47 protein-coding genes, 1 tRNA gene, 1 pseudogene and 1 other annotated feature are annotated in these 50,247 nt (G+C 39.0%); of the genes and pseudogenes, 7 read left to right on the top strand and 42 right to left on the bottom strand.

Annotation, left to right across the window (positions count from 1 at the left end; all coding sequences use genetic code 11):
- Positions 1–189: 189 nt before the first annotated feature.
- The 15 genes from K1I67_RS05965 to K1I67_RS05895 all read right to left on the bottom strand — a co-directional run bounded on the left by K1I67_RS05965 (position 190) and on the right by K1I67_RS05895 (position 21,693).
- Entirely contained in the window at positions 190–813 is a 624-nt protein-coding gene (locus K1I67_RS05965; protein ID WP_223339233.1) for a TIGR01906 family membrane protein, read from the bottom strand.
- Positions 803–1,576, bottom strand: coding sequence for a TIGR01457 family HAD-type hydrolase (locus K1I67_RS05960; RefSeq protein WP_223339232.1), 774 nt, complete (start codon positions 1,574–1,576; stop codon positions 803–805). The genes K1I67_RS05965 and K1I67_RS05960 overlap by 11 nt, the downstream gene beginning before the upstream one ends.
- A 10-nt stretch (positions 1,577–1,586) precedes the next feature.
- Positions 1,587–2,324 (bottom strand): acyl-[acyl-carrier-protein] thioesterase, encoded by a 738-nt coding sequence (locus K1I67_RS05955; RefSeq protein ID WP_223339231.1) that lies wholly within the window; start codon positions 2,322–2,324, stop codon positions 1,587–1,589.
- Between the two features lie 4 nt (positions 2,325–2,328).
- Positions 2,329–3,459: a radical SAM family heme chaperone HemW gene (hemW, locus tag K1I67_RS05950; RefSeq protein ID WP_223339230.1), complete on the bottom strand. Its 1,131-nt coding sequence runs from the start codon at positions 3,457–3,459 to the stop codon at positions 2,329–2,331.
- An 86-nt stretch (positions 3,460–3,545) separates the two neighbouring features.
- Positions 3,546–3,941 carry a YtxH domain-containing protein gene (locus K1I67_RS05945; protein WP_223339229.1) on the bottom strand — a complete coding sequence of 132 codons (396 nt, stop codon included), beginning with the start codon at positions 3,939–3,941 and terminating at the stop codon, positions 3,546–3,548.
- A 14-nt stretch (positions 3,942–3,955) separates the two neighbouring features.
- A complete protein-coding gene (locus K1I67_RS05940; RefSeq protein WP_000895021.1) occupies positions 3,956–4,339 on the bottom strand; it encodes a DUF948 domain-containing protein in 384 nt (127 codons plus the stop codon).
- 1 nt (position 4,340) lies between these two features.
- Positions 4,341–5,129 (bottom strand): prolipoprotein diacylglyceryl transferase, encoded by a 789-nt coding sequence (lgt, locus tag K1I67_RS05935; protein ID WP_223339228.1) that lies wholly within the window; start codon positions 5,127–5,129, stop codon positions 4,341–4,343.
- Positions 5,122–6,057, bottom strand: coding sequence for an HPr(Ser) kinase/phosphatase (hprK, locus tag K1I67_RS05930; protein WP_223339227.1), 936 nt, complete (start codon positions 6,055–6,057; stop codon positions 5,122–5,124). Before hprK ends, lgt begins: the two co-directional genes overlap by 8 nt.
- A gap of 129 nt (positions 6,058–6,186) precedes the next feature.
- Positions 6,187–6,363 carry a 30S ribosomal protein S21 gene (gene rpsU, locus K1I67_RS05925; RefSeq protein ID WP_000048054.1) on the bottom strand — a complete coding sequence of 59 codons (177 nt, stop codon included), beginning with the start codon at positions 6,361–6,363 and terminating at the stop codon, positions 6,187–6,189.
- A 270-nt stretch (positions 6,364–6,633) separates the two neighbouring features.
- The gene (locus K1I67_RS05920) at positions 6,634–7,341 is read right to left on the bottom strand and encodes a glucosamine-6-phosphate deaminase (protein WP_049526994.1); all 708 of its coding nucleotides are present in this window, start codon (positions 7,339–7,341) and stop codon (positions 6,634–6,636) included.
- Positions 7,342–7,556: 215 nt separating this feature from the next.
- On the bottom strand, positions 7,557–9,842 hold the full coding sequence (locus tag K1I67_RS05915; protein ID WP_223339226.1) for a Cna B-type domain-containing protein: 2,286 nt from the start codon (positions 9,840–9,842) through the stop codon (positions 7,557–7,559).
- 325 nt (positions 9,843–10,167) lie between these two features.
- Complete coding sequence (locus K1I67_RS05910) at positions 10,168–18,483, bottom strand: Spy0128 family protein (RefSeq protein WP_223339225.1); 8,316 nt, start codon at positions 18,481–18,483, stop codon at positions 10,168–10,170.
- Positions 18,484–18,878: 395 nt separating this feature from the next.
- On the bottom strand, positions 18,879–19,520 hold the full coding sequence (locus K1I67_RS05905) for an SGNH/GDSL hydrolase family protein (protein ID WP_223339224.1): 642 nt from the start codon (positions 19,518–19,520) through the stop codon (positions 18,879–18,881).
- 1 nt (position 19,521) lies between these two features.
- Positions 19,522–20,349 carry a Cof-type HAD-IIB family hydrolase gene (locus tag K1I67_RS05900; RefSeq protein WP_223339223.1) on the bottom strand — a complete coding sequence of 276 codons (828 nt, stop codon included), beginning with the start codon at positions 20,347–20,349 and terminating at the stop codon, positions 19,522–19,524.
- Between the two features lie 24 nt (positions 20,350–20,373).
- Positions 20,374–21,693: a CapA family protein gene (locus tag K1I67_RS05895; protein ID WP_223339222.1), complete on the bottom strand. Its 1,320-nt coding sequence runs from the start codon at positions 21,691–21,693 to the stop codon at positions 20,374–20,376.
- 160 nt (positions 21,694–21,853) lie between these two features.
- On the opposite strand from K1I67_RS05895, the gene def reads away from it, so the two are divergent.
- Together def and rlmB are read left to right on the top strand one after the other, a co-directional pair.
- Positions 21,854–22,465: a peptide deformylase gene (gene def / locus K1I67_RS05890; protein WP_223339221.1), complete on the top strand. Its 612-nt coding sequence runs from the start codon at positions 21,854–21,856 to the stop codon at positions 22,463–22,465.
- Between the two features lie 44 nt (positions 22,466–22,509).
- Entirely contained in the window at positions 22,510–23,238 is a 729-nt protein-coding gene (gene rlmB, locus K1I67_RS05885; RefSeq protein WP_223339220.1) for a 23S rRNA (guanosine(2251)-2'-O)-methyltransferase RlmB, read from the top strand.
- 179 nt (positions 23,239–23,417) lie between these two features.
- On the opposite strand, the gene trxB is transcribed toward rlmB, so the two are convergent.
- The 7 genes from trxB to K1I67_RS05850 all read right to left on the bottom strand — a co-directional run bounded on the left by trxB (position 23,418) and on the right by K1I67_RS05850 (position 27,773).
- Entirely contained in the window at positions 23,418–24,329 is a 912-nt protein-coding gene (trxB, locus tag K1I67_RS05880) for a thioredoxin-disulfide reductase (RefSeq protein WP_223339219.1), read from the bottom strand.
- 65 nt (positions 24,330–24,394) lie between these two features.
- The gene (locus tag K1I67_RS05875) at positions 24,395–24,619 is read right to left on the bottom strand and encodes a DUF4059 family protein (RefSeq protein ID WP_000960970.1); all 225 of its coding nucleotides are present in this window, start codon (positions 24,617–24,619) and stop codon (positions 24,395–24,397) included.
- A gap of 79 nt (positions 24,620–24,698) precedes the next feature.
- Entirely contained in the window at positions 24,699–25,442 is a 744-nt protein-coding gene (locus K1I67_RS05870; protein WP_223339218.1) for an amino acid ABC transporter ATP-binding protein, read from the bottom strand.
- Positions 25,442–26,242, bottom strand: a complete 801-nt coding sequence (locus tag K1I67_RS05865) for an amino acid ABC transporter permease (RefSeq protein ID WP_001103454.1) — start codon at positions 26,240–26,242, stop codon at positions 25,442–25,444. The genes K1I67_RS05870 and K1I67_RS05865 overlap by 1 nt, the downstream gene beginning before the upstream one ends.
- Before the next feature lie 156 nt (positions 26,243–26,398).
- On the bottom strand, positions 26,399–26,755 hold the full coding sequence (locus K1I67_RS05860) for a Spx/MgsR family RNA polymerase-binding regulatory protein (RefSeq protein ID WP_223339217.1): 357 nt from the start codon (positions 26,753–26,755) through the stop codon (positions 26,399–26,401).
- Between the two features lie 12 nt (positions 26,756–26,767).
- On the bottom strand, positions 26,768–27,259 hold the full coding sequence (locus tag K1I67_RS05855) for a methylated-DNA--[protein]-cysteine S-methyltransferase (protein ID WP_223339216.1): 492 nt from the start codon (positions 27,257–27,259) through the stop codon (positions 26,768–26,770).
- A 13-nt stretch (positions 27,260–27,272) separates the two neighbouring features.
- Positions 27,273–27,773: a GNAT family N-acetyltransferase gene (locus tag K1I67_RS05850; RefSeq protein WP_223339215.1), complete on the bottom strand. Its 501-nt coding sequence runs from the start codon at positions 27,771–27,773 to the stop codon at positions 27,273–27,275.
- 134 nt (positions 27,774–27,907) lie between these two features.
- Between K1I67_RS05850 and K1I67_RS05845 the strand changes: the two genes are divergently transcribed.
- Together K1I67_RS05845 and trhA are read left to right on the top strand one after the other, a co-directional pair.
- Positions 27,908–28,363 (top strand): DUF1836 domain-containing protein, encoded by a 456-nt coding sequence (locus K1I67_RS05845; protein WP_223339214.1) that lies wholly within the window; start codon positions 27,908–27,910, stop codon positions 28,361–28,363.
- Positions 28,353–29,000 (top strand): PAQR family membrane homeostasis protein TrhA, encoded by a 648-nt coding sequence (gene trhA / locus K1I67_RS05840; protein ID WP_223339213.1) that lies wholly within the window; start codon positions 28,353–28,355, stop codon positions 28,998–29,000. Before K1I67_RS05845 ends, trhA begins: the two co-directional genes overlap by 11 nt.
- Positions 29,001–29,029: 29 nt before the next feature.
- Here the strand turns inward: trhA and pdxT are convergent, their stop codons facing one another.
- The 6 genes from pdxT to K1I67_RS05810 all read right to left on the bottom strand — a co-directional run bounded on the left by pdxT (position 29,030) and on the right by K1I67_RS05810 (position 32,898).
- Positions 29,030–29,602 (bottom strand): pyridoxal 5'-phosphate synthase glutaminase subunit PdxT, encoded by a 573-nt coding sequence (gene pdxT / locus K1I67_RS05835; RefSeq protein WP_223339212.1) that lies wholly within the window; start codon positions 29,600–29,602, stop codon positions 29,030–29,032.
- Positions 29,603–30,478: a pyridoxal 5'-phosphate synthase lyase subunit PdxS gene (gene pdxS, locus K1I67_RS05830; protein ID WP_223339211.1), complete on the bottom strand. Its 876-nt coding sequence runs from the start codon at positions 30,476–30,478 to the stop codon at positions 29,603–29,605.
- A 138-nt stretch (positions 30,479–30,616) separates the two neighbouring features.
- Positions 30,617–31,249 (bottom strand): Pr6Pr family membrane protein, encoded by a 633-nt coding sequence (locus K1I67_RS05825; protein WP_223339210.1) that lies wholly within the window; start codon positions 31,247–31,249, stop codon positions 30,617–30,619.
- Positions 31,250–31,251: 2 nt separating this feature from the next.
- On the bottom strand, positions 31,252–31,590 hold the full coding sequence (locus K1I67_RS05820; protein ID WP_001061595.1) for a zinc ribbon domain-containing protein YjdM: 339 nt from the start codon (positions 31,588–31,590) through the stop codon (positions 31,252–31,254).
- Between the two features lie 139 nt (positions 31,591–31,729).
- Complete coding sequence (gene cmk, locus K1I67_RS05815) at positions 31,730–32,401, bottom strand: (d)CMP kinase (protein WP_223339209.1); 672 nt, start codon at positions 32,399–32,401, stop codon at positions 31,730–31,732.
- An 8-nt stretch (positions 32,402–32,409) separates the two neighbouring features.
- Entirely contained in the window at positions 32,410–32,898 is a 489-nt protein-coding gene (locus K1I67_RS05810; protein ID WP_000410178.1) for an SAG1386/EF1546 family surface-associated protein, read from the bottom strand.
- Positions 32,899–32,943: 45 nt separating this feature from the next.
- On the opposite strand from K1I67_RS05810, the gene K1I67_RS05805 reads away from it, so the two are divergent.
- Positions 32,944–33,141: a ferredoxin gene (locus K1I67_RS05805; RefSeq protein ID WP_223339208.1), complete on the top strand. Its 198-nt coding sequence runs from the start codon at positions 32,944–32,946 to the stop codon at positions 33,139–33,141.
- Between the two features lie 105 nt (positions 33,142–33,246).
- On the opposite strand, the gene K1I67_RS05800 is transcribed toward K1I67_RS05805, so the two are convergent.
- From K1I67_RS05800 to K1I67_RS05775, 6 genes are all read right to left on the bottom strand, one after another.
- Positions 33,247–34,194, bottom strand: a complete 948-nt coding sequence (locus K1I67_RS05800; RefSeq protein WP_223339234.1) for a glycosyltransferase family 2 protein — start codon at positions 34,192–34,194, stop codon at positions 33,247–33,249.
- Positions 34,178–35,197 (bottom strand): UDP-glucose 4-epimerase GalE, encoded by a 1,020-nt coding sequence (gene galE / locus K1I67_RS05795; protein ID WP_045762906.1) that lies wholly within the window; start codon positions 35,195–35,197, stop codon positions 34,178–34,180. Before galE ends, K1I67_RS05800 begins: the two co-directional genes overlap by 17 nt.
- Positions 35,198–35,298: 101 nt before the next feature.
- Positions 35,299–36,399 carry an NAD(P)/FAD-dependent oxidoreductase gene (locus K1I67_RS05790; protein WP_045615489.1) on the bottom strand — a complete coding sequence of 367 codons (1,101 nt, stop codon included), beginning with the start codon at positions 36,397–36,399 and terminating at the stop codon, positions 35,299–35,301.
- 16 nt (positions 36,400–36,415) lie between these two features.
- Positions 36,416–37,213, bottom strand: a complete 798-nt coding sequence (locus K1I67_RS05785; protein WP_045615487.1) for a Nif3-like dinuclear metal center hexameric protein — start codon at positions 37,211–37,213, stop codon at positions 36,416–36,418.
- Complete coding sequence (locus K1I67_RS05780; protein ID WP_045615484.1) at positions 37,200–37,877, bottom strand: tRNA (adenine(22)-N(1))-methyltransferase; 678 nt, start codon at positions 37,875–37,877, stop codon at positions 37,200–37,202. The genes K1I67_RS05785 and K1I67_RS05780 overlap by 14 nt, the downstream gene beginning before the upstream one ends.
- A 101-nt stretch (positions 37,878–37,978) precedes the next feature.
- Entirely contained in the window at positions 37,979–40,315 is a 2,337-nt protein-coding gene (locus tag K1I67_RS05775; protein WP_223339207.1) for a cation-translocating P-type ATPase, read from the bottom strand.
- A gap of 131 nt (positions 40,316–40,446) precedes the next feature.
- Between K1I67_RS05775 and K1I67_RS05770 the strand changes: the two genes are divergently transcribed.
- Positions 40,447–41,202 carry a lysophospholipid acyltransferase family protein gene (locus K1I67_RS05770; RefSeq protein WP_223339206.1) on the top strand — a complete coding sequence of 252 codons (756 nt, stop codon included), beginning with the start codon at positions 40,447–40,449 and terminating at the stop codon, positions 41,200–41,202.
- 112 nt (positions 41,203–41,314) lie between these two features.
- Positions 41,315–41,387 (top strand) — tRNA-Thr (locus K1I67_RS05765).
- Between the two features lie 507 nt (positions 41,388–41,894).
- On the opposite strand, the gene pyk is transcribed toward K1I67_RS05765, so the two are convergent.
- The 8 genes and pseudogenes from pyk to infC all read right to left on the bottom strand — a co-directional run bounded on the left by pyk (position 41,895) and on the right by infC (position 49,955).
- Positions 41,895–43,400, bottom strand: a complete 1,506-nt coding sequence (pyk, locus tag K1I67_RS05760; RefSeq protein ID WP_223339205.1) for a pyruvate kinase — start codon at positions 43,398–43,400, stop codon at positions 41,895–41,897.
- Between the two features lie 66 nt (positions 43,401–43,466).
- Positions 43,467–44,474 (bottom strand): 6-phosphofructokinase, encoded by a 1,008-nt coding sequence (gene pfkA / locus K1I67_RS05755; protein WP_223339204.1) that lies wholly within the window; start codon positions 44,472–44,474, stop codon positions 43,467–43,469.
- An 81-nt stretch (positions 44,475–44,555) separates the two neighbouring features.
- Positions 44,556–47,657, bottom strand: coding sequence for a DNA polymerase III subunit alpha (locus tag K1I67_RS05750; protein WP_223339203.1), 3,102 nt, complete (start codon positions 47,655–47,657; stop codon positions 44,556–44,558).
- Between the two features lie 117 nt (positions 47,658–47,774).
- Positions 47,775–48,278: pseudogene (locus K1I67_RS05745) on the bottom strand (B3/B4 domain-containing protein); the annotation flags it as partial.
- 58 nt (positions 48,279–48,336) lie between these two features.
- A complete protein-coding gene (gene gloA / locus K1I67_RS05740) occupies positions 48,337–48,723 on the bottom strand; it encodes a lactoylglutathione lyase (RefSeq protein ID WP_223339202.1) in 387 nt (128 codons plus the stop codon).
- Positions 48,724–48,780: 57 nt separating this feature from the next.
- On the bottom strand, positions 48,781–49,140 hold the full coding sequence (gene rplT / locus K1I67_RS05735; protein WP_000124830.1) for a 50S ribosomal protein L20: 360 nt from the start codon (positions 49,138–49,140) through the stop codon (positions 48,781–48,783).
- Between the two features lie 51 nt (positions 49,141–49,191).
- Positions 49,192–49,392 (bottom strand): 50S ribosomal protein L35, encoded by a 201-nt coding sequence (rpmI, locus tag K1I67_RS05730; RefSeq protein ID WP_003003453.1) that lies wholly within the window; start codon positions 49,390–49,392, stop codon positions 49,192–49,194.
- 32 nt (positions 49,393–49,424) lie between these two features.
- Positions 49,425–49,955 carry a translation initiation factor IF-3 gene (gene infC, locus K1I67_RS05725; RefSeq protein WP_006149857.1) on the bottom strand — a complete coding sequence of 177 codons (531 nt, stop codon included), beginning with the start codon at positions 49,953–49,955 and terminating at the stop codon, positions 49,425–49,427.
- 15 nt (positions 49,956–49,970) lie between these two features.
- Positions 49,971–50,101: a sequence feature (ribosomal protein L20 leader region), on the bottom strand.
- Positions 50,102–50,247 lie beyond the last annotated feature (146 nt).

The following is a 50,247-nucleotide window of genomic DNA, read 5'->3' as shown; positions in this document are numbered from 1 at the left end:
CAGCTCAAACAGCTTGAAAGATACTCGCTTAATCAGAGGAACAACTTTGTTGCACTTGACTTGACAATTGGGGAAAAATAGGTTTTTTAGAATCAAATGTGAATGTTTTGCTTAAATGTAGAAATATTCATGTTACAAACGATAGTTTTTTCCTAGATTTTATTTGGAATCAGTAATACTTTTCTTGACTTATCTATTTGTTTTTCGACTTTGTAGGTACAGAAATCCAAAAATCAATTCATACAAGCAGAAAAATAGAAGAAAGGCATGGAGGAAAAAGTCCTCTGGTAGGATAAGAATGACAGGATCCTTTGCCGGATCAAATAACCAGGTATCATCACCTACAAAAAGGATTTGGTGAAACAAAGTAAAGAACTGCTCAAATCCAATGAAAACTCCAACTAAACTAAGAACCAAAGGTAGCGAGAGCATGATTAAAATTCCTCTACGGTAGAGAGATAGAAATCCTTTTTGAATGACCTGCTTCCAAAAAAGATAGAAAATCGGCAGCGTTACGATTGCTACTCCTTGAGCCAGATGGAAGAGTCCCTTCACAACTGCAAAATGATGGATTCCAGAAGCAGATGAAGGAAAATCTGGCATTTCCAATACTTGATTCAATGGATTGGTCAAATAATCCATCAAAACATTAAAATTTTGCTGGATTGTCTGAGGTTGCAGATGAACACGACTTGTCAAGTTTAACCAAGAAATTTCCTGAGGATAGACCAACCAAGCCAGGTAAATGGTCAATAAAATAGCAAGCGAGAGGAGAAAGAGAATACTTCCTACAAAAGTAAACTTAGTTTTCATCGAAATCCCACTCCGCTAAACTTGAAAGGACATGAGTTGGGGCAATTGGCAAATCCTCTACTTCTTCAGGTTTTGTAAATCCTGTCGTCACCAAAAGGCTAGGAATGTCATTGTCAATACCAGCTCGAATATCAGTAAGATAATTATCCCCCACCATGACAATTTCTTGACGTTCAAGTCCTAGGTGTTCAACAGCCTTGTCCATAATAATCGCATTAGGTTTTCCAATATAAACTGGTTTTACGCGAGTTGCTGCTTCAAGAAGAGAAATCAGTGAACCAGCACCAGGCAAAAGTCCACGTTCAGTTGGAATGTTCAAATCAGGGTTGGTACCGATAAAATGAGCACCTTTATGGATAGCTAGGGTTGCCGTAGCAAATTTTTCATAGTCTACTTGCCAGTCCAAACCAACAACCACATAGGCTGGATTTTCTTTATCTTCCACATACCCTGCTTCTTGAATGGCTTCCTTGAGCCCTGCTTCTCCGATGACATAGACTGTCTTATCAAGTCCTCGGTCATTCATGTAATCAATAGTCGCTAAGGTTGCGGTATAGATGGTTGACACAGGGGTGTCGATGTTAAAGTGATTGGCTAACATCTCTTGAACACTTTCAGGAGTACGAGTGGTGTTGTTTGTCACAAAAAGATAAGGAATCTCTCTTTTTTGTAACTCATGAACAAAAGCTTCTCCTGCTGGAATTCTATCTTTCCCCCTATAGATTGTTCCGTCTAAATCAATTAAATATCCTTTATAAGTCATATCTTTCTTTCTAATTTTTTTTAATTTCTTGCCAAGTTATCTTTGCTTGAGCATTGATGTCGCCATCACTTGAGACTTGGTGATTGCTTTCTAGTTCATTCAATTCATAACTAGAAGTAATCATTCCGCCTGGTCGAACTTCCTTGACATATTTGAGGTTGATTTTTTGGGGAATATGGTTGGTCAGAAAATCGGCTCCCATGACCTCAAAAATCCAATCCAGGTATTTGCTGTTATTGACGTGACCATTCATATCTAAGTCATAGAAACGAACGTGGTAGTCCTTGCTTATCGCTTCTTCCAGCTCTGTATATTTTGGCCCACGGACCAGTTTCTTAGAAAACTCAGATTGGTAAGGAGCGACAATTTCTGATACTACAGGATGAACCTTTCGACTCTCACGATCCATAAGGACAAAGGTAGCTACCATATGAATGATTTCTTGACCATCTTCATCATAAATAGTAAATCGGCGGTAGCAAAAAAGACGATTATAGGTCAAAGCTTCTGTTTCAATGGTGATTTCCTCAGCAAAACGAGGCAAACGAACCACGTCAATATCATAATCTGTGATAATCCAGACCAGATTATACTGTTCTAAAACATCCTTATCACTCACTCCCAGTTCAATTGACTGCATCCCTGAGACCTGGAGGGACAACAAGATCACATCTGGTAGCTTGATATGACCATTCATGTCAGCCATATCAAAAGGAATTTTCATCTTCATTTGATAAGTTAAGCCCATAATTTTACTCCAATATAAATCGTTCTGCTACTGTATCACCTAAGAAGAGACCTCTCTTAGTCATACGAACACAATCACCCTCAACCTGCATAAGACCTTGTTGAATCAATTCTCTAACAACATCTCCATAAAGTTCCTGGAAAGACCGTCCAAATTTTTCTTCAAAGCGTGCCATGGAAACTCCTGACTTCTTGCGAAGGCCGAGAAACATCTCTTCTTCCATTTGCTCCCGTTGACTCAAGTGTTCTTCATTGATACGAGCACTTCCCTCTTCTACCGCCTTTAAATAATGGCGGATCGGCCCATGGTTTTTATAGCGAACACCGTCTACATAGCCAGACGCACCTGCACCAATACCATAATACTCGGCATTGTCCCAGTACATAAGATTATGGCGACTTTCAAAGCCTTGCTTAGAAAAGTTAGAAATCTCATAGTGCTCAAAGCCAGCTCTTTCTAGTTCTGCAATGATATACTCAAACATCTCTGCTTCTAATTCTTCCTTAGGAAGTGGTAATTTCCCTCGTCTCATACGATTCATAAAAACCGTATGATTCTCTAAAATTAAGCTATAGAGACTCATATGAGGAATATCAAGGGCAATTGCCTTGGCAACATTGTCCTTAACTTGTTCCATAGTCTGACCAGGAAGTGCATAAATCAAGTCAATGGAAATATTGTCAAAACCAGCCAATTTGAGGCGGTCGATATTTTCATAAATATCCTTTTCTGTATGACTACGCCCAATCTTTTTCAGCATTTTATCATCAAAGGTCTGAACACCTAGTGAAACACGATTAACTGCAGAATTTTGCAAAACAGCAATCTTATCAGCATCCAGATCACCAGGATTAGCCTCAATGGTCAACTCTTCCAATATTGATAAGTCCAGATTTTTAGTCAATCCATCTAACAAAACTTCCAATTGAGAAGCAGACAAGGCTGTCGGTGTCCCACCACCAATATAGAGTGTACGCAATTTTTGAATATCATAAGAATGAAATTCTTGCAGTAGATGCTCTAGATAGCTGTCTACTGGCTGATTTTTAATAAAGACCTTTGAAAAGTCACAATAATAACAAATCTGTGTGCAAAACGGAATATGCACATAGGCTGATGTCGGTTTCTTCTGCATAGTATTTATTATACCACAAAGAGTTCACTCAAGAAAAAAAATCACCATTCTTGATTTTCTAGGAAACAAAGAATGGTGACTCTATTTTAATTTTCTTGAAGTTCAATGACAATTTCTTGACCATTTCCATTTTCTTCCACAACTACTTTTTCTTCCAGTTGTGATTTGAAATGATTCAAGGTTTCTTTTGAAGCTTCAGTCGCTTGTTGAGCATGGTGTTTTGCTTTATCTAAGACAGTGTCCAGAGTAATTTCCCCAGATTCAATCTGCTCTTTTGTTTTAAGAACGAATTCTTTGGTTTGTTCTTTGACATCCGTTAATTTTTCACAAACCTGCTCTTTAGCATACTCAGGATCTTCTTTTAGATCTTCTAAAAATTCTTGTGCTTGGCTTCTAACTTGTTTACCTTTGTCACTAGTTAGAAACAAGGCAGCTGCAACACCTGAAACAGTTCCTAAAAGGATAGATGATAGTTTTCCCATTAGTCAACTCCTTTTTATTTTTTAAAAAATTTACTTGCAACACGAATGGCAGATAAACCTGCACCAGTTTTTATAGTTTTTGATCCAGCAGATGATGCTTTTTTACTCAAAACACGTGCTTGCTCATTTAGGTCAGAAACAGAAACAGAAAGGTCTGCAACTGCTGTAAAGAGGGGATCAATTGTAGCAACTTTGACATTGATATCATCAACAAGAACGTTGACTTTTGTAAGCAATTCATTTGTTTGATGAAGAGTTACATCTACATCTGATGTTAAAGTTTTAACAGTTTTTTCAGTTTCATCGATTACACGACCAACTTTTTGAAGGGTAATAATCAGATAAACTAAAAATACAACCAAGGCAATTGCCACAATAATATAAGCCACTTCTAACATTTTAATTCTCCTTTTTTACATTATAAAATGGTGCTTTTTTCCGTTTTTGATAAAAGATGATATAAATACCAAGGCCAATCAATAGTGCAGACAACCACTGGGATACTCGAAGTCCAAAGAACATGAGACTATCCGTACGCATACCCTCAATAATCATACGTCCAAATCCGTACCAAATTAGATAAAAGGCAGTGATATGACCACGACGGACACTCTTTAATCGACGTCTAAAAACGACAATCAAGGAAAAACCGATCAGATTCCAGATAGATTCGTATAAGAAGGTTGGTTGTCGATATGAGCCATCAATGTACATCTGATTCTTAATAAAACCAGGTAAATAGTCTAGATTGTCAACGACTGCTCCATAAGCTTCTTGGTTAAAGAAGTTTCCCCAACGCCCTAGACTCTGAGCAATCATAACGCTCGGAGCTGCAATATCTAAGAAATCCCAAGTATTGATTAATTTGCGGTCAGCAAAGATATAGAGTACAATCGCGCCAGTAATTAAACCACCATAAATCGCAAGACCACCATTCCAAATAGCAAAAATCTCTCCCAGATGTTGGCTATAGTAATCAAATCTAAAAATAACATAGTAGAGTCTAGCTCCAATGATTGACAAAGGAAAGGCAATTAAGATGAAGTCCAAAATATCATCAGATAAAACCTTCTTTTTAGGCGCTTCTTTACTGGCAAGATATACCGCTAAAACAAGACCTGAAACGATGCAGAGTGCATACCATCTAACAGCTAAAGGACCAATTTGAAAAGCGATTGGATCAATCATCTTTCACCTCGTTCTTTGCAATCAGATTTGTCAATCTTTCTTCAAATAGTCGAGTAGCATCAAAGCCCATTTCCTTAGCACGATAATTCATAGCTGCTGCTTCGATAACGACAGAAATATTACGTCCTGTTTTTACAGGAATGCGGATACGTGGAATAGCTACTCCAGAAATCTCCAATTCCTCAGCATTATTGCCTAGGCGATCAAAAGTCTTTTGCGTGTCATAATTTTCTAGATAGACAGCCAACTGAACTTGTGAAGAATCCTTAACTGCACTGGCACCATAAAGACTCATCACATCTATAATACCAACACCACGAATCTCAAGTAAATGCTTCAAGATTTCAGCTGGTTCACCCCAGAGAGTCATTTCATCCTTAGCAAAGATATCTACACGGTCATCCGCTACCAAACGGTGTCCTCGTTTCACGAGTTCTAGACCTGTCTCACTCTTACCAATACCACTGTCGCCCTGGATTAACACACCCATACCATAGATATCCATCAAGACACCATGTACACTTTCACGCTCAGCCAAACGAGAATCTAGGTAACTTGACAATTCTCCAGACAGACGACTTGTTGCTGTACGACTCGTTAAAATAGCGATTTTACATTCTCTAGCGGCCTTTAGCATTTCCTCTGGAACTACTAAACCACGCGCAACAATAACTGCAGGTGTTTCCGGTTGGAACAATTTCTGCAAAACATGGTAGCGATTATTAGAAGACATGCTAATCAGATAAGACCACTCTTTCATCCCCAATAGTTGAATCCGCTCTGGGGTATAGTAATCAAAATAGCCTGTCATTTCGAGACCTGGACGACAAATATCGCCTGTATTGATTTCTTTTTCAAGTAATTCTGGCTCACCATAGACAATATCTAGTCTGAGCTTATCAATCACTTCTTTGACTAAAACCGACATAATTTTCTCCTTCAATCGAGTTCTCCCTACTATTATATCAAATTGTAGTAGGAAGTTTCAGAATTTTGCAGGATTTATAGGATTTATTTAAAACAAAAAAGACTAGACAAGTCTAGCCTTTCTTATTAATTAGAATTTTTTACGTTTACGAGCTGCTTCTGATTTACGTTTACGTTTTACAGAAGGTTTTTCATAGAATTCACGTTTGCGTGTTTCTTGAAGAGTACCAGCTTTAGTAACTGCACGTTTGAAACGACGAAGAGCATCGTCAAGAGATTCATTCTTACGTACTACTGTTTTAGACATTTTTTTCACTCCCTTCAAGTTCAAGATCTATTCTATTTTACACGGAATGAAGAAAATTGTCAAGAAAAAAATGAAATTCTCCCAAATCATTCCATTTAATTTTTAAAAAATGAGGATTATATATTCTTCTTTTCAAGGGAAAATCTATCACTCACTCCTCTATTAAAATTATTGTACCACTTTCAGATAAACTGTATTCATTTTTTGAACATATCCAAACCAAAAAACCACCCAATCTATAGGATCGAATGGTTTTTAATGATTAAAATCTTATTTTTTTAACAAGCTGAGTGCTGCTGCATCTGCGATAATGGTCACATCTGGATGGTTTTGTAGGCTACTTGCCGGTAGACTTTCTGTCACAGGGCCTTCAACAGTTCCAGCGATAGCTTCTGCTTTTGATTCCCCATAAGCAAATAGAAGGATAGACTTAGCATCCAAAATGTTTTTAATCCCCATTGAAATAGCTTGAGTTGGAACATCTTCAATCTTCTCAAAGAAACGTGCGTTAGCTTCGATAGTAGACTGGTCAAGTTCTACAAGATGAGTTTGACTGTCAAATGGTGTGCCTGGTTCATTAAAGCCAATATGACCATTGCGACCAATTCCTAAGATTTGTAGGTCAACTGGATGGTCAGCAAGAATTTGGTTGTAGCGTTCTACTTCTGCTTCTGCATTATCCTTGACACCACGTGGCAAGAAGCTTTCTTTAAATGGTTTCTTATTGAAAAGATTTTCTTGCATGAAGTAACGATATGATTGAGGATTGTCCCCATCAAGACCTACGTACTCATCCAAGTTCACACTTGTAAGATTTGAAAAATCAAGATCGCTCTCAACGATTTGTTGGTAAAACTCCAGAGGGCTACTTCCTGTTGCAAGTCCCAATGTTTGTGCACCGTTTTCCAATTTTTCTTTTAAGATATCAAAAGCAACTTTTCCACCTTCAATTGGATTTTCCACTTGAATAACTTTCATAATTTTGTCCTCCATATTCTTTATTTTATTATATGGTATAGACCAATTTTTGTCAAGTGAAAACGGTTTATTTTTGTTGAAAATATAAATATACTAAAGAAATCAATTGATAGGTCTACCTACTCTAAAAAAGAGAGGAGTTTGACGTCCTCTCTTAAATCATCTATCAGAAACACTTCCTGATTATATTTTGGAAAATGTTTCTTTTTCTTATATTATTTTTTACGTTTAGCAACCAAACTCAATCCAACTAAACCAAGCGCTACTCCTAAAACGATTAAAACTGTAGTTTTCTGTTCACCTGTTTTCGGTAACTCATTAGCCTTTTTCTTTTCAGGCGTTGATGATGTTACTGGTGCTGGAGGTGTAACTGAGCCTGGAGGTGTTACTGGACCTGGAGGTGTGACCGGACCTGGAGGTGTTACTGAGCCTGGAGGTGTTACTGGACCTGGAGGTGTGACCGGACCTGGAGGTGTTACTGGACCTGGAGGTGTTACTGGACCTGGAGGTGTGACCGGACCTGGAGGTGTTACTGGACCTGGAGGCGTTACTGAGCCTGGAGGCGTTACTGAGCCTGGAGGCGTTATTGGACCCGGAGGTACTGGTGGTTGATAGGTATTAACCAAAACTAGGTTCGTTTCATTATCTCGAACTATTTTTGATACATATCCCTCAGGAACATTGACTTCACTAATTGTATAGCTAATCATTTTCCCTGCTAAATATTTCGGAAGATTTGTAAAAGTATGAGTCCAATTATTATCTTCGTTCAAAATAACTTCTTGCCCTACTTTACTTCCATCAGCATAGAGTTGTACCTTAATGCTATTTGGGCGTTTTCCTGCTTCATTATCAGCATCCTCCCAAATCTTGCTGACTTTTAATTCTGTCACTTCAGGAGTATCAGGAATATTAGGGACATGTGTATTAGTGATGATGTAGTTTGTCTGATCTATTTCTGTCGTATACCCCTCAACTTTGTCTTCTGCTACAGTATAAACAATTGCATTTCCTTCAGCATCATTTTCAGGTAGCTGATCAAATGTAAAGTTCCAATTATCTTCTGATTTAACAGATTTACTTGCTACTTCTTTACCGTTAGCTAAAAGACGAACAGTTATAGCATCTGGACGAATGCCAGCTTTGTTATCTGTATCATTCCAAATTTTCTTACCTTTTATACTTGTAGTTCCTCGATAAGTATTGATAAATGTAGTTTCCTCTTCACCGTAAGACACTGTTCCCATTTTGATACCATCATCATCCGTTACTGTTACAGTAACCTTTAGTTCATGACTATCATAATCGTAATTATTAGTGCTTTCAGGAATAACTTCACGAATGATATAGTTGTAAACTCCTTCTTTTTTATACTTAATAGCATTGAAGGTTACACTTCCATCTTCAGCATTTTTTACAATTTGAAGAGGTTCACTAGGGTTTGCAGCATCATAAAGTGCAAAGTTAAACTGATCTTTTTCTAGTGTTTTCCCTTTTAAAGTTTTGTGGGCCTTTAAGATAACTGATTCTGATTTTTCTGCGTTACCAAAACCTGATCCTGACTCTAGACGGACTTCACGTACCATACTACGTGTTTTAAAATTTGTTGCAGACCATGCTAAATTATTCGATACTAATGAACCTGCAGGAACTCCATCTGGTAATTTAGTAGAGTATTCAATATACATTGCCCAATGATAGTTATCTCCAAATGGAATCGTAAAGCCTGTGATTCCTCCTTGAGCATTTTTAGTGAATACTGCCTTGTTTGAAAAGTTATCTGATGGCTCTAACGTGAGAATATGAGCTTCGTTACGAATTTTTGTTGGTTGTGTTTCATAACGAACTGCACGAAAACTCTCAGGAATTAAGGTTTGTCCATCCCCAAAAGTATCCGTAATTGTCATCCCACGAATCATATCTTGATTCGCATTCAGGAGAATACGCCACTTAATAATACTTGGATCTGTATCATCTTGATAACCGTATTTCATCTCATAGTCGCCTGCTTCGCCACTATCTTGTTTGTACTTGAAACTATAAGTCTTATGACCAATGGTAACAGTAACTGGTTGACTCTCCTTAATGACTTCTCGATTAATAGTTAAATTAAACTGTAAAGAAAGCTCTTTATTCTCAGGTCTCTTAGCAAAATAATCTGTAAAAGTTACTGTAACTTTCCCTGTACTAGGATCTGTTTGAGCAATACCAACCTTCGTGCCCTTACTATTTGTAACGTCAAAGGTCAAATTCGTAATCAATCTGAGCTCTCTAGGAATATCTAAAATCAATTGATCATTCTCAGAGATACTCTGACTATCTGGAAAAGTTAATTGATAAGTTGCGATTAAACGTTCCCCAGCAATAACTTCCACATCATCACTCAATTCAAGACCAGATCGCTCATGAATAATCTTAGTATCAAGATTATAACCCGTCACCGAATCCGCTTGAACTGTTTTTGATAATTTAGCTATTGATAAACCTATTAGCAAAAACATTAAAAAAAAATGTTAAATATCTAGACAATTTATGCTTCATAATAACCTCCTTTACGATTAGAAAACATTTGATTATCTAATCATATTATATCATACTTATTTGAAAAATGTACAATTAGTTACCATTTGTTTAATTAATTTTAAAGTTTTATATTTCTTCAAAGCTTTCGGTTTCTTAAATAAATTATAAAAACAAAAAGAGAGGCATTAACCTCTCTTCTTGCGATTACATACACTTATTTAATAAATGTATAACCAACTTTAGAATATCTTTTGTTTAGATATTCAAAGACAAATCTTGAATCATTCTAGAAAACTAGAAATGTTAAGCTTCATCTTCTTTTTTGGGTTTCGCAACCAAACCTAGACCTACAAGACCAAGTGCAGCACCAAGTGCAGCAATTCCAGATTTAGATTGTTCACCAGTGTTTGGCAACTCAGGACCTTTAGGTTTTTCTGGTGTTGGTGGTGTTACTGGTGTTACTGGTGTTGGTGGTGTTGGTGGTGTTGGCGGTGTTGGTGGTGTTGGTGGTGTTGGTGGTGTTGGCGGTGTTGGTGGTGTTGGCGGTGTTGGCGGTATTACCTTGTTGTTAAACTCAGTATCTTCAGGCATTTGTGAAGTAAGAGTCAACACTTTACCATCCTTAGTTACAGTAACTCCAACAGTCGCTACCATCTTATCGTACTCAACTCCAGCCTCTGTACCTTTCACTTCTTCTACATGATAGATATAAGTACCTTCTTGACCACGTTTGAATTCAAGAGCTGAGAACTTGATCTTACCTTCAGCATCATTGCTTACGGTTTCAATCACGTTACCATCTTTGTCTTTCAATACGAAGCTGAATTCACCAGCTTTCAACGCACGACCTTCCAATTTCTTCGTGAAGTTGAATTCAACTTTCACTGGAATATTAACAACACGTTTTTCAGTTGGTTTTTCTGGTTTTTCAACTGATTTCTTAGTTGGATCATATTGGTGAACAATTTGAGAAGCTGTATTTTCAATATCTACACCTTCTTTAGCAGTTCCCTTGATACGTGCTGGAATATCAAACTTGTAGTAACGTCCAAATGCTAATTTAGCAGTGTCGATTACTTGAGTATTTTCTGCATCTCCAAGTGACTTAGTCAAGTCAGCCTTAGATGTAGCAGTAATGACACCATCCACAATTGAGATATCAAACTTAGCTGTTACATCTTCACCAGTTACTGAATCATAAGCCTTAATTTCAGCTTCATTAACATCCAAGTTTTCGCTATCATATTTATCTGTAATACCAACAGATTGAATATTGTGAGCTTCAGTGAATTTAGTTGTATCTAACCATACTTGGTAAACAACCTTATCACCCTTATGGAGTGTTTGAGTATTGATATTTTGCTTTTCATTATTATCAACTTTGTCCACGTATGGATCTTTGTTGGTATCAGCTACTTTATCAGTCAACTCTTTATCATCATCAAGGAGTTTATTTCCAGTGATATCAAATTTCTCTTCATTAAGAATATATTTCTCTGGATTGAACTCAGGAGTTTCTGGTGGAGTCACCTTGTTGTTGAACTCTTTGTCTGCTGGATCAGTTACGTTCGTGATGAGAGCTTTCGCTGTTCCGTCATGTTTAACTTCTACAGTTACTACTGCTTTCATCTCATCATAAGTAACAGTTCCATCAGTACCTTTCACTTCTTCAACAGTGTAGTTGTGAACGCCTGCTTGTTCTTTCTTGAATTCGATAGCTGAGAACTTAACGTTTCCAGATGCATCGTTCGTTACAGTTTCAACAACTTTACCTGTTGAATCTTTAAGAACGAAGCTGAATTCGTTAGCTTTAAGCTCACGACCTTCCAAACGTTTTGTGAAGTTGAATTCTACTGATACTGGTACGCTGTTCACACGTTTTTCAGTTGGTTTGCTTGGTTTTTCAACAGTCTTGCTTACTGGGTTGTAGTAGTTTACAATTTGAGCCGCAGTATTTTCGATGTCTACTCCACCAGGTACATCAGCTTTCACTGTTGTTGGGATGTCGAACTTGTAGTAACGTCCGAATGCGAACTTAGTTGTATCGATGATTTGAGTATCTTCTGCGTCTCCAAGTGACTTAGTGAAGCCAGCTTTAAGAGTTGCAGTGATCACACCGTTGTTCACAGTGATGTCGAATTTATCTGTTACTTCTGCGCCTGTTACTGAATCGTAAGCTTTGATCTTAGTAGAATCAAGTTCCAATTTAGCTTCATCGTAGTCATCTGAGATTCCTACTGATTGGATGTTGTCCTTGTTAGCTGCGTCAAATTTAGTTGTATCCAACCATACTTGGTAAACCAACTTGTCGCCACGTTTCACAGTCTTGGTGTTCAAGTTTTGAGCTTCGTTGTTTGATGCATCGTCCGCATATGGGTTCGCATTGGTATCTGCGTACTTGTCTGCCAACTCTTTATCATCATCAACGAGCTTGTCGCCTGTGATATCGAATTTCTCTTCAGAAACAACGTATTTCTCTGGTTGGAACTTAGGTTCTTCTGGAGGAGTGACACGGTTGTTAAATTCTTTATCCGCAATGTCGCCTACAGTCGCGATAAGAACTTTAGCTGTTCCATCGTGTTTCACTGTAACTGTTACATTCGCTTTCATGGTGTCGTATGTAACGGTTGCGTCTGTTCCTTTAACTTCTTCTACTGTGTAGTTGTGTACGCCTTCTTGACCTTTCTTGAATTCAAGAGCTTTGAACTTAACGTTACCAGCCGCATCGTTGCTTACAGTTTCAAGAGTCTTACCTTCTGAATCTTTAAGAACGAAGCTGAATTCGTTTTCTTTAAGTTCACGGCCTTCTAATTTCTTAGTGAAGTTGAATTCAACTGAGATTGGTACGCTGTTTACACGTTTTTCAGTTGGTTTGTTTGGTTTTTCAACAGTCTTGCTTACTGGGTTGTAGTAGTTTACTACTTGAGCCGCAGTATTTTCGATGTCTACTCCACCTGCAACGTCAGCTTTAACAGTTGCTGGGATATCAAATTTGTAGTAACGTTCAAATGCAAATTTAGTTGTGTCAATGATTTGAGTATTTTCTGCATCACCCAATGACTTCGTGAAGCCAGCTTTAAGAGTTGCAGTCATCACACCATTTTCAACCTTGATGTCGAATTTGTTTGTTACATCGTCACCAGTTACTGAATCGTAAGCCTTGATGGCTGAACCATCTACATCAACTTTTGTTTCATCGAAGTCATCAGTGATTCCTACTGATTGAACGTTTTCTTTGTTATCTGCTGAGAATTTAGTTGTATCCAACCATACTTGGTAGTAAATCTTATCTCCGCGGTTAACAGTCTTAGTATTGATGTTTTCTGATTCGTTGTTGTTAGTTTGGTCTACATATGGGTTCGCATTGGTATCTGCGTACTTGTCTGCCAACTCTTTATCATCATCAAGAAGCTTGTTATCAGTGATTGAGTATTTCTCTGTATTCAATACATACTTCTCTGGTTGGAACTTAGGTTCTGTTGGAGGAGTTACTGTATTGTTAAACTCTTTATCAGCTGGTTCAGTTACGTTAGCAAGCAATGCTTTAGCTATACCGTCATGAGATACTGTTACAGTTACTTCTGCCTTCATAGTATCGTAAATGACAGTTGCGTCTGTACCTTTCACCTCTGTTACAGAGTAAGTGTAAGTACCTTCTTGACCCTTCTTGTATTTAAGGGCAGTGACTTTTTCACCAGCTTTATTTGTGTACTCTACCGGAGAGAATTTAATCTTACCATCTGCATCGTTGGTTGCAGTCGCAATCACAATATTGTCGCTGTCTTTCAACTCGAATGTAAATTCGCCAGCTTTAAGTTCACGACCTTCCAAACGTTTTGTGAAGTTGAATTCTGCAGTGATTGGTACAGAGTTTACACGTTTTTGAGTTGGTTTTTCTGGTTTTTCAACAGATTTGCTTACTGGGTTATAGACATGAACGATTTGATTGGCTTTATTTTCAATATCCACTCCACCCGCAACGTCATCTTTAACAGTTGCTGGGATATCAAATTTATAGTAGCGACCAAATGCAAATTTAGATGTATCGATAACTTGCGTATTATCTACATCACCTAATGATTTGTTTACAGAAGTCTTAGATGTTGCTGTAATAACACCATTTTCAACCTTAATGTCAAACTTGTCAGTTACGTCATCCCCAGTTTCACTGTCATATGCTTTAATATCAGCAGCGTTAACAGTTAATTTATCTGCATCGTAAGTATCAGAGATACCAACTGATTGGATGTTGTTTTTGTCAGTGAAGTTCTTAGTATCCAACCATACTTGGTAAACTAATTTATCACCACGTTCAACAGTCTTAGTATTGATGTTTTCTGCTTCGTTGTTTGAAGTTCCATCTGCATATGGGTTTGCATTTGTAGCAGTGTACTCATCAGTCAACTCATCGTCATCATCTACAAGTTTTGTTCCTGTAATGTCAAATTTCTCTTTGTTAAGAACAAATTTTTCAGGTTGGAATTCAGGTGTTTCAGGAGGAGTGATCTTGTTGTTGAATTCTTTATCATCAGTTCCTTCTGTTGAAGTTCCATCAGCATTGACACCGCCAGTTGATGTTACGTTTGTTACAGTAGTCAATGTGTGACCATTCTTAGCAACTTCAACTGTGACTGTTGCTTTCATAGTGTCATAAGTCATACCAAGCTCTTTAGTAGATGGGATAACTTCTTCTACTGTATAAGTATGAGTTCCAACTTTAGTATTATCAAATGATAATTCAGTGAATGTTACTGTTCCGTCAGCTTTATTTGTTACTGTTTCAAGAGTTTGACCAGTTGAATCTTTAAGAACAAAGCTAAATTCGCCGTCTTTAAGTTCACGACCTGCTAATTTCTTAGTAAAGTCAAATCTTGCAACGACTGGAGCCACATGATAGTTATTAAACTCAGTATCATCCGGCATTGTAACTGCTGCATTCAAGATACCAGATGCAGCATCTTTCGTAACTGTTACGGTTACTTCTGCATTCATTGAATCATAATCAATGTTTGTGTCAGTACCAACTACTTCACGTACAGTATAGGTATGAGTCCCTTCTGCATCGTATAAGATTGCATCAAATTGGATAGTTCCATCAGCCGCATTTTTCTTAGTTTGGATGACTTTGCCATTTTCAACTAATTCAAATGTGAAGGCATCCTTCATAAGCTCTTTACCTTCAAGTTTCTTAGTGAACTTGAATTGAGCTTGTGTTGCAGTTGGGGTAAAGGTATTGTTAAACTCTTTGTCTTGTGGAAGTGTTGCTACAGCTGTAAGTGCATGTCCAGATTTCGTAACAGTAACTGTCACGTTAGCCTTCATGGTGTCATAAGTCATACCAGCTTCTTTTGTTTCTGGGATAACTTCTTCTACAGTGTACTTGTGATCACCAACTTGAGCATTTGTAAATGTCAAGGCATCAAATTTAACCTTACCAGCGGCATCATTTTGTTTTGTTTGGATAACAGTGCCATCTTTGTCTTTCAATACAAAGCTAAATTCACCAGCCTTAAGTGTACGACCTGCAAGAGCTTTGCTGAAGTCAAATTGAGCTGTTACTGGTGCCACTACATGGTTGTTAAAGATTTTATCATCTTCACCAGTTGCTTCACCACCAGTAGAGGTCATTGCAGTTTTAGCTGACAAAAGACCAGTACTTGCATCTTTGGTTACAGTTACTTTAACTGCGATAGTCATTGCATCGTAGTCTACATCAGCTTTATCGCCTTTAACTTCTTTAACAGTATAGTTGTAGACACCCACTTGATCAAATGACAATTCGCTGAAGTTAATCTTACCATTAGCTTTATTTGTTACAGTTTCATTAACATTGTTATCACCAGTCAAAGTGAAGCTAAAGTCACCTGCATTCAAGTTCCCATTTGAGAGTGATTTATCAAACTCAAGGTTTACTTTAACAGGAGATGGTGTGAAGGTATTGTTGAATTCTGTATCTGCAGGAAGTGTGTTTGTTGCTTTAAGAACGTGACCTTCTTTAGTAACAGTGATCGTTACTTCAGCTTTCATTGGGTCATAAGTCATTCCTGCTTCAGAACCTTGAACTTCTTCTACAGTGTACTTGTGAGTACCAACTTGTGTATTGTCAAAGGTCAAATCATCAAAGGCTACAACACCTGCTTTAGTATTTGTCTTAGTTTGAAGAACTTTACCAGTCGAATCTTTCAATACGAAGCTAAATTCACCGGCTTTCAACTCACGACCTGCGAGAGCCTTGCTAAAGTCAAACTTAGTCTTAACTGGAGCTACGACATAGTTGTTGAATACCTTGTCATTTTCACCTTCAGCATGACCACCTGTTGATGTATAGACTGCTTGAACTTCAAGTTTATCTTGAGCATTTTGTGTAACGGTAACTGTAAGAGTAACCTCCATACCATCATAGTCAACATTCGTATCCGAACCAGCAACTTCTGTAATCTTATAAGTATAAGTACCTGGTTTTTCGAAAGTTAGTTCACTAAATGTTGCTTTACCATTTTTGTTTGTAGCAGTTTCTTGGTGTGTACCACCTTCTTGTTTAAGAGTAAAGCTAAAGTCACCATCGTTCAAAGTACGACCATCAAGAACTTTGCTTACTTCAGGTGTATAAGTTACTGGATCCACTTTAACATAGTAGTAGATAGGTTGTTTATACGGTACTAATGTATTGAGCAAGTCTACGTTTACACCGATTCCTCCTACTCCACGTTCCAATTGAGAGTTTGGAGAAGAGTGTCCAATCCCATCTCCTAAGAATGGTACGAATACTGTTTTCTTCGGTGTATAATTTGCAGCTGTTTGGAAGCCAAACTCAATTTCTTTACCATTTGGATAGTTTACACCATTAGTATCCGTAAAAGCAATTGTATGAAGTGGTGTTTTCTTAACGACTAAGTCTTCTGTATTATACTCACCTGGTTTAATAGGTTTAGTCTCTGCTAGCAACATGTAACCATCAGTACTTAATGAACCATCCGAGCGTTTGCTTTGTTGTTTTGGATCAAGAAGATAAACACGAACAACAACCGTTCCATCTTCACCGACGATTTCTTTAATCCGTTTAATACCATAACGGTCTGCATCCATGAATTTAGTACCAACAGTATAAGGACGACTTACATAACCTGATTTATCGTTTGCATCAACTGTTTGATACAATTTATAGCCTTCAAACTTACGCTCGCCAGATGCCGTAAACTTCTGACCTTCCATAGCTTTAAGAGTGTATTTAGCTAAGTCAACTTCATTTCCATTTGCAACGTAATCTTGAACATTTTTATCAGTCTTATTAGCATTAAATGTTGGATTGTTTTTATCAACTACTCGATAATAAGTTGTTTTTTCAACTGCTAAAGGAATCTTTGCATTCGTTTCTGTAATAGAACGTCCGTTATACGCTGGTTCTACAGCATTAATAACGTCGTTTGATCTACGAGTCGCATAAACCTCATCATACAAAGCTTTTTCTGTAGGAGTAAGATTGTGTCCAGCAGCTACTAGAGCTTGAATACTTGCTCCAACTTCATAACTCAATTGAATAAATGGCTGATCCGTTTTACCAGGTCCACTACCGGCTCCACTGTCGTAACTGACTTGCCAAGTTAATTCTCCTCTAGAAGCTGTTGTAGTAGTCGCGAATTTTTGAGTTCCACTTGTAGCTGTAACTATTTTAGTTTCCACTATACTGCCAGTAGTTTTATCAATCAATTCAACTGTTGTATCTGTAGAAGAATCAAATTTCTTATAAGCACGAGTATAGTATTTTGTTCCATAACGTTCATTAAACTTAGTAAGATCTACGATACTATATGTATAAACATCTCCTTCTTTTCTTTCATATCCAGCAGGTACATCCTGTGATTTAACAGTTGCACCAACAGGATCTGTCATATCTGGATCTGCTGTTTCACCATCTTTAAGTGTAGTTGTAGTTGCTATTGCTTCTGTGTTATGATCAGTTGCAGCACGACGGTTACGGCGACGACCACCATTTGTAGCCAAAGCACCGGCATTTACAGTGTTCTCAGCAGCCAAAGCAAGTGTTTCTGTATCTACTAGTGGTTTTGCTGCAACATTAGCTACACTAGCAGTTGTATCAAGGCTAGTTGCCTCAGCTACAGCTGAAACTTCTGCTTTAGGCTCAGATTTTTCCTCTGATTTAGATTCAGTCTTTTCTTCTGCCTTAGGCTTAGCTACTACAACTTCTTCTGCTTTTGAAGCAGTTGTTGCTACTGGCTTAGAAGACTCTGGTTTTGCCTCAGGACTAACAGATGTTTTTTCCTCAGCTTTTTCAGCTTTTGTTTCTTCTGATTTTACTTCAGTTGGTTCTGATTTTACTTCTTCAGACTTAACTTCAGGTGTTGATGTTTCTGGCTTAACTTCTGAAATTTCAGAATTAGCTGAAGTTACCACATCCGTTGATGGCTCTTTCAACTTTTCCTTGTCGTCTTTGTTACCGACTAGTTCAGTATTCTCAGTAGTTTGCTTTGCTACAATCTCAGCAGCATTTACAGCACTACCATTAGCCATCATGAAGCTAAGGGTTGTTCCTAAGAAAACTGATGCGACACCAACTTTGTATTTTCTTAAAGAAAATCGTTGTTGCTCTCTTCTTATCATGTGATAAGTTCTCCTTATTTTACATTTTAACTAATAATATGTAAGTTTATTGACTTTTTACAGAAAAGAAAATGGACTTCCCCACATTACCAGTAACGCTACCAGTATACCATACTACAGGATTTATAGCAAGAATAACGATGCTCAGAAGCTCTATTCTCGAAATGTATAATATGCATTAATAAGGAATATTTAATATCTGTAAATTTAAAATTCACACATCTAAATCTCTGTTATTATTCCTTCCTAGTGCTTTATAAAGCAAAAATAATCCAGTATTCTAGTGAATTTATGATAAAAACAAAAAATTCAACTTATAGATTATAGTGCATGTTTATCACTTTTTTATATCTACAAGAAGAATTTTTATAATATTTATGACTCTTAAATTTATTTCATGTCAGTGAAATATATTTTTTAAAACTATTTGATAAAGCTTGATAACCAGCGACACTGAGATGAAGGCCATCTGTTGTGTAGTCTGCCTTAAGTTGCCCTTCCTGATCGAGTAAGTTCTCAAAAACAGATACGTATTCAACCTGCATATAGGCAGAGGCAAGGTCTTGATAGGCTTGGTTCCAGGCCTTGATTTTCTCATTGGTACGAATATAAACTGTCTGCTTGAAGTCCGTACTCTCATTGACCGGCAAAATGGAAACTAGCTTTATCTGTGACAGTGGATAGTCGCGAGAAATAGTTTGAATCACGCTCTCAAGATTGTTTAGCGCTTCATTCATTGGAACATCTTTTCCAATGTCATTTGTCCCAATCAAAAGTACAATTTGATCCACTGCATCGCCATAAAGATGAGCATCAAGATTTTCTCGTAAAAGTCCCGTCTGGTAACCTCGAATCCCTCGGTTCACAATGGTTTTTGACGTTCCCAATAATTCTTGCAAGGGATAATACTCAATAATAGAATCCCCAATAAAAATGATATCTGGTTCAATTACCGAGATTTGATTAAGTTCACGATACTTGGTTTGAATTTTCTCTTGCTCTTTTAAGAGCCAGTTCTCTAATAGTTGTACTGCCAAGTTATTCTCCTTCTTCTAGCCAGTTCTCTAAAACTTGGTAAACACCTGCCTGACTGTTAGCTGGCGCCACTTTTCTCGCAACTTCCTTAACAGACTCCTCAGCATTTTCCATGGCGTAAGAAATTCCTGCCAACTTTAACATTTCGATGTCATTTTCACTATCACCAAAAGCCATGATTTGTTCTGATTTTAAGTTCCAACGTTTGAGCAACTCCTCTAAGCCCCATGCCTTATGAATCCCATCTTGTAAAATATCAATACAGCCGTAGCCACTAGAAACAGCTCGAACATGACCATCAAACAAGTCATTGATTTCCTGTAAAACCACATCTGATCGTTCTTCTCCAACAACCATACTCATCTTGAGGACACCTCCAAAGAGACTAGAATCAAATTCATCAACAAAGTGCATTCGTTGATAAAATTTCTCTATCATCTCCGAAGTCATAAATTTATCAAGTTCTGTAAAAACAGTTCCTTCCTTGACAAAACCGCCATTCATAGCAGTTACGACAAACTGATCCTGACACTCTCTGCCTTTAAAATGGCCCAAAGCCCTATCAACCATAGCATCGTCCCAAGTCTGAGCTTGAATCAATTGATCATTTTCGAATATACGAGCGCCATTAGCAACCACGAGAACTACTCTATCTGCTAGATGTCCCAGTAATTGTCGCATTCGATGAACTTCATTTCCAGTTGCAATGACAAAACGAACATCTCGTTGATCTAGCTGATCTAAAATTTTCTCTAGTCGAGGTAGGTCCAGTTGTCCTTGAGGATCCAACAAAGTACCGTCCATATCTGTCGCTATTATCTTAATTTCCATTGTGTCTCCTTGTGATTCAAGTCACTACCACTTCAAACCTACATGCTCGTTCATTTCTTTATAGGCTGTATCAATCCTTTGCTTTGTGGCCTCGTCTAACTGACTACGGTATTTCCCGCCCTCTATAAAATCTTCCAAGATATAGGTTTGGTAAAGATAGAGTGGGTAGCCTTCTGGAGAATAGCCTCCCTTTGGAGTACGACTCACCCAGCTTGGATGGGCTTGGGCCGTCTCAATAGTCGTTTTTCCGGATTTCTTCTTAATAGTCACATCCATGAGGACTCCACGTTCCGTCCACTTGGCATTTTCAACATCCTGCATGGTTTCAATCCGTTGATTTGAGATAAAATTCCCCATAGAGTAGATGATAAGCTTTTTATCACCGTCTTTTTCAACCGTTTCAGCTGGTTCAACAACGTGAGGGTGACCACCAAAGATAATATCAGCTCCCCAATCAATCATTTTATGGTAAAGTTTCTTTTGCTCCTCAGTCGGCTCAATTTGATACTCAACTCCCATCTGAGGCATGATAATTGTAATATCCGCCTCCTCCTCTGCTCGTTCAATTTCAGCCTTCATTTTATCTTCGTCTAAGTCTGAAAGATAACGATTATAATCCTCTTGAGAAATGCTTTGTTCAATGCCGTTAAAACCATAGGAATAAGCTAAAATAGCAACTTTAATACCATTAACTTCCTTGATAAGTAAAGGCGCCTTATCTCGTGATTCATGGGTATAGACCCCGACCGGTGTCATTCCTGCCTTTTCAATAGCATCTGCAGTTGAAACCACGCCCTCAATCTGAGAATCCAAGATATGATTGTGAGCCAAATCTAGCACTTGATAGCCCGCATCTTTTATAGCGTCCATGACTTCACCAGGTGCATTAAACAAAGGATAACCAGCAAGATAGTGGTCTTTATTTACGGTTCCTTCGAAATCACCAAGAACTAAGTCTGCTTGCTTAAGCCAAGGTTTTACATACTCAAAATTATCATGAAAATCATAGGTGCCATCTGATTTTTTGGCTGAAATGTAGATAATGTCATGATAGAGCAGATCACCATTGGCCATGATCCGAGCACTTGTTTCTTGTTCTGTCTCTGCATTCTTTGCCTGAGAACTTGACTGTTGGTGTGTGGAACTTGGATCACTACTGCTTAAAGAAATCCCTCGAGCTCCTTCCACTAATAAAGTAAGCATCATCGAGACGGCTACCGAAGCTAACAAGACCACAATAAAAGTGCGATTATTCCACTGCTTATAGTTCCTGAAAAATCGAACAGAATGTCTAATAGCTTGTAAAACGGGACCACTTTTTCTTCTACTACTACGTTGTTCCATATCTTTTCTCCCATAATTTTAAAGTCATTTTCCTTATTCTATTATACCACAGACAAATAGGTATTTCCTTTTATTATATTATTTTTTAGCAACTTCTGTGACTTTCTTTCTCATCTGTTTTGTGTTATCATGTAATTGTAATGGAAGGAAAGGAAAGAATATGTCTGCTATAGAACGAATTACCAAAGCTGCTCATTTAATCGATATGAATGATATTATCCGCGAAGGGAACCCTACTCTTCGTGCCGTTGCCGAGGAGGTCAGTTTCCCTTTGAGTGACCAAGATATCATTCTTGGAGAAAAAATGATGCAATTTTTGAAACACTCGCAAGATCCTGTTATGGCTGAAAAATTAGGGCTACGTGGAGGTGTTGGGCTTGCTGCACCGCAATTAGATATTTCAAAACGAATCATTGCCGTGCTAGTACCAAATATCACTGAGGAAGGTGAAACTCCTCAAGAAGCCTATGACTTACAAGCTGTTATGTACAATCCTAAAATCGTCTCTCACTCAGTCCAAGATGCTGCTTTAGGTGAGGGAGAAGGTTGCTTGTCTGTTGACCGTGCTGTTCCAGGCTATGTTATCCGCCATGCTCGAGTAACTGTCGACTATTTTGATAAGGATGGAGAAAAGCACCGCATTAAACTTAAGGGCTATAACTCTATTGTAGTTCAACACGAAATTGACCACTTAAATGGCATTATGTTCTACGATCGCATCAATGAAAAAGACCCATTTGAAGTTAAAGATGGCTTGCTCATTCTTGAATAAAGAAAATCCCGTTGCAAGGCGGGATTTTGTGTTATAATGAAGATATGAAAACAAACGATATTGTCTATGGCGTTCATGCCGTCACAGAAGCTCTTTTAGCAAATACTGGAAACAAACTCTACCTTCAGGAAGATTTACGAGGAAAGAATGTGGAAAAAGTTAAGGAATTGGCTACTGAAAAGAAAGTATCCATTTCTTGGACTTCTAAAAAATCACTTTCTGAGATGACTGAAGGAGCTGTTCACCAAGGTTTTGTCTTGCGTGTTTCTGAATTTGCCTACACTGAACTTGAGCAAATTCTTGCTAAGACACGCCAGGAAGAAAACCCACTACTACTAATCCTTGATGGTTTAACGGACCCACATAATCTCGGTTCTATCTTGAGAACAGCTGATGCAACCAATGTTTCAGGTGTCATCATTCCCAAACACCGAGCTGTCGGTGTTACTCCTGTCGTTGCTAAAACAGCAACAGGTGCCATTGAGCATGTTCCTATTGCCCGAGTCACTAATCTCAGTCAAACCTTGGACAAACTCAAAGACGAAGGATTCTGGACTTTTGGAACTGATATGAATGGAACTCCTTGCAACAAATGGAATACCAAAGGAAAGATTGCTCTCATCATCGGAAATGAAGGCAAAGGTATTTCAAGCAACATCAAGAAACAAGTAGACGAGATGATCACCATTCCTATGAATGGTCACGTACAGAGCCTCAATGCCAGTGTCGCAGCTGCTATCCTCATGTACGAAGTCTTTAGAAATCGGATCTAATAAAAAGTGAGGTTGGGACAAAAGATCCCGACCTCACTTTTTATTAGCAATCAAACTTTGACGCAGTAGCTGATTGAACTTTTTGTTCGTCTTTTAAACTCCAAAAAGCTCTAATCATACTCGCAGGCTGGGACTACGAAATCGAGACTTTGTCTATCGATTTCTGTCCCACCGCCTTTTTAACTATGTTCAGTAATATATTTATAGGCCTCTTGACCTGCAATGGCGCCATCTCCAACTGCTGTTGTAACTTGTCGAAGGTCTTTCTGGCGAACATCGCCAACAGCAAAAATACCTGTAACACTTGTCTTCATGTGGTCATCTGTCACAATCCAACCTGCTTGGTCTCGAATCTGCAACTCTTGGACGAAGTCACTAACTGGGTCCAATCCAACATAGATGAAGACACCACCAAAGGCTTGTTCAGTCACTTGTCCTGTTTTAACATTTTCAATGGCAACCGACTCAACACGGTTCTCACCCTTGATTTCTTTGACAACAGAATCCCAAATGAAATTGATTTTTTCATTGGCAAAAGCTCTATCTTGCAAGACTTTTTGAGCACGAAGTTCATCACGACGGTGAATGATAGTTACAGATTTTGCAAACCGTGTTAAGAAGATAGCCTCTTCAACCGCGGAGTCACCTCCACCTACGACCAACAAATCTTGGTCGCGGAAAAAGGCTCCATCACAAACCGCACAGTAAGAAACACCACGGCTATTGAGTTCTTCTTCACCTGGAACTCCCAAGAGACGGTGTTTGGAACCAGTCGCTACGATAACTGTGCGAGTTTCATAAACTTGGTCGTCTGTTACGACTTTTTTGAATTCGCCATGATCCTCAACATTTTCAACGAAGCCATAGAGATGTTCAACACCTAGATTTTCAAGAGGTTCAAACATCTTTTCTGCTAATTCTGGGCCACTGATATTGGCATAGCCTGGATAGTTTTCAATGTCAGAAGTATTATTCATTTGACCTCCTGGAAGGCCTCCTTCAATCAAAGCCACTTTCAGATTACTGCGTGCTGCGTACAAGGCTGCAGTCATCCCAGCAGGGCCTGCACCGATAATAATCGTATCGTACATTCTCTTTCCTTCTTTCTTGTTGTAACTATTTTTATTCTAACGAATTAAATCCCATTTTACAACTATTAAGCCTTGAGAACCAACAAGATGCTCATGGTTGCAAATGACAATACTGGAATGGTCAAAACTCCAATCATAATCATATCGTAGAGATGGGCTTGACGTGCTTTAGCAGTTTTATCAACCCCCGACAGAGCTCTAAGTCCAATCCAGAGTCCCAAAATAATCAAGACCAGTAGAATTGTCAACACTAAACTCTCTAAATACAAAGCAAATAGCTGAACTAGCATGCTCTCTCTCATTTCTATTAATTTTAAAGAGCAAACCCAGTTAGCCTAGCCAACTGAGTCTTTCTTATATTCTATTATATCAAATATAGGTCCGTTTGTAACTAGCAAAGAATTCTTTTGTTCGTTCTTCTTTAGGATGATTGATAATCTCATCTGGTGTTCCAGACTCAATAATCTTTCCTTTATCCAAGAATAAAACCTTATCAGCTACCTGAGAAACAAAGGACATATCGTGACTGACCAAAATCATAGTTTGACCAGATTTAGCAGCATTAGCAATAGATTTCTCAACTTCACCAACCAATTCTGGGTCAAGGGCCGAAGTAGGTTCATCCAAGAGCAAGATAGCTGGTTTCATGGCCAAAGCACGCGCCAAGGCTACCCGTTGTTTTTGTCCGCCTGATAAGTGGCGAGGATAGTGCTGTTGACGATCAGAAAGCCCAACCTTAGCTAGCTCTTCTTTAGCAATCTTAGTTGCTTCTTCGTCTGATAGTTTTTTAACAACAACCAAACCTTCCTTGACATTATCTAAGGCCGTTCTGCGCTCAAATAAATTGAACTGTTGGAACACCATGGACAATTTACGACGAAGAGTCAGTATTTCTTCTTGAGTGATTTGAGAAAAATCAACTTTGAAATCATCAATCTGAATGCTTCCACTATCAGGTGTTTCAAGGTAGTTGAGGCTCCGGAGAAAGGTTGATTTCCCCGCACCAGATGAACCAATCAAAGCCACTACTTCCCCCTTTTGAATATCTAAATTCAGATGATCCAAGACGGTTTGATCTGAAAAGGATTTGCTTAAATTTGAAATTTTAATCATTAGCGAAGATCTCCTTTCACATCTGTTTTCACATTATCTGGTGCTTCGATTGCCATTTTTCTCTCAATAAAGCGACCAAGATTTTCAATAGCGATATTTACCACCCAGTATACAAGAGCAACCGAGATGAAACGTTCGAAGTAACGGTAGTCGGCACCACCTAAAATCTGAGCTTGGGCAAAGACTTCTACAACACCAGCACTAAAGGCTAGGGAAGTTCCCTTGGTCAAGCCGATTAGGGAGTTAATCAAGGTTGGAGTCGCTACTACCGCTGCATTTGGAATAATCACACGACGGTAAACTTGTGCACGTGTCATTCCAAGACTACGAGCGGCTTCAATCTCTCCAGGATTAACAGAAAGAATAGCTGCACGGATAGTTTCACTAGCGTAAGCTGCTTCGTTAAAAGCAAAAGCTACAATGGCAAAAGCTGCAGCTGGAATCGCATTGATATTAAAAGCAGTTCCCCATTGTTGATTCAACGCTTTTAATGCTAGAGGAATTCCATAGTAAGTCAACATCAACTGCACTAGGATTGGTGTCCCTTTTAAGAAACTAACAAAGAATGCTTGTAATGGATAAAGAATTCTAACTCGATTAATTTTTACGATAGCAAAAACCAAGGCCAATATTATACCAAAAAAAGCACCAAATACTGTCAACATCAATGTTGTTGGCAATTGTTGTACAATTCTTGGAATCCCATCAAAGACAGAACGAAAACTAAACAGTTTGCCGTCTGGAATATACTGCATCAAGTTTTGGTACCAATCTGATGCTAAAATTGTTGTAACATTCATAGAAACATCCTCTCCTGATAATGAATCATTCTATCATACTTCTGCCTAGATTTAAAATATTTGCTACGAGCAGAAGAGACTTTGTCTACCTACTAGTTTATCATACTTTAAAAGCGTGAGGTTATATATTTTACCTATCAAGGAGATAGAAAAAAACTATTTCAAATCCAAGTTGTCGTAGGTTTTACGATAGCCAATTTGTTTAACAACACCATTCTCCACTAATATTGGACGTTTTAATAACATACCATCACTGGCCAAGAGTTTGGCTGCTTCTTTATTGGATAAAGTCCCAACCTTATCTTTTAAACCCAGTTCACGGTATTTAATCCCACTGGTATTGAAAAATTGCTTCAACTCAAATCCTGAAGTTTCAAGCCAGTTCAGAATGATCATTTCACTTGGAGTTTCTTCTACAATATGAACATCTTTATATTCTAGTCCAAGTTGATCTAACTCTTTTTTGGCTTTTTTACAAGTTGTACATTTTGGATATTCGATAAATTCTAACATTTTCTTTACTTTCTATTTCTTATTTTCTTGAAATGCTGCACCTTCATGCTTTAAGAGCCAAGCCTTCTTGTCAATTCCTGAAGCATAGCCTGTTAGACGATTACCAGCACCTAGCACACGGTGACAGGGGACAAGAATAGACCAGGGATTGCGCCCTACTGCTCCTCCGATTGCTTGTGCAGAAGCTACTTGCAAGTCCTTAGCTATTTGTCCATAAGTAACAGTCTGACCAAAAGGAATTTCCCGTAGATAAGACCAAACTTTCTTTTCAAATTCACTACCAACAGGAGCCAAAGGTAACTGAGACAAATTTTGTTTTTGTCCTTTAAAATAAGCATCTAAATAGCTAGCAATCTGATTTAAGATGGGATGACTTTTCACCTCAACTAGATTACACACCGACAAACCTCGCTCAAAATGGCTCTGTGCTTCAACCCATATTCCAAACAGATAGCGTTCATCTGCTACCAAAGATAAGATTCCAATCGGAGACTTGTACAGCATCTTTGCATACTGCTTAGGCATTTGATTTTAATTTTTGATAGGCCAAACGTTCCCCATCTACTGGAACTTTACCGACCTGCTTAAAACCAAGCTTTTCAAAGATATGTTGCATGGCCTTGTTTTTATCATGTGTATCTGAACGAAAATCCAGGTAATCAAAGCCTTCAATCAAGCCTTCCAAGAAGGTCTGGGCAACACCTTGCCCTTGCACATCACTAGCGACAGCAATACGGTGAAAAACTAGATACTCTGACTCTCTTCCTTCCCAGCTTCCATCATAAATGGCTTCATAGGCTTTCTCTGGACTCTTGGTTACTGCTGCATAAGCTATGAGCTCTCCTTCTTCCAGGGCTACATAAGCCTGACCTGAGATAATGTCTTCGATAATCGTATCAGTATTTGGATAACCATTTTGCCACTGAGTGCTACCAGCTTCCGCCAAGCATTTTTTAGCTTCCTCAATCACTTGCATAATTGCATCTACTTCGTTTGGAAAGGCTAAACGAATTTCCATCCTATCTCCTCTTTTCTGACTAGTTTCTCTCATCATAGCATAATTTAAGGCTTTCTACAAGCAGTTAAAACTTGACTTTTTATTTCTATTATTTTATAATCTAGTTACCAAAACTAGATAAACAGGAGTTGGAAATGAAAACTACTTTTTCCTACCCAGAATGGGACGAAATTCCAAACATTGATCTCTATTTGGATCAGGTCCTACTTTATGTGAATAAAGTTTGTTCCCCTATTTCTCTTGCTAAAGAGAAAGGTTTAACTGCATCAATGGTGAACAACTATGTCAAACACGGCTATCTGACAAAACCTGAAAAGAAAAAATACCAACGCAAACAAATCGCCCGATTGATTGCTATCACAACGCTCAAGTCTGTTTTTTCAATCCAAGAAATTGCTCAAACCCTTAATACCCTACACACAGAGACTAACTCAGAAGAACTTTACAACGCTTTTGTGGACTACATGAACGAAGACATTGACCCAGCCAATCCTATTATCCGAACAAGCTGCCAAACGGTTAAACTCTATCATCAGACACTAGCTCTTGTCTATACAGAAAATGAAGAGGAGGAAACAAATGAATACTAGTTTCAAACTTAGTAAACGACTTAGTTTTGGAGAAGAAATTGCCAACAGTGTCACCCATGCTGTAGGAGCATTTATCATGCTCATCCTACTTCCCATTTCATCTACTTACAGTTATGAGGCACATGGTTTCTTATCGTCTATTGGTGTTTCCATCTTCGTCATCAGCCTCTTTCTCATGTTCTTATCATCAACTATTTATCATTCTATGGCTTATGGTTCAACTCATAAATATGTGTTACGAATTATTGACCATTCTATGATTTATGTTGCGATTGCAGGTTCTTATACTCCTGTCGTTTTGACCTTGATGAATAACTGGTTTGGTTATCTGATTATCGCCATTCAATGGGGAACAACTATTTTTGGTATTCTTTATAAAATCTTTGCCAAAAAAGTCAATGAAAAATTTAGTCTGATACTCTACCTCATCATGGGTTGGCTAGTTGTGGCTATCCTACCAGCAATCATCAGTCAAACAAATCCAATCTTTTGGACTCTTATGGTATCAGGTGGGCTTTGCTATACAGTTGGTGCTGGTTTTTATGCTAAGAAGAAACCTTACTTCCACATGATCTGGCATCTCTTCATTCTGGCAGCTTCCGCTCTCCAATACATTGCCATTGTTTATTACATGTAAAAATAGGCCGGGAAAATCCCGACCTATTTTTATTTGCACATATTGATAAAGTATTGATGCAAGCGAAGATCATTTGTCAATTCAGGATGAAAGGAGGTTACGAGCATATTCTTTTCTTGTGCCGCAACGATTTGATTGTTCACAATCGCTAGAACATCAACACTGTCACCAACACTACTGATAATCGGTCCACGGATAAAGGTCATTGGAATTTTACCAACGCCCTTGCAGTCAGCTTCTGTACAAAAGCTTCCTAGCTGACGCCCATAGGCATTGCGCTCTACTACTATATCCATGGTCGCTAGATGGCTTTCCTCTTGAGAAGTGATTTGTTTTGCTAACAAAATTAAACCCGCACAAGTTCCAAAGACTGGTAAACCATTGAGAATAGCCTCTCTTAGAGGAATTAGCATCTGCTGATCTCGCAACAGTTTCCCCATGGCCGTTGACTCACCTCCTGGCAAAATCAAACCTGATAGCTCACTTCGATGTTGCTGAAAATCTTCTAGGTTTCGTAGTTCAATACTTTCAACTCCTAGTTGAGCAAGGACTTTCTCATGCTCTACAAAGGCGCCTTGCAAGGCCAGTATTCCAATTTTCATCTATTTTCCTCGCTCAGCCATGAGAATTTGGATTTCATTCTCATTGATACCAACCATGGCTTCTCCCAAATCTTCTGAGATTTGAGCTAAAATTTGAGGATTTTGATAGTTTGTAACTGCCTTGACAATTGCTGCTGCACGTTTAACAGGATCACCTGATTTGAAAATCCCTGAACCAACAAAGACACCTTCTGCACCTAGCTGCATCATAAGAGCAGCATCTGCAGGTGTTGCTACACCACCTGCTGCGAAGTTCACGACTGGTAGTTTTCCATGTTCGTGAACGTATTGAACTAATTCTACAGGTACTTGGAGTTCTTTTGCTGCGACATAGAGTTCATCTTCACGGAGATTTTGAATGCGACGGATTTCTTGATTCATCATACGCATATGGCGGACTGCCTGAACGATGTCTCCTGTTCCAGGTTCCCCTTTTGTACGGATCATTGATGCTCCTTCAGCGATACGACGTAAGGCTTCTCCTAGATCTTTAGCACCGCAAACAAAAGGAACTTGGAATTCTTTCTTATCCACATGGAAACGATCGTCAGCTGGAGATAGCACCTCACTCTCATCGATATAGTCAATCTCGATGGCTTCTAAAATCTGTGCTTCAACAAAATGCCCAATTCGAACCTTGGCCATAACTGGAATGCTGACTGCGTCTTGGATTTCCTTGATCATCTTTGGATCGCTCATACGAGAGACACCACCAGCTGCACGAATATCAGCTGGAATTCGCTCCAAGGCCATAACAGCTGCCGCACCTGCAGCCTCTGCAATTCTTGCTTGCTCAGGATTTTGAACATCCATGATGACGCCACCTTTAAGCATCTGTGCCAAATTTTTATTTAATTCATAACGATTTTCAGTCATTTTCTCTTCCTCAATAGTTGTATTGGTAGCTACAGTTTTATTGTAAGGTAAAAAAGACTGCATAACAAGATAAAATAAATCAATTTGTCCGGGTACAATTATTTCTATCACAAAAAAAGCACCCACATAGGGGTGCTTTTATTTCTTAGTTTTTTTAATACTTTTCACAAGATAAAAGAGATATCCTGAAATCATATAAGCAACAAAGATAGTGGCTGCCCATTTAAAGACAAAGCCCCAACCATGTTTGGTAGCATTCAAAAAGAAATAAGGGAAGGGACTATCCTTAGCATTAGGGACATCCATCTTTAGAACAAAACCGTTTAAGAGGGCAAAAATCATATAAAGCAAAGGAAGGCTAGTCCAAAGCATGGGATCAACCAACTTATATTGTCGACTCTTGTCAAAAATAATTGTATCTGCTAAAAACCAGAGGGGCACGATATAATGGCAAAGGAAGTTTTCCAAACGGTAAAAATCTGTTGTCAAGGGAGCCAACATGAAATGGTAGATGACACAGGTAATCATGATACTCATGGTGACACCACCCTTGAGTCGCAAAAGACTTGAACTTTGCCAATGGTCACCCTCACGTCGCATCTTCCATAAAAGATAACCCGTAAAAATCATCACCAAGAGGTTGGAAAGCACTGTATAGTAGAGCAACATCCCTAAACCACCACGTTTGGTAATTTCCAGATAGACGCCTGTAAATGCTGCTAAAAACATGAAAGAGCGACTGAAAAAAATTATTTTATTCCAAGCAGTCATGATTAGATCTTTTTAACAAATTCTGATTTTAATTTCATAGCACCAAATCCATCAATCTTACAATCGATGTTGTGGTCACCTTCAACAATACGGATGTTTTTAACACGTGTCCCTTGCTTAAGGTCTTTTGGAGCGCCTTTTACCTTAAGGTCTTTGATCAAGGTTACTGTATCACCGTCAGCCAATTTATTTCCATTAGCATCGATGGCAACAAGGCCGTCTTCAACCTCTGCTTGCTCAGCAGGATTCCATTCATAAGCACACTCTGGACAGACTAGCAAGGCTCCGTCTTCATAGACATATTCTGAATTACATTTTGGGCAATTTGGTAGATTGTTCATTTTATCTCCTTCTATTTTCATGATGGTTTGATTGTCAAATTTTCGTTAACAGAATCTATTATACCTTAAAATTTAAAATTTGACAAATTGCTAAAAAACCGACTCACCACTATCGTGGTAAATCGGTTAGCATTTCAAATTAAAAATGTTTAACTGCTTCTGATTTAATTTTTTCGACAACTTCTAAAATACTTAGTCCAGTCGTGTCTAAATAGATTGCATCCTCAGCCTGTTTAAGAGGAGAAGTTTCACGATGACTATCTTTATAGTCACGCGCAGCAATCTCTTCTTTCAAAGTTTCCAAATCTGTTTCGATTCCCTTTGAAAGATTTTCCTTATAACGTCGTTCTGCACGTTCATCCACTGAAGCAACAAGAAAAATCTTCAATTCAGCCTTAGGCAAGACCACTGTACCAATATCTCGACCATCCATGACGATTCCGCCTTGTTGGGCAATTTCTTGCTGAAGGGCTACCAATTTTTCACGAATAGCTGGAATGGCTGCAAAAGCAGATACAGCATTGGTTACTTCATTTTCACGGATTGGATTGGTAACATCAACGTCTCCAACAAAAACAAGCTGTTCTCCTGTTTCAGCACGACCAAAGCTAATCGGATATTGTTCCAATAATTCAAGAAGTCGAGAAGACTCTTCTGGACTTACTTGGTTGTTCAAAGCGATGTAAGTCGCAGCACGATACATGGCACCTGTATCCAAGTAGGTATATCCAAAGTCCTTAGCGATAATCTTAGCTACTGTACTCTTCCCACTGGATGCTGGTCCATCAATGGCAATCTGAATTGTTTTCATTCTAACTCCTATCTTGTCTTAAGGACATCACCAGGATTTGCAAACCAAGTACCTGAAGACATATGACCAGGGTTCAAGGCTTCAAGTTGAGCAATAGAAATGCCTGCTCTAGCTGCAATAGCTGCCTCACCTTCACCTGCAAGGACAGTAATGGTTCCTTCAGCATTTGTATGTTCCTCTGAACTACTTGAAGAAGTTGATTCTGCTTCAGAACTTGATGCTTCAACTGAACTACTTGATGATGTTGAAGAAACTTCCTCTACCTTAGGCGCAGAAGAATCATGAAAATCTTTCAAGGCTGCCGTACGATCACTACCACCAGATGACAGGTAGATTAGAATAGCAATCATACCGACAACGATAACAAAGAAAATACAAGCCAAAATCGTTAAAATACGATTAGCTCCTACTCCTGATTCCTTATTTCCTCTGCTTCTGCGTTCCGAACGACTTTCCTCGATATCGTAAATATCTTCTTGCCATGGTTCCTTTTCCATACCTTACTCCTTGTTTTTTTTCTAATTTCTTATTACAATATAAATATGAAAATCACACTTATACCTGAACGATGCATTGCCTGTGGGCTATGCCAAACCTATTCTGATTTATTTGATTACCATGATAATGGTATTGTGCGTTTCTATGATGATCCTAATCTACTAGAGAGAGACGTCCCAGCTAGTGAAGAGCTACTGAAAGCTGTGAAACAGTGTCCCACTCGCGCGCTCATCAAAGATTAATTTGTCATCAGTGGTGATTCAATTTCCAAATCCCACTTCCTCTAGTTTAGCATATTTTTACAGAAAATTATAGTCTTTTGAAGGACTTATTTTTAGCAAATCTTATCATGACTCACTCTGTTCTTTTATCAGATAGAGGGGTCTTTTTTTCGTTTCCATATAAATTTTACTGATATATTTTCCGAGAATCCCAATCGTCAATAATTGGACACCACCAAGAAATAGAATGACAGCCATCAGAGAGGTCCAACCAGAAGTTGGATTGCCCAGTACGAGAGTACGGACAACTACAAACAATGTCATCACTAAAGCCAGAAAACACGACGAAAGACCAGCAACAAAAGCTAATATCAAAGGAAAATCTGAAAAATTCACAATCCCTTCAATAGAGTAGAAAAAGAGTTGTCTAAAACTCCAACTTGTTTTACCTGCCTGCCTTTCAACATTAGGATATTCTAGATAGTGAGTACGGAAACCAACCCAGGCAAAGAGTCCTTTGGAAAAGCGATTGTATTCTGTCAATTCTAACACTGCATCCACAACTGATCTTCTCATCATCCGAAAATCACGGACACCCGATGGAAGAGCTACTGGGCTAATTTTTTGCATAAAACGATAAAAAAGATCGGCGCAGAAACTACGTAAAAAGGGCTCACCTTTTCGACTGGTTCTGCGTGTTCCAACGCAGTCCAAATCTGGATTCTGATCTAGTAGTTCTTTCATCTCAAGCAAGAGGCTTGGTGGATCCTGAAGGTCTGCATCCATAACCACCACCAAATCTCCTGTTGCTTGTTGTAAACCTGCATATATGGCCGCTTCCTTCCCAAAATTTCGCGAGAAAGAGATATAATGTACTGCAGGATTTTTCTCTCGATAAACCTTTAGAACGTCCAAAGTCTTATCAGTCGAACCATCATCTACAAAAATGTATTCGATTTCTGTTTCCAAATCTGGGATCAGTGCTTCAAGAGTTTGATAAAAAAGAGGAAGTACTTCCTCTTCGTTTAAACATGGGACTATGATTGAAATCATCATCTTAGTCTTCAAATCCATTTGGATGCTTGCTTTGCCAACGCCATGCGTCTTCACACATTTCTGTAATACCAAGTTCTGCTTCCCATCCTAGCTCTTCCTTAGCTTTTGCTGGATCTGAGTAGCAAGCTGCGATATCACCCGGACGACGTTCAACGATACGGTAAGGAATTGGACGTCCGACTGCTTTCTCCATATTTTGGATAATTTCAAGGACAGAGTAGCCTTTTCCTGTACCAAGGTTGTAAATGTTTAGTCCTGAACCTTTTTGAAGTTTCTTAAGTGCCGCAACGTGCCCTTTGGCTAAGTCAACGACGTGGATATAGTCACGAACACCTGTTCCATCTTCAGTATCGTAGTCATCCCCAAATACTTGAACTTGTTCCAACTTACCAACTGCGACTTGTGTCACATATGGAAGAAGGTTATTTGGAATACCGTTTGGATTTTCACCCAAATCACCACTCTTATGTGCACCAATTGGGTTGAAATAACGAAGTAACACAACGTTCCATTCTGAATCGGCTTTATAGATATCTGTCAAGATTTCTTCAAGCATCAGTTTTGTACGACCGTAAGGGTTGGTAGCTGAAAGAGGGAAATCTTCTAGGATTGGAACTGTATGTGGATCTCCATAAACTGTTGCTGATGAGCTGAAGATGATGTTCTTACAGTTTGTCTCTTCCATAACTTTCAAGAGACTAACAGTTCCAGCGATATTGTTATCATAGTAGGCAAGCGGAATACGTGTAGATTCTCCTACAGCCTTCAAACCAGCAAAATGGATGACTCCTGTTGGTTCTTCATGTTTGAAAATATCACGAAGTGTATCTGTATCACGAATATCTGCTTCGTAGAAAGGAATTTCTACTCCTGTAATTCTTTCAACTACTTCTAGGCTTTTACGACTACTATTTACCAAATTATCCACAACAACTACTTGGTGTCCAGCTTGGACCAGTTCGATGACAGTGTGAGTTCCGATAAAACCTGCTCCACCTGTTACCAGAATTTTTTCTTGCATTTTATTTCCTCAATTCTTGGATTATTTTTTTTCATTTTACCATTTTTGATAGGGAAAGTCACTTACTTTCCTAATACTACCGTAAAAACTAGGTAAAAGATTTACGATTGTTTCTTTTTAATATATCTTTCAGTTAGATAATCTGCCGGATTTAATACTCCACTTCTCCCCTGAAGCATTTGGGCTAGATGATAACCGATAATAGGACCCGTCGTTAACCCTGAAGATCCTAAACCACTCGCTGTATAGACTCCTGATAAGTTTGGAACCTGTCCGAAAAATGGAGAGAAGTCACTTGTATAAGCACGAATACCCACACGTTCACCAGATGAAATTGCCTCAGCCAGGGCTGGATAAAATGGACTCGCTGCCTCAGCCATTTGTTGAAGCAAATTTTCATCAACTGTTAGGTCAAATCCCATATCATTTTCATGAGTAGCTCCTAGAGACAACTTCCCACCTGGAAATGGGATCAAATCCCACTCTCCTTCTGGCATAACCACAGGGTAGGTTCCCATGTCTTGTGGCACTTGATAATCTCGGAGTTGGCCTTTTTGAGGACGAACATCAACCTCATAGCCTAAAGGCTCCAAAATATGTCCAAGCCAAGCTCCTGTGGACAAGATAACTTGGTCAAACATTTGGTTGTCTATTTGATAACCCGATGCTAAGGGATTTAGACTGACCTCTTTCTTTATCACCTTCACTTGACTGGCTTCAAGCAAGCGACTAACTAAAAGTTGCCCATCTACTCGAGCCCCTCCAGAAGCATAGAGCAATCTCTCAAATCCCTCTAATCCAGGGAATAGACTACTTGCAGCAGCTTGGTTCAAAATGGCTAATTCGCCAATTAAGGGAGATTCATCTCTACGTTGCAAGGCTAAGTCATAGAGTTCCTCAAGCTTGGAATCATCTTTTTTGAGAAGAAAGACACCGGAGCGCTGGTAGAAATCAACCTTTTGACCAGTTTTTTCTAAATCAGCCAATAAATCTACATAAAAATCCGCTCCCAAGCGCGCCATCTTGTACCAAGCTTTATTACGTCGTTTAGAGAACCAAGGACTGATGATTCCTGCAGCTGCCTTGGTCGCTTGTCCGTGCCCATGATCAAAGACAGTTACTTCGACATCTGCTTCTTTAGAGAGATAGTAGGCGGCTGTTGCCCCTACAATCCCTGCTCCTACAATGGCAACTTTTTTCATTTTTTATACCTTCTAATTAGATATGGTGGAAAGGATTGGTCGATGCCTGACTTGCGATAACTTCGAGAGACCAAGCATTCTCTTTCTTCCATTCGTTCAAGAGCTCTGCAATTTTTTCGATAAAAAGTACTTCGATATAGTGTCCCGGATCTAGAGCCAACAAACCATCTGACAGCATATCTTGGGCAGTGTGGTAGTATATGTCTCCAGTAATGTAGACATCCGCTCCTTTTGCTAATGCATCAGGATAGAATGATTGACCACTTCCACCACAGATAGCCACTCTTGAGATTGTTTTTTGCAAATCGCTCTCTTGATAATACACCATACGAAGGCTATCTAGATTAAAGACTTCCTTAACATGGTCAGCAAATTCCTTAAATGTTTGATGTCTAATAGTGCCAATACGACCAATCCCACGTTCGGGACCTGTTTCCTGCAGATAAGTTGTATCCTCAATCCCCAATAGTTGGCAGAACCAATCATTAAGACCATTTTCAACAATATCGATATTAGTATGACTGACGTAGACAGCGATATCATGCTTGATGAGATTGATATAAATCTGATTTTGAGGACGACTAGCTACCAAATCCTCGATCGGACGAAAGATAGGGGCGTGCTTAACGATAATCAAATCAACATCCTTTTCAATAGCTTCAGCGACTGTCTCTTCACGGATATCAAGAGCAACCATGACTTTTTGGATATCCTTATCTAGAGTACCAATTTGCAGACCACGACTATCACCTTCCATAGAAAATTCTTGTGGGCAATAGGCTTCATAACGCTTAATCACTTCACTTGCTTTCATGGAGCACCTCCTTGATGGCTTGAATTTTATCTGCTAGAACCTGACGTTCTTCTTGATTTTTTTCTGGAATTTGACTAAGGGCAAACTCAAGCTTAGTAGCTTCTTTTTGCCATTTTTGGATGAAGACTGGACTGACTTCTTTGGACAAGAAGGGGCCAAAGCGAACATCAGTGGCTGATAAATTCATTTCACCAGCTTCTGCAACTATGATCTCATAGAATTTCCCAGCTTCTTCTAGGATACTTTCTGCTATGATTTGAAAACCATGCTCTTGTAGCCAAGAACGCAACTCATCTTCTCGGTTATTCGGTTGAAGAATCAAACGCTCAATATTGGCTAGTTTGTCCAATCCTTCTTCTAATATCGTAGCAATTAAACGGCCACCCATTCCAGCAATAGTGATGACAGAGACCTGGTCACTTTCTTCGAAAGCTGCTAAACCATTGGCTAAACGAACCTGAATTTTCTCAGTCAAACCATGACTTTCAACATTTGTAACTGCAGATTGATAGGGACCTTCTACAACTTCTCCTGCAATAGCACGTTCGATATGACCCTTTTCAACTAATTCAATCGGTAAATAAGCATGGTCGCTCCCAACATCAAGTAAAACGGCTCCTTGCGGAACAAAAGAAGCTACCGTTTCTAATCTCTTTGAAATCATTTTCTCTCACTTTCCAAAACTCTATTTCCCTTTATTATACCATATTTTAGCTAGCAATCCTGTACCCAAAAAAGACCGCAATCTAGGATTGCAGCCTTTCTTTATTTTCTAGTTTGATAACGACTTGTCAGGATGAAAATGACAGCAAAGATGACCATCATAATACCATAGACAGGTAATGTTTGTCCTGTCAATGTTGAGATCTCAAGTAGTTTTTGAATTCTTGGAAATAGAGCTGTTCCAAGGAAGCCACCAACTGACCAAATAATCAAGAGAACACGCCATAGACTAAATGGCAAACAAGCTCTAACTACAGACATGAAACCAATTGAGGCTAATAGATAATACAGAAGTGTTGAAATTTCAATGGCTGACCAACCTTGACTGGTTCCAAAAATTTTAATAAATAGAACGCTAAAGACTACCATCAAGGCACTCGGTAGTGCACGGAGCATGGATTTTCTGAGGAAGTTTTGTTCCACAGGTTTGATATTTCGTTCAAAGGTCAATACGAACGGTGGGAATCCTTCCACAAACTGGTCAATCATGGTAATCTGAATCGGGATGAATGGGAAAATCAGAATCCATTCAGTACGTCCCAACAAAGCACTTGCAATACAGATGATTGCCAATAAGAATGAATAGATGGTCTTGATCAAGAAAATTGGAGCAATGTGGGCAATGTTATTGACTACACGACGACCTTCAAAGAGAATCTCAGGAACATCATTAAAGTCTGAGTTCAAGAGGACCAGATTTGCAATCTGACGAGTCGCTGGATCTCCTTCAGCCATAACGATGGAACAGTCTGCCTCACGAAGAGCTAGAATATCATTGACACCGTCTCCTGTCATGGCTGTAGTATGACCTGCTTTTTTCAACGTTTGGATGATCAGTTTCTTTTGATGAGGAGAGACACGTCCGAAAATCGCTGTCTCCTCAGCCATGGCAACCAATTCCTCGTCCGTGATCTTCGAACAATCTACATAGCTGTGGTAATCTGCAAAACCAGCTTTTTGAGCAATACTTGAAACAGTAACTGGATTATCACCAGAAATAATTTTCAAGCCCACTTCCTGAGAACGAAGATAGTCTAGAGTTTCAGCTGCCCCTTCTCGGATTGGATCTAGAATTTCAAGCAAAGCCAAGGCTTGAATATCAGATGGTTTTTGTGGCTTGTGGTGATCAAGTTTTTCTTGACTGAGGGCCAGAACTAAGACACGAGATCCTCGTTCAAGAGCTTCTCTAGCCTCAGGAACTTCAGCATTCAACAACATCTCAGGTGCACCTAGGAAAACAGTTCCGAGACCTTCCAACTCCATTGCTCCCCATTTACGATCGCTTGAAAATGGAAGATTAGAAATCATCGGATAAGTTACTTGACCTTGAAAATGTTGACGAATAGCTTGTGCTGTTGGGTTCTTATCCTCACTGTTTGCCATATAGCTAGTTAGTATGTCAGCAATAGCATTTTGATCATAAACTTGAGTAAGAGGAAGAACAGTCTCAACCTGCATCTTACCTTGGGTGATGGTTCCTGTCTTATCCAAGCAGAGCATATCCACGCGCGCAAGGGTTTCAACAGAGTACATCTCCTGCACCAAGACCTTCTTCAAACCAAGCTTGATAACAGCGGTTAAAAGAGAGGTAATGGTCAAGAGGGCAATCCCCTTAGGCAACATTCCCAAAAGAGCTGTAGAGGAATTCACTACAGAAGACTTCAGTGGTAAACCTTTTAAGACCAAAGCTTCAAGCAAGAGGGCAATTCCAAAAGGAATGATAATTTTCCCAGTAAATCCTGCAAGTTGATCTAGTGATTTCATGATACGAGAATTGATTGGTTTAACGGTCTTAGCTTCAAGCATGAGTTTAGCTGCATAGTTATCTGCTCCTACATGATGAACCTGAGCGAGGACAGAACCACTGGCAAGAAAGCTACCTGACAACATTAAGTCTTCTACTTCTTTTTGCACCAAGTCGCTCTCGCCCGTTAACATGGCTTCATTGACTTCTGCAAAACCTTCTAATACAATCGCATCACTTGGAATCTGATCCCCTGCAGACAAGCGAATCACGTCATCCAAAACAAGCTCTTCTGGATCCAAAGCTACCTCTTGCCCATCACGAATGGTGATAATCTTTTCCTTATTCAAAAGATTCAGTTTGTCAACCATATGTTTAGCTCGAAGCTCGGTTACAATTCCTGAAAAAGCATTAAAGCAGATAACCGCAAAGAAAACTAGGTTACTCCAGGCTTGAACAAAGGCGAGTGCTAAGGCGATGGCAAAGTTTAAAGCATTGAAGAGAGTAAAAACATTTCGTTTTACAATCTGCCAAGTACTGGTACTAGCTGATGCTTTGAAATCATTGACCTGCCCCTGTTTCTGACGTTCATTAACTTCTGATTGGCTTAAGCCTATAATTTTATTTTTATCCATAATCTCTATCATATCATTTTTTTTTGAATAATTCTAATTTCATATAAAGAGCTTTTCCGCCTATACAAAAAAAATTTGCCTGTCCTACACCGATAAGGTATAATAAAAGAAAGAAATTTGAAGGAGACACCATGTTTTATACTTATCTTCGTGGGCTCGTTATGTTGATTCTCTGGTCTATCAACGGTAATGCTCATTATCATAATACCAATAAAATTCCGAGTCAAGATGAAAACTATATCCTAGTCGCTCCCCATCGTACTTGGTGGGATCCTGTCTACATGGCATTTGCGACCAAACCAAAGCAATTTGTCTTTATGGCTAAAAAGGAACTTTTCTCTAATCGAATCTTTGGTTGGTGGATTCGTATGTGTGGTGCCTTTCCTATTGATCGGGAGAATCCTAGCGCTTCGGCTATCAAATACCCTATCAATGTCCTTAAAAAGAGCGACCGATCTCTCATCATGTTTCCAAGCGGTAGTCGTCATTCTAACGATGTCAAAGGTGGTGTAGCTCTGATTGCTAAAATGGCCAAGGTTCGCATCATGCCAGTTACTTACACTGGCCCAATGACCTTAAAAGGACTCATCAGTCGCGAACGTGTCGATATGAACTTCGGAAATCCTATCGATATCTCAGACATTAAGAAGATGAATGATGAAGGAATTGAGATAGTTGCTGAACGTATCCAATCAGAATTCCAACGTCTGGATGAGGAAACAAAACAATGGCACAATAACAAAAAACCAAATCCTTTGTGGTGGTTTATTCGCATACCAGCACTGATTCTTGCTGTCTTAGTTGCGATTATTACCATCATCTTTAGCTTTATCGCAAGTTTTATCTGGAATCCAGAAAAAAAAACAAAATCAATTAGGTTAGAATAAAATGGCTGAGGGATACTCTCTTAAGCCATTTTAGTTTGACTGACAGCTGATTACTTTTAAATAAAACATTTTATTGACAAAGATTTGAATCTATAGTATACTTTTTAAGTAAGCTGATTTAGCTCAGTAGGCAGAGCGCATCCATGGTAAGGATGAGGTCGCCGGTTCGATCCCGGCAATTAGCATTGTTTAACAGTTCCTTTTTGTAGGAACTTTTTTATTGACTTTTTTTCGACCTTATAGTAAAATGAAACTTGCGATGAGTCGATATGTAGCGAGAGCTACTATTGAGCAAAGGAGGTCATAACGCAGGAGCGGACCTTGAGAAATTGTGTGAACCGGTTTCTCACATGGAGATGCCTCTCAAAGCTTTCTGGTTTTCCAGAGAGCTTTTTTTATTTTCCTAAACACTACTAAACCCTATCTTTTAGCAATCCTTTCTGTCCAAATAGCAATAAACTCAAGCAACAATCAAACACTTATAGACTTATTATCCAAAAAATCCTAGCTAGATTTAGACAAAAAGATACTAAGATGACCAATGAAATCTCTAATTACAGCAAAAGTTACAGGGCAAACTGTATTATATACCTTAGTATTGAAAGGAAAATGATATATTTTACCCCTCGCCACAAAAAAAGACCTATCACACAAGCTAGAAAGCTTGATATGATAGGCTTTTTAATATTAGATTAACGTACAGTGCGGATACGCATTGTGTTAGTACGAACTGCTTCACCAAGTGGCACACCTGCAACGATAACGATATCGTCACCAGATTGTACAAGACCTGCTTCAACTGCTTTACGTTCAGCAATTTCGAACATATCATCAGTTGATGATGGAGCTTCTGTCAACATTGGGATAACACCCCAGTTCAACATCAATCCACGTTCTGTCAATTCGTCAAATGTCAATGCCAAGATATCAGCATTTGGACGATATTTAGAGATCAAACGTGCTGTGTGACCAGTCTTAGTAAGAGTTACAACCAATTTGATGTCCATTGAGTTTGTAGCGTCTTTAACTGCTGAAGCCATAACTTCTGTCTTAGAGTTACGTTCAAATGAATCTGAGTTCAAACGTCCGTATTCGTTAAGAAGAGTTTGAGCGTTCTTGTCGATTGTAGCCATTGTACGAACAGACTCAAGTGGGTATTTACCATTTGCTGACTCACCTGAAAGCATTGTAGCATCAGTTCCGTCGATAACAGCGTTAAATACGTCTGATACTTCTGAACGAGTTGCACGTGGTTTTTCAGTCATTGTTTCAAGCATGTTTGTTGCAGTGATAACAACTTTACCAGCAGCGTTCACTTTAGTGATGATCATTTTTTGGTAAACTGGAACCATTTCAAATGGTACTTCGATACCCATGTCACCACGAGCGATCATGATACCGTCAGCAGCTTCAATGATTTCGTCCAAGTTATCGATACCTTGTTGGTTTTCGATTTTAGCGAACAATTGAACGTGACCGTTACCAGTTTCTTCACAGATTGCACGAACTTCGTTCACGTCTTTTGCAGTACGTACGAATGAGATCGCGATGAAGTTGATACCTTGTTCAAGACCGAAGCGGATATCAGCGTTATCACGTTCAGCAAGAGCTGGGAAAGGAATTTTAGTGTTAGGGATGTTTACACCTTTTTGTTTAGCGATAACACCGTCGTTTTCAACTTCAACGACAAATTCACGAGTTGCATCGTCTTTTTCTACAACACGAAGACCAAGTTTACCATCGTCAACCAATACTTGGCGACCAACTTCAACGTCATCATAGATGTCAAGAGCTCCAGCAACGTTCAAAGCAATCACTTCACGAGTTGATTTGATTCCTTGTTTAGTTGCAACACGGATTTTTTCACCAGTTTTGTATGAGTACTCTTTAGCTTCGCCTTCGAACAATTCAGTACGGATTTCTGGTCCTTTAGTATCAAGAAGGAAACCAACTTTTTTACCTGCAAGTTTTTCTGCAAGTTTAACAGTTGACATACGGTCACCTTGTTCTTGGTGGTCACCGTGTGAGAAGTTGAAACGGAAAGTGTTAGCTCCTGCTTCAATCAATTGAGCAATGTTTTTAGCTGAAGCTTCAACGTCAAGTTTTTCACCCCAGTATCCGTCTTCACCGAATTTTTTACCACCACGGATTTCTACCGCAGGACCCAAAGTTGCAACGATTTTTACACGTTTGTTCATGATTTTTGTGACTCCTTTATATAATTTGACCTTTTATGGTCATTTTACCAGTTTAGTTAAAGTTGATTATGACAAGCTCTTGTTCAAAGCAGAAAGTTCAAGGTCAGCTTTATGAGGATTGTTAACAACAATCTTACCATCAGCTGTTAGGCTAAACAAAGCTCCTTCTTCTGCAGTTCCAAGAATTGGATTTTCAACCATTTTCTCGTTACGGATACCAACAGCGACACCACCGATTCCTTGTTTAAGGAGTTTAACAGCGTGTGCACCCATGCGTGACGCCAATACACGGTCACGAGCAGTTGGTGATCCTCCACGTTGGATATGACCAAGTTCAGTTACACGAAGGTCGCTTGTATCTCCAGCTTCTTTTAGTTTTTGACCAAATTCAGCCGCTGACATAACACCTTCTGCCAAAACGATAATGTTGTGTTTCTTACCGTGTTCATATCCAGCTTTGATACTTGCTACGATGTCTTCCATCTTGAAGCCTTCTTCAGGGATGATAATTTCATCAGCACCAGTGGCAATACCAGCCCAAAGAGCGATATCTCCAGCATTACGTCCCATAACTTCAACTACGAAAGTACGACGGTGACTTGATGAGGTATCACGAATCTTATCGATGGCATCCATTGCAGTTGTAACTGCAGTATCAAATCCGATTGTAAAATCAGTACCTACGATATCGTTATCGATTGTTCCTGGAAGTCCGATAGCAGGGAATCCATGCTCAGTCAAGCGCATAGCTCCGTGATAAGAACCGTCACCACCGATAACTACGACACCTTCGATACCGTGTTTTTTCAACTGCTCAATCCCTTTAAGTTGACCTTCGAGTTTTGCAAACTCAGGATAACGAGCAGAGTGAAGGAAAGTACCACCACGTGAAATGATGTCTCCCACTGAAGCAGCATCAACTGGATAAATTTCGCCGGCAACCATACCTGCGTATCCATCATAGATACCAAAAACTTCCATTCCTTCTGAGATTGCTTGACGAACTACTGCACGGATGGCAGCATTCATACCAGGGGCGTCCCCACCACTAGTCAAAACAGCAATACGTTTCATTTGGTTTTGCTCCTTTTTCTTTTAACATTCTAACTGATTATACCATAATTAAAGTTAAAATTCTTTTATTTTCATTGATTTTTAACGATAAATCGTTTTCATAGTTATTTGACTCAAAGATTCCTGTAAACTAACATCTTTTGCAACAAAATAACCCGGCAAAAGGACATTTTTTTGTTCATTTTCATAGCGAATGATGACAGGAATTTGTCCCTTGTATTGTTCTAGAATATGATAAATTTCAGAATCATGTTCATGATCAGCAGCCTGAATCCAAAATCGTTCACTCACTGCTTCTTTTAGATTATTTAACACTAACTGAAGGCGACCGTCTCTTACCTGCACTTTTCCATTAAGGTAGTAAAATCTTCCTTCATGTAAGAGATTTTTAAATTGGCGATACTGGTCAGAAAAAACTGTGACTTCAAGCTTCATTTTACTATCACTAACTTTCAGAAAAGCCATGTTTTCACCTTTTTTAGTACGAATGACACGAATGGATTCTACCTCAACGAGTACTGTAGCTGTCTGTCCTTCAGATAGTTCAGACAAACTCACAATTGGATAGAGGGGATTCTTTGCTAAAATCAGTAAGGGATGCGGACTGATACCGACTCCAAGCCACTCCTGTTCCTTACGAAACTTTTCGACTTGCGTAAAATCCTCACTCTCAAGCCAATTGTAGCTATTATCTGCAAATAAACTACCCAATTCTTCCACAAAAATAAACAAAGTAGGTAAATTGGATAAGATTTTTTGGCGATTTTTTTCAAAACTATCAAATAAACCAATCTCGACTAGGGGAGTTAAAAGACTCAACTTCTGATAATTTTTAGGCAAGCGAGTGACAAAATCTTCGACACTACTAAAAGGACGATTCTCTAAAATCCAATAGGCAAAATCTCGAGGCATCCCCTTGATACTCTTAAGTCCCAAGTAAATAGTCTTGTCTGTCAATTTATCCTGATATGGGATTGTATTGATAGAGAGTGGTGTCAATTCAAAGCCCATTTCGAGGGCATCGAGAATATAATCTCCACTGGCATAGTTGAGCATGACTTGATAAAAGATAGCTGGGTAATGTGTTTTAAAGTAAGCAAGCTGGAAGGCTAAAGCCGCATAAGCGTAAGCGTGGGAACGGTTAAAACCGTATCCAGCAAATTTTTCCATGACAGCAAAAACTTCTTGCGCCTGTTCTTTGCTATGTCCTTTTTCGAGTGCACCTTGGATGAAACTTTCTTCCATTCGGTGCATCTCAGCTGCGTTCTTTTTCCCCATGGCACGACGTAAAATGTCGGCTTTCCCAAGGCTGAAACCAGCGTAACGCTGTGCCACTTGCATAACCTGCTCTTGGTAAAGCATAATGCCATATGTTGGAGCCAGAATATCTTCCAAAACTGGGTCCAGAACTGTTACCTTTTCTTTACCATGTTTTCGAGCCACAAAGTTGTTGATATAGTCACTCGCTCCCGGTCTGTTGAGGGAAGTCGTTGCCACTACTTCTTCAAAGCTTTCTGGTTTCACGCGCTTTAATAAGCGAATAGCACCAGGTTGTTCAAACTGAAAAATCCCCTTGGTCTTCCCAGCTGCAAAGAGGGCTAAAGTTCCCCTATCTTCAAGGTCAATTTCCTCAATCCTTAACTGAATTCCTTGAGTTTCAAATAAGAGCTCCTGCATTTTTTGAGCGAAAGTTAGGTTTCTTAAGCCCAAGAAATCCATCTTGAGCAAACCATTTCCTTCAACTCCATGAGCATCATACTGGGTAATGAGCATATCCTCACCATACTTAAGAGGAATATAGTCCGTTAGATTTTTATCACTAATCACGACACCAGCAGCATGGATAGAGGTCTGTCGAGGATAGCCTTCTATCTTTTTGGCAATTTCAAAAGCCTTTAGGTACTCAATCTTACTTTGAATCAGTTGTCTAAAGCCTAGATTGCCTTCATAGGCGCTTGTCAAGGTATCTTTGAAACCAATTTTCTTGGTTATGGATGTCAACTCGTACTCGGGAACACCATACCGTTTAAAAACATCTCGGATAGCCTGTTTGGCACCAAAAGTCGAGTAAGTGACTATCTGAGCAGCGTGAATACTACCATAACGGTCACGAACATAGCGGATAAATTCAGGACGATAGATATCAGGAATATCAATATCGATATCAGGCATGGTATAGCGTTCACGATTTAAAAAGCGCTCAAAGATAAGGTTTTTAGCTACAGGATCAATACCAGTAATATTTAAGGCATAGGCCACTAGACTTCCAACTGCAGACCCACGTCCCATTCCCATATAATATCCCTGAGAACGACCAAAACGTAAGAGATCCCAGACAACCAAGAAATAGTCATCGAAACCCATGTCATGAATCACAGATAGTTCTTCTTCCAAACGTTCCTGATAAACTGAATCGAGTAAGCCTTTCTGTTCCAATCCCTTAATAGCTCTTTCGCGCAACTCTTCAACAGCTGGTCTCTCTGGATTGAAGCGTGGAAGCTTGAGACTACTATCAATCTCATAGGAAGCTTCCTTGATTAATCTTGCAAGATTTTCAAGCGCGAGTGGAAATTTCTCTAAAAAAATCTGTTCTAAACGGTCAGCAGGTAAAAACAAGCCTTGTTGCGATTGAACATCTACCTCTCGCAAGGTCACATTTTCCTTAATCGCCTTGAGCATTTGAAGCGTTTCTAAATCCTCAGATTCGAAGGAATTAACACGATAAAGTGGGAGAATGGAGTGAGAAAAATTCGACTGAGGTGTATCTGGATACACTCCGATATAATAGTCATGCCCTAAGTCCAAGGAATCAATTGCAGAATAATAGGGAACAATAACACAAACATCTTCAAGGTAAGAATAAAAATCAGTCCATTCTTTTTTACCTGTCATTTTTAGAGTCGAAAGCTTCATGAGATTTCGATAACCACGATTTGACAAGGCTAAAAATCGAAGGTTGACGAGCTCCTCCTTATGATGAACGGTCATCTCAAGACCTAATAAGGGCTGAAGCCCCTGTTTTTGGCACTCTTTGATAAAATAATAAGCTCCATAGAGATTGTCAACATCCATGATTCCAAGTGCTGAGTAGCCGTATGCTTTTCCTTGATCAACATACTTCCGAATGGAAATCATACTCTCCATGAAACTATAAACCGTTTTTGTATCAAGTTGTGCAATCACTCACTATCACCTCCCTTTTTCTCCTTATATTATACCATTTTAGAAAATAGAAAAACAATTTCTTTCTTCCCTTGTAGAAAAAAGAACCACAGTTGAATTAACCGTGATTCCCATTCATTATTCTACCTCTAGGATAGGATTTGTAGCTGTCAAGTGACTGATCTTGCCACTGACACCAAAATATTCCTCAATTTTAGTATGTAATTCTAGCATTGCTTCCCGAACTCGTGATGCTTGGTCTTCATTGATAGCTTCAATGACTAAAACAGCATCTTTGGTTTCTTCTGTTAACATGGTTCTTTGGGCTTCACGCCAGTTTAAACACCGACAAACCGCACCTTGTTCATCAAAATAAATAATTTCATCGGCTAATGCAGGAGCATCACTTTCAGCCCCTAGTGGAAAGAAGGATTCATTCCCTTGAGCTCTTCCGAGACATAAGTTACCAACAATCTTAGCTAAATTCTTTCCCCCACAAGGAACAGCGTAAATTATAGAGATCTACCAAAGGATTTATTGGATTAAATTCTCTTCCTTGACTCACACGCTTTAATAAAGCTTCAAGAAAGAACGAGCACATTTTTGAATTTTGAATTAAGTGAATGCCTGACGCCATTGTTTTTCTTTCATTCTACTACAAATTCAAAAAAAGAGTAGCATACAAGCTACTCGATAGGAACTATAATGATTTTTCACGAATCACTTCTACCTTGTATCCATCTGGATCTTTGATAAAGTAATAGTTTGGTTGAGTACCTGGAAGTCCTTTAGGTTCCGTTACTTCATAACCTTTTTCGCTATGTTCTTTGTGAAGAGCCTCAAGATCAGGTGTACTTAGGGCGATGTGAGCAAAACCATCACCGACAACATAAGGTCCGTGATCATAGTTGTAAGTCAACTCCAACTCATAATCATCACCTTCAAGTCCAAGATAAACAATAGTGAAAGCATAGTCTGGAAAGTCTCTACGACGTAATTCCTTAAAACCAAAAGCATCTTGATAAAAAGCGATTGATTTTTCAAGATTTTCAACTCGTAAGCATGTGTGTAGCATTTTTGAAGCCATTTTTTTCTCCTTTGTTTAAAAAAGACTGGGACAAACTTGTACCAGTCTTATGAATAATTATTTACCAAGTTTTGCTTTAGCTGCATCTGCAAGAGCTGTGAAAGCTGCTGCATCGTTAACAGCCAAGTCAGCAAGCATTTTACGGTTAACTTCGATCTCAGCCAATTTCAAACCATGCATCAATTGTGAGTATGAAAGTCCGTTCAAACGAGCTGCCGCATTGATACGTGTGATCCACAATTTACGGAAGTCACGTTTCTTTTGACGACGGTCACGGTATGCATAGTAGTAAGAGTTCATTACTTGTTCTTTTGCAGTACGGAACAAGATGTGTTTAGCTCCATAGTAACCTTTTGCTAATTTAAGAATACGTTTACGACGTTTGCGTGATACAACGCCACCTTTAACACGTGCCATGTTTTATTTCCTCCAAATATTTCCTAGAATTGTTTACTTACAAATACGCGATTATTTCAAGCGAGTAAGCATTGCTTTGATACGTTTGAAATCTCCTGCATGCACCATAGATGCTTTACGAAGATGACGACGTTGTTTTTTAGTTTTTCCGTGGAAACGGTGAGATGTATAAGCACGGAAACGTTTAAGTCCACCAGAACCTGTACGTTTGAAACGTTTAGCTGATGCGCGGTGTGTTTTTTGTTTTGGCATGATTTTTTCTCCTTTATTTAACTTTCTGACAATTATTTTTTGTCAGTTGCTGGCGCCAACTGCATGAACATTTGACGACCATCCATTTTAGCACGCTGTTCGATGATTGCAATATCTTGAGTTGCTTCAGCGAAGTCGGCTAAAACTTTTGCACCAATCTCTTTATGGGTAATCATACGACCCTTAAAGCGAATGGATACCTTCACTTTGTTTCCTTTTTCAAGGAACTTGCGAGCATTGCGAAGTTTAGTTTCGAAGTCACCCTTGTCGATAACTGGGCTCAAACGAACTTCTTTCACGGTCACAACGCTTTGTTTCTTGCGTTGTTCTTTTTGCTTCTTCTGGTACTCAAATTTGAACTTACCGTAGTCCATAATTTTTGCAACAGGAGGTTTAGCTTGAGGTTGAATGAGAACCAAGTCCACATTAGCTTCGTCCGCAAGTGCTTGCGCTTCGCTTAGTGGTTTGATACCCAATTGCTCACCTTCAAGACCGATTAAGCGAACTTCACGTACACGAATTTCATCATTGATGAATAAGTCTTGCTTTGCTATGGTTTTCACCTCTTTTTTTAATTTAGAGAAAAACAAGAGCGGACTTGCTAACGCAAACCCGCACTACATGATTATATTTCATTTCTGAAATTTGATCCGTAGGGGCCAGACAACGTTAGTCGCAAGGCGAGAAGTTCTCACTTCTGCTTTTCTCAACTTTTATATGATATCAAGTTTTCCCCTACTTGTCAAGATTAAAACTATCTTTTTTTAATTTTTTTAAATACCCCAATTGTCAAGTCAAGTGCAACAAAGTTGTTCCTCTGATTAAGCGAGTATCTTTCAAGCTGTTTGAGCTGAC

The sequence above is a fragment of the Streptococcus infantis genome (assembly GCF_019929575.1).
Taxonomy (GTDB): domain Bacteria; phylum Bacillota; class Bacilli; order Lactobacillales; family Streptococcaceae; genus Streptococcus; species Streptococcus infantis_L.
Note: the sequence above shows the minus strand (reverse complement) of the source record. Positions and strands in the feature narration are given on the sequence as shown.

Excerpts from the sequence above, each read along its gene's own strand:
- K1I67_RS05965 (WP_223339233.1), bottom strand. The coding sequence starts at position 813 with ATGAAAACTAAGTTTACTTTTGTAGGAAGTATTCTCTTTCTCCTCTCG.
- K1I67_RS05960 (WP_223339232.1), bottom strand. The coding sequence starts at position 1,576 with ATGACTTATAAAGGATATTTAATTGATTTAGACGGAACAATCTATAGG.
- K1I67_RS05955 (WP_223339231.1), bottom strand. The coding sequence starts at position 2,324 with ATGGGCTTAACTTATCAAATGAAGATGAAAATTCCTTTTGATATGGCT.
- hemW (WP_223339230.1), bottom strand. The coding sequence starts at position 3,459 with ATGCAGAAGAAACCGACATCAGCCTATGTGCATATTCCGTTTTGCACA.
- K1I67_RS05945 (WP_223339229.1), bottom strand. The coding sequence starts at position 3,941 with ATGGGAAAACTATCATCTATCCTTTTAGGAACTGTTTCAGGTGTTGCA.
- K1I67_RS05940 (WP_000895021.1), bottom strand. The coding sequence starts at position 4,339 with ATGTTAGAAGTGGCTTATATTATTGTGGCAATTGCCTTGGTTGTATTT.
- lgt (WP_223339228.1), bottom strand. The coding sequence starts at position 5,129 with ATGATTGATCCAATCGCTTTTCAAATTGGTCCTTTAGCTGTTAGATGG.
- hprK (WP_223339227.1), bottom strand. The coding sequence starts at position 6,057 with ATGTCGGTTTTAGTCAAAGAAGTGATTGATAAGCTCAGACTAGATATT.
- rpsU (WP_000048054.1), bottom strand. The coding sequence starts at position 6,363 with ATGTCTAAAACAGTAGTACGTAAGAATGAATCTCTTGACGATGCTCTT.
- K1I67_RS05920 (WP_049526994.1), bottom strand. The coding sequence starts at position 7,341 with ATGAAAGTTATTCAAGTGGAAAATCCAATTGAAGGTGGAAAAGTTGCT.
- K1I67_RS05915 (WP_223339226.1), bottom strand. The coding sequence starts at position 9,842 with ATGTTTTTGCTAATAGGTTTATCAATAGCTAAATTATCAAAAACAGTT.
- K1I67_RS05910 (WP_223339225.1), bottom strand. The coding sequence starts at position 18,483 with ATGATAAGAAGAGAGCAACAACGATTTTCTTTAAGAAAATACAAAGTT.
- K1I67_RS05900 (WP_223339223.1), bottom strand. The coding sequence starts at position 20,349 with ATGGAAATTAAGATAATAGCGACAGATATGGACGGTACTTTGTTGGAT.
- K1I67_RS05895 (WP_223339222.1), bottom strand. The coding sequence starts at position 21,693 with ATGGAACAACGTAGTAGTAGAAGAAAAAGTGGTCCCGTTTTACAAGCT.
- def (WP_223339221.1), top strand. The coding sequence starts at position 21,854 with ATGTCTGCTATAGAACGAATTACCAAAGCTGCTCATTTAATCGATATG.
- rlmB (WP_223339220.1), top strand. The coding sequence starts at position 22,510 with ATGAAAACAAACGATATTGTCTATGGCGTTCATGCCGTCACAGAAGCT.
- trxB (WP_223339219.1), bottom strand. The coding sequence starts at position 24,329 with ATGTACGATACGATTATTATCGGTGCAGGCCCTGCTGGGATGACTGCA.
- K1I67_RS05875 (WP_000960970.1), bottom strand. The coding sequence starts at position 24,619 with ATGCTAGTTCAGCTATTTGCTTTGTATTTAGAGAGTTTAGTGTTGACA.
- K1I67_RS05870 (WP_223339218.1), bottom strand. The coding sequence starts at position 25,442 with ATGATTAAAATTTCAAATTTAAGCAAATCCTTTTCAGATCAAACCGTC.
- K1I67_RS05865 (WP_001103454.1), bottom strand. The coding sequence starts at position 26,242 with ATGAATGTTACAACAATTTTAGCATCAGATTGGTACCAAAACTTGATG.
- K1I67_RS05860 (WP_223339217.1), bottom strand. The coding sequence starts at position 26,755 with ATGTTAGAATTTATCGAATATCCAAAATGTACAACTTGTAAAAAAGCC.
- K1I67_RS05855 (WP_223339216.1), bottom strand. The coding sequence starts at position 27,259 with ATGCTGTACAAGTCTCCGATTGGAATCTTATCTTTGGTAGCAGATGAA.
- K1I67_RS05850 (WP_223339215.1), bottom strand. The coding sequence starts at position 27,773 with ATGGAAATTCGTTTAGCCTTTCCAAACGAAGTAGATGCAATTATGCAA.
- K1I67_RS05845 (WP_223339214.1), top strand. The coding sequence starts at position 27,908 with ATGAAAACTACTTTTTCCTACCCAGAATGGGACGAAATTCCAAACATT.
- trhA (WP_223339213.1), top strand. The coding sequence starts at position 28,353 with ATGAATACTAGTTTCAAACTTAGTAAACGACTTAGTTTTGGAGAAGAA.
- pdxT (WP_223339212.1), bottom strand. The coding sequence starts at position 29,602 with ATGAAAATTGGAATACTGGCCTTGCAAGGCGCCTTTGTAGAGCATGAG.
- pdxS (WP_223339211.1), bottom strand. The coding sequence starts at position 30,478 with ATGACTGAAAATCGTTATGAATTAAATAAAAATTTGGCACAGATGCTT.
- K1I67_RS05825 (WP_223339210.1), bottom strand. The coding sequence starts at position 31,249 with ATGACTGCTTGGAATAAAATAATTTTTTTCAGTCGCTCTTTCATGTTT.
- K1I67_RS05820 (WP_001061595.1), bottom strand. The coding sequence starts at position 31,590 with ATGAACAATCTACCAAATTGCCCAAAATGTAATTCAGAATATGTCTAT.
- cmk (WP_223339209.1), bottom strand. The coding sequence starts at position 32,401 with ATGAAAACAATTCAGATTGCCATTGATGGACCAGCATCCAGTGGGAAG.
- K1I67_RS05810 (WP_000410178.1), bottom strand. The coding sequence starts at position 32,898 with ATGGAAAAGGAACCATGGCAAGAAGATATTTACGATATCGAGGAAAGT.
- K1I67_RS05805 (WP_223339208.1), top strand. The coding sequence starts at position 32,944 with ATGAAAATCACACTTATACCTGAACGATGCATTGCCTGTGGGCTATGC.
- K1I67_RS05800 (WP_223339234.1), bottom strand. The coding sequence starts at position 34,194 with ATGGATTTGAAGACTAAGATGATGATTTCAATCATAGTCCCATGTTTA.
- galE (WP_045762906.1), bottom strand. The coding sequence starts at position 35,197 with ATGCAAGAAAAAATTCTGGTAACAGGTGGAGCAGGTTTTATCGGAACT.
- K1I67_RS05790 (WP_045615489.1), bottom strand. The coding sequence starts at position 36,399 with ATGAAAAAAGTTGCCATTGTAGGAGCAGGGATTGTAGGGGCAACAGCC.
- K1I67_RS05785 (WP_045615487.1), bottom strand. The coding sequence starts at position 37,213 with ATGAAAGCAAGTGAAGTGATTAAGCGTTATGAAGCCTATTGCCCACAA.
- K1I67_RS05780 (WP_045615484.1), bottom strand. The coding sequence starts at position 37,877 with ATGATTTCAAAGAGATTAGAAACGGTAGCTTCTTTTGTTCCGCAAGGA.
- K1I67_RS05775 (WP_223339207.1), bottom strand. The coding sequence starts at position 40,315 with ATGGATAAAAATAAAATTATAGGCTTAAGCCAATCAGAAGTTAATGAA.
- K1I67_RS05770 (WP_223339206.1), top strand. The coding sequence starts at position 40,447 with ATGTTTTATACTTATCTTCGTGGGCTCGTTATGTTGATTCTCTGGTCT.
- pyk (WP_223339205.1), bottom strand. The coding sequence starts at position 43,400 with ATGAACAAACGTGTAAAAATCGTTGCAACTTTGGGTCCTGCGGTAGAA.
- pfkA (WP_223339204.1), bottom strand. The coding sequence starts at position 44,474 with ATGAAACGTATTGCTGTTTTGACTAGTGGTGGGGACGCCCCTGGTATG.
- gloA (WP_223339202.1), bottom strand. The coding sequence starts at position 48,723 with ATGGCTTCAAAAATGCTACACACATGCTTACGAGTTGAAAATCTTGAA.
- rplT (WP_000124830.1), bottom strand. The coding sequence starts at position 49,140 with ATGGCACGTGTTAAAGGTGGCGTTGTATCACGCAAACGTCGTAAACGT.
- rpmI (WP_003003453.1), bottom strand. The coding sequence starts at position 49,392 with ATGCCAAAACAAAAAACACACCGCGCATCAGCTAAACGTTTCAAACGT.